Origin of the sequence: Rhizobium sp. BK289 (assembly GCF_014193575.1) — a bacterium.
GTDB classification, from domain to species: domain Bacteria; phylum Pseudomonadota; class Alphaproteobacteria; order Rhizobiales; family Rhizobiaceae; genus Rhizobium; species Rhizobium tropici_C.
Genome location: NZ_JACHZO010000016.1, coordinates 57,672 through 115,342, shown reverse-complemented (window position 1 = coordinate 115,342; position 57,671 = coordinate 57,672). Strand labels below are relative to the sequence as shown.

Sequence of the window (57,671 nt, the reverse complement as noted above, 5' to 3'; positions counted from 1 at the left end):
CGGTTTCCTTGTCCGGCGTTATGTTGGTCGCAAAGATCGCGCCGAGCGGCGTTCCCATTTCCAGGCCGCCGGCAAAGGGTGCGCTCTTCGGTGTGCTGTGACAGGCAACGCAGTCCCCCAGGCGCGCGACATACTCGCCATGTTGGAGCAGCTCCTGTGAAGGTGTCTGCACCGCGGCGACGCTATCGAAGGGAGATGCCGGCTTGCGGGTTACGAACCACGCGACGCCGCCGGCCACAAGCACGACAATCAAAAGAAGAACCAGAAGAAATCTCTTCAAGAATGTGCCCTCATGTCTTTGCTTCGGGATTTCGGACTCGGCTGTTTGAAGGAGCCAAGCACGCCGGCTCTCGGACCGGAGTGGGCCGAGAGCCGGAATTGTGCCTGGCGCAGCGTTTGCCGCGCCTCAGCTTTCAAAGGTGTAGTTGGAGAGAGGCATGCTGCGTATCCGCTTGCCCGTCAGCGTCGAAACCGCATTGGCGACCGCCGGCGGGATGGCTGGCAGCCCCGGCTCGCCGATGCCGCCCATCTCCGCCCCGCTTTCGACGATGCGGACGTGGACGCGGGCCATGCGGTCTGGCGGCAAGATCGGATAGAGGTCATAGTTGCGCGCCACCGGCTCGCCGTTCTTGTAGACGGCTTCCTCCATCAGCACCTGCGATATTCCGAGCGCGGTTGCCGAATTGACCTGTGCCTCGATGATCGCCGGATTGACGATGCTGCCGGGATCGATGGCTTCCCAGACGTCGTGCACAACCACCTGTCCGTTGCGGATGGAGACTTCGGCGATCGCCGCCGTATGACTGCCGAAGGGAGAGGCCATGGCGACGCCCCGCGCCCGCTTTGAACCATCGTCCGCGGTGAAGGGACCCCGCTTCCAGCCGCCGGAGAGATCGCCGACGGCTTTCAAGAGATTGCTCAGCCGCTCGTTCTTCTGCAGCAGTTTGAGGCGCATCTCGTAGGGATCCTGCCCGCCCTTGTCGGCCAGTTCGTCCAGGAATGTCTCATAGAAGAAGTCGTTCATGGAGTTGCCGACCGAGCGCCAGTAGGCAAGCATCGTCGGGTTTTTCACATAGATCTGAGCGATACGGTAGTTCGGGATGGCATAGGATTTTCCGGTCAGGCCCTCAAGAGCCGTTGGATCGAGCGAATCCTCCTTGTGGCCGAAAACGCCTTCCGTCGGCCCTTCGCAGGCGCTGATGGCCTCGAGCGCGACCGGCATGCCGCTGGCGTCGAGCGCTCCGCGGAAGCGCACGGCTGCCATCGGGCGCAGCGGATCGCGCAGAAACTCCTCCTCGCGGCTCCAGATGAGCTTGATCGGCCGCCCGACGTCCTTTGCAAGCTGGATGGCCTGCGGATAGGGATTGGCGGACGGATAGAGGAAATGTCGTCCGAAGAAGCCACCCAGGATGGGACTGTGTACCGTCACCTTTGATGATTCAAGCCCGGTCAGCTTGGCGATATCGGCCTGGAATTGTTCGGGCGCTTGATTTGGCATCCAGACTTCCAGGCTGCCATCCGGATTGAATCGCGCCAGTGTGGACGGCGGCTCCAGCTGCGCGTGATGAAGATACTGGCTCTTGTAAGTGGCCGAAACGACGGTCTTGGCGGCATCGAACGCTTTGGCGATGTCGCCGACATTCTCCGCCTCTTTGCCGTTGCCGGGCTCGTTGGCGAGCCTGTCGTTGAAGGCTGCGGTCGAGAAATCCGCCGGCATATAGCGGAAGGCGGGATTTGCATCCGGGCCGGGTTCACGCCAATCGACCTGAGCAGCCTCCGCTGCCCGCTTGGCATTCCACCAGCGTTCGGCAACGACGGCGACGGCACCGGGCAGGCTGTGGACGGAATGCACGCCCGGCATTGCCTTGAGCTGATCCTCATTACGGATCCTGCCGATGGTCAGGCCAAGGCGCGGGGCGTGCTGGACGGCGGCATGCAGCATGCCGTCGACTTTGCAGTCTATGGCGTAGACCGCCTTGCCGGTCGATTTGTCGTGCATGTCCAGCCGCTCGACCGGTTTGCCGATCCAGCGGAATTTGCTCGGGTCCCGAAGCGTTACGCTCTCGGGAGCGGGAACCGGCAGATCCAGCGCCTCGGCAGCGATGTCGCCATAGGCAAGGCTGCGTCCCGATGCGGCATGGATTACGCGGCCGGGCTCGGTGGTCAGCTCGGCAATCGGCGCATCCAGGCGCTTGGCGGCGGCTTGCAGGATCATGTTGCGCGCCAGTGCGCCGAGCCGGCGCATGGTCTCATAGCTGGTGCGCACCGACATGCTGCCGCCGGTAATGCGCATCTTGCCATGCACGACCAGATAGTCGCTGCCTGTCGGGGCATTTTCGACGACGAAGCTTTTCGGATCGGCGTCGAGCTCCTCGCCGACGATCTGAGCCATCGCCGTGAAGACGCCCTGGCCGCCTTCGACGAAGGGGCTCATGAAGCGGATGGCGTTGTCCGGACGGATTTCGAGGAATGCCGGAACGCGCGTGCCGGGCGGCATGGCGGTTGCGGTCTGCTGGGCGCGTGCGCGGCCGACCGGAACGCCGAAGCCGAGCACGAAGGCACCCGCTGCGGCCCCGGCGGAGGTCAGGAGAAAATGCCGGCGCGAGATATTGACCGGAGATCCGGTCGGGAATTCATCTTCCGGAACGAGATTGCGGCTGGTCTCGGTCATAGCGTTTCTCCTTCTTTCGAGGAGAGGTCTTTGACCGCCGCTTCAATCGCGTTGTAGGTTCCGCACCGACAGAGGTTGATCATCGCCGCGGCGATCTCGTCATCGGAGGGATTGGGTGTCTGTTTAAGAAGTGCCGTTGCCGCGACGACCTGCCCCGATTGACAGTAGCCGCATTGCGGAACCTGATGCTTGACCCAGGCAGCGACCACCCGCTTGCCGACGGGGTCCGTTTCGATCGCTTCGATCGTCGTGATCTGGCGACCGACAACGCTATCGAGCGGCGTCACGCATGAGCGCACTACCTCTCCATCGACAAGAACCGAACAGGCGCCGCATTGCGCCAGCCCGCAGCCGTATTTCGTGCCAGTCATGCCGAGCTCGTCGCGGATGATCCAAAGGAGCGGCGTGTCTCCGTCCGAGTTGACCTGATATGACTGGCTATTGATCTGAAGATTCATGAAGCGCCTCCTGAGGCTTTCGATCGTGAACCTTCCATGCCAGGCGCCGTGCGATGATCTGAATGCTCAACAAGCGGATGACGCGTGACTCAGGCTCACAACCCGGGACTATAACACTGAATTCATTTCCCCTAAAAGATTAGTAGGTGAATCGTGATAGCTATTAGAGGCTGGCTTCATAAATCAGCCGCTCGCTCCCGATTAACGGGAAGCGGTGTCCCAGCGGCCAACTCGCATCAGAGGCCTTGAAGGCGGCATCTCCTTGTTTTTAATGCATGATCGCGCAGCTGTGATCCTGTACGTCTTCCCCGCCCATGCCGGGCAGCGCCACGTCCGTCAACACGATAAAGCCGGGGCCATCGGCGAAATTGGCGCCGGTCACCACGAGATTGTGATCGCCCATTTCCTTTGCAGGGTGCTTCAATGTTTTGGCGAGAGCCAGGAACGGATTGAAATCGCCCAATGTCTCGCCCTTGACACGGATCGCCGCGAACTTATGGCCGGCAATCGCATCGGGAAGGGGCGCCCAGTCCGTTCCGATCTTGTCGGCGTCCGCCTTCAGGGCGGCCCGTGCATCGGCGCTCAAACAATCGATATGGATATGCAGCTGGTTCTGCGAGCGGGCCTGCAGCGCGTTGACAGCGAGGCTCATGCCATCGCGCGGGACGGGGCGCGGCAGGCGAGAATCGACATCGCCCTGTTCGGCCCAGGCATCGGCAAAGAAGTTAGGCGTCGCCGGATCGAGAAGATCGGCACTTTCGATTCCGGTGATCTTATCGGTCGGAATCAGGAGAAATTGCGCAACCCCCCGCAGATCCTTCAGCATTGCGTAATGCTCGGCCGTGTTCACCGAAAGGCAGGGCGCAGTCTGCACGACGCATTTGTCATGCACGATCTTCCACAGCACGTCGGAATCGGCAAAGGCCGGTGCGAAAAGGAAGGGAAGAAATGATGCGGCAAGAGCGGCAACGCGGCGAGAGAAAGTCATGGCGTGAAATTTCCCTGGTTCAAACAATTCGGCATTTTTCCAAATTTCGGACGGCTTAGCATAGGCCTATTAGGCCGATGTGACGGCTTGACGGCCGTTGCGCGTCAAATCAGGACCGCATCCCACTGCATATCTGTTCCGCTTCATCCTCACGTAAGGCCGCCCATTAATCCTCTATCCGTCTTCAGCCATCGGCGTCGACGGAGATAAAGGGGCGAAAGAATCCAGTCGGCTGCAGGATCGAACTGGCGATATTGGCGACGATCTGGCCCGGCGCTTCGCTTTTCGCCCTGGCCTCCTTCCAGGCCGGATCAGCCAGGAATTCCGCCCATTTCCGCTCGCGCTCCTCCAGCGATTGCCATTCGAGGAAATAGATGAGGTCGTTGCTGGAGGGCCCGACCATCGTCGTCCAGAAACCGAGGGGACGGATGCCGAGCCGGTCCCAGATCGCCAGCGTCGCCATTTCGAAACGCTCCTGGAGCGCTGGCAGCTTGCCGGGCAAGCAAGTATAGATGCGCATTTCATGGATCATAGAAAATCCTCGTTGAGTGAATTCGGAACAGGCCGGGGCCGTCCCTCAGGGGCCAATTTGAAATAGCTGAGCGATAACAGTAGGCTGTGATTCCTTTTAGTGGTGAATCGAAATGTGTTCCCATGATCTGGATTACTATTGCTCAATTTGAGCATAACAGAGATGCGCTTTATTTTTCAAGTGAGTTGATGGACCGGGAGGGGCGTTGATCGATCCCCTTATCCCACCGGCACCCAGTGGGGCAACCGAGGACAAACAGCAGAGGCTCTTTCGGCCCACCTCCCGCCTATCCTTCATCTCGATCGGTCCAAGTCGCCCGAATGTCGGGGCTTGACGAAAACAAACGAGGCGGTACTTTAAACGGAGGCGCCTCCGTTTATAGGTGGCGTTCCGCGTCTAATTCCGATGAGCCGGCTATTGTGAGGACATGCTGGCAATTCGCCTTCCTGAAAAATCATAGAGCAACCGGTAGACCAACGAACAAACTCTACTAGTTTTCGTAGGTCTCATTTTCGTGACGATGGCAGGAGCCTTATCATGACACGAACCATCCATATCGCACTCGACATCAATGGGCAGCGCCGCGAGCTTGACCTCGAACCGCGCGTCACCCTGCTCGATGCACTGCGTGAACACCTCTCGCTCACGGGCACCAAAAAGGGCTGCGATCAGGGCCAGTGCGGCGCCTGTACCTGCCATGTCGACGGCAAGCGCGTGCTCTCCTGTCTGACGCTGGCTGCGCAGGTGGAAGGCCGCGAGATTACGACCATCGAGGGGTTGGCCGGAGACGCGGGGGATCTGCATCCGGTGCAGGCTGCGTTCATCGAACACGACGCCTTCCAGTGCGGCTATTGCACGCCGGGCCAGATCATGTCGGCGGTTGCCTGCATTCGCGAGGGACATGCCGGTTCCGACGCCGAGATTCGCGAATATATGTCCGGCAATCTCTGTCGGTGCGGGGCCTATAACAACATCGTTGCGGCCGTGCGCCAGGCGGCGGAGGTGGCATGATGCGAAACTTTTCCTATCTGCGCGCCACATCTGCGGCCGAAGCCGGCCAGGCGGCGCAACAGGCCGGCGCGATGATCCTTGCCGGCGGCACGACGCTGCTCGATCTCGCCAAATGCGGGGTGAGCGAGCCTGACGCAGTCATCGACGTCACCCATATTTCCGGCATGAGCGGCATTGCGGTCGATGCGGCCGGTGCCAGGATTGGCGCGCTTGCCAGAATGAGCGAGGTCGCCGACCATGAGGCTATCCGCACAGCATTTCCGGCGGTCTCGGAATCGCTGGCATTGGCCGCGTCCGCCCAGCTCCGAAACATGGCAACGATCGGCGGCAATCTTCTGCAACGAACGCGCTGTCCCTACTTCCGCGATCCGGGCACCTTTTCCGCCTGCAACAAGCGCAAGCCCGGTTCCGGCTGCGCGGCGATCGGCGGTATCACGCGCAACCACGCCGTGCTCGGAACGAGCCAGGCATGCATCGCGTCCTATCCAGGCGATTTGGCGGTCGCTCTGGCCGCATTCGACGCCGTGGTGGAGACGGATAGCCGCAAGGTCACCGTCGACGATTTCTTCCTTCCGCCCGGCGATACGCCGGACAAGGAAACCGTCCTGAAGCGCGGCGAAATCATCACTACCGTCACTATTCCTGCCTCCGCCGCGGCCCGGAACTCCACCTACCTCAAGATCCGCGATCGGCAATCCTATGAATTTGCTGCTGCGAGTGCCGCAGTCGGTCTGGAGCTTGAATCCGACGGCAGGACGATCCGCGATATCCGCGTGGCAATTGGCGGCGTCGCCACCAAGCCCTGGCGGGCGCATGTCGTCGAGCAGGCGCTGATCGGTAAGGCTCTTGATGCTGAACTCGTGGAGAAGGCCAGCCGTCTCGCGATGGAGGGCGCCGTCGCGCATGGCGGCAACCGTTACAAGATCGAACTCGCGCCGCGCGTCATCGCCCGCGCCATTCTGAAGATGGGAGGTCTTGCATGACCATGATGGAACCCCGCAAACATGGCGATGCTTCCGATGGTACGGTCGGCGGTCGTCAGTCGCGCTTCGAAGGCAATATGAAGGTGACGGGAACGGCGACCTATGCGCTGGAATATCCTGTCGAGAACCTCGCTTACGCCGTCCTTGTCCAGAGCACGATCCCGGCCGGGCGTGTCGTCAAAGTCGACATGTCGGCCGCACTCGCAATGCCGGGCGTACTTCTGGTGCTGACGCCGGAGGACGACCTCGGCCTTAAGCTCGGCGCCGACTGGGGCGGCAACAAGCCCGTTGAAGGTCCCTATTATCCGCTGCCGCGCAAGGTGCAGTTCAACGGTCAGTCGATCGCCGCCGTGGTCGCTGAAAGCCGCGAGCAGGCAACGGAGGCGGCTGGGCTGATCCACATTACCTACGAAGAGAGCGAGCACGTCGCCGATCTCAACGATCCGAATGCCGGCGAAGGCAAGCTGATGGAGCCGCTCTCGGTTGCCTGGGGCGATGCCGAGGCAGCACTTGCCGCATCCCCCGTTAGGATCGAAGCGGAATATTCGACGCCGCGCGAATATCACGTCGCGATGGAGCCGCATGGTCTGACGGCGAAGTGGGATGGCGACCAACTGACGATCTGGGAGCCGAGCCAATGGTCGCATGGCATGGCGCGCATGTATTCCGAATGGTTCGACATGCCCTATGAGAATGTCCGCATTATCTCGCCTTTCATCGGCGGCGGCTTCGGATCGAAAGGGATGCCGCTTGCCTATGGCGCGGTTGCCGTCGCGGCGGCAAGAAAGCTAGGCCGGCCGGTGAAACTTGCGGTCACCCGCCCGCAGAATTTCACCAGCTATGGCGGGCGCGCCGCGACCAGGCAGAAAATCGCGCTCGGCGCGACGAAGGATGGCATCCTGCAGGCGATCGTCCATCGCGGTGCCAGCGAAACCTCGCTCGATGCCGACTGGCCGGAGCAGACGGGGGCGGCAACCTCGATCCTTTACAAGGTCGAGAATTTCTCCTCGCAGCATCGTGTCGTGCCGGTCAACAGCGTGACGCCCGGCGCCTTGCGCGGTCCGGGCAAGAACCCGAGCGCCTACGGCATCGAATGCGCGATCGAGGAACTGGCCTACAAGCTCGGCATGGATCCGCTCGAGCTCAGGCTGAAGAACTATGCCGATCACGATTACCAGTCCGGCAAACCATGGTCGACGCGCCGGCTGCGCGAAGCCTTGACCGAGGGTGCTGAAGCCTTCGGCTGGTCGAAGCGCAGCCACGCGCCGCGCTCGATGCGAGATGGCAAGACGCTGGTCGGCTGGGGCATTGGCTGCGGCACCTTCCCCGTCATCCGGGCACCGAGCGAGGCAATGATCCGTATTCTCGCGAACGGCCGGGTCGAGGTCGTCAGTGGCGCCATCGACATGGGGCAGGGCACCTATACGATCCTTGCCCAGAGTGCCGCTGAGGTCTTCGGCATTCCTGTGGATCAGGTCGAGGTCTATCTCGGCGACTCACGGCTACCGGGTTCGGCGATCGCCGGCGGCTCGATGCTGGCCGGATCGATCATGGGAGCCGTCCATAAGGCTGCGGTCGCGGCGCGCGACGAGCTCATCGGCCTTGCACTCAGCGATGCCAACTCGCCCTTCCGCGATACGGGCGCGAATACGCTGAATTTCGCCGAAGGGCGCATCGTGGCACCGCGCGGCGAGACGCCATCGCTGACGCTTGCCGAACTGATGTCCGCACTGAAACGTGAGGAGATCGAAGTCCGGCGCAATACCCTGCCTGACGGTACAAACGCACAGGAGCAGCTTCAGGCCTGGACCACCATGGCTAGAGTTCAAGGGCCGACCATGGGCGACTATTCGATGCATAGCTGGTGCGCCCATTTTGCCGAAGTTCGGGTCGACGAGGATTTCGGCACGGTGCGCGTCTCCCGCATGGTCTCCGCCTTCGACTGCGGCCGGCTCTATAATCCGCGGCTGGTCGAAAGCCAGTGGCGCGGCGGCATCATCATGGGCATCGGCCAGGCACTTCTCGAAGAAGGGCTTATCGATCAGCGCAACGGGCGCACCATCAACAACAATGTCGGCGATTACCTCGTGCCGACGAATTCCGACATCCCGGATATCCAGGTGATCTCCGTCGGCGTGCCGGATTTCAACGCCTCGGCGCTTGGCGGCAAGGGCGTCGGCGAGGTGGGCATCGTCGGTGTGGCGCCGGCGATTGCCAATGCCGTGTTCCATGCCACCGGCAAGCGCGTTCGCGACCTGCCGATCACATTGGAAAAGCTGCTCTAAGGGCAGAAGGTTCGAGCCGCATTGCGCAAAGCGTGCGGCTCGAATTTTTCGAGGTTGAGCCAGTTCCGATTTGAGCGAACGAGCGGCCGCAGATTTTCCTGCAATCTTACCAGGACGTGGGAACGACTCTGGCGCATTCTCGATGCGCTCAGTCAGCACCCTGGAAAAAACTTCTCCTCTCTCGTCGATAAAAAATATGGATTGGCTTCTCATCGATAGCCTCTCTGCCATTCTGTGCCCCGAGCGAGGGTGACCACAGCAAGGCCAGAGCCGAAGCTGTGTTGTCCGCGTCGCTACCTCGCATAATTTGATCGACAGGAAGACAATTCATGACCTACCGCCCCGATCCGGAACGCTATGACTCGGCCCATTTCCGCCGCGTCGGTCGAAGCGGCCTCAAATTGCCCGCCATCTCTTTCGGCCTCTGGCACAATTTCGGCGATACGACGCCTCTCGATACGCAAAGGTCGATCCTGTTCAAGGCGTTCGATCTCGGCATCACGCACTTCGATCTCGCTAACAATTACGGCCCGCCTGCGGGAAGCGCAGAGATCAATTTCGGTCATATCCTGAGACAGGATCTGGCCGCTTATCGCGACGAGCTGATCATCTCCTCCAAGGCAGGCTGGGACATGTGGCCGGGTCCCTATGGCCGTGGCGGCGGATCGAAGCAGGCGCTGCTTGCCAGCCTTGACCAGAGCCTGACCCGGCTTGGCGTCGACTATGTCGATATCTTTTATTCCCATCGCTTCGATGCGGAGACGCCGCTGGAAGAAACGGCCGACGCACTTGCCCAGGCGGTCCGGCAGGGCAAGGCGCTTTATGTCGGCGTATCGTCTTATTCCGGCAACAAGACGCGCGAAATCGCAGCACTCCTGAAGGAACGTCAGGTGCCGCTCCTGATCAATCAGCCGGCCTATAATCTCTTCAATCGCTGGGTCGAGAAGGATTTGCTTGCCGCCTCGGACGAAGTCGGAGCCGGTATCATCGCCTTCACGCCGCTCGCTCAGGGCCTGCTCACCAACAAGTATCTCAACGGCGTTCCGGAGGATGCCCGCGTCAATCGGCCGGGTGGGGACTTCCTGCGCCCTGAGCATTTGAAAGAGGAGAATATCGATCGCGCCCGGGCGCTCAACGAGATCGCCAAGCGTCGCGGCCAGTCGCTGGCCCAGCTTGCCATCGCTTGGGTTCTCAGGGATCCACGGGTGACGTCGGCCCTGATTGGTGCAAGCTCGGCACGTCAGGTCGAGGAAAACGTGGCCGCCCTGAACGATCTCACATTCAGCCCGGAGGAGCTCGCCGAGATCGATCGTTATGCCGTCGAAGGCGGTATCAATCTTTGGGAAAAGCCCTCGCACGACGAGGCCGTCTGATACGACGGCAGCATCTGCCCGAGATGTCGGGCAGATTGCCTTGCGATGAATAGCAGGCTGAGGGCAGGCTGTTCCTCAGCCGCCATATTCGATGATCTCAAGTCCGGCATTGTAATCCGTCGCATAGATCAGGCCATTGGCGTCAACGAAGACGTCGGCGGACTGGATGACCTTCGGCCGGCCGGGACGGCGGTCGGTCATGACAGTCGGCCCCGCCGGCACGAGAGCGCCGGTTTCGACAGGATGATAGGGGTCGGAAATGTCGAAGGCGCGAATGCCGGCATTCTGCCAAGTCGCAAAGATCAGGGTTTCGGAGACGAACGAGCCGGGCCGGTTTTCATGCAGATTGTGCGGTCCGAAATGACCGCCCTTCTTCGCGTAATCTATTTCGGCCGGGATCGGGAAGGTCGAGACGCTGATCGGATTTTCGGGCACGCGGATGTCGAAGACCCAGGTATGCTTGCGGCCGTCTTCCTCCTTGTCCAGCACGGCTTCATCCGCAACGACAAGAAGATCGCGGCCGGGAAGCGGCAGCGGCGAATGCGTGCCGCCGCCATAGGGCGGGCACCAGTTATGGTGCTTGATGAGCCGGGGGGCGGAATGATCCTTGACGTCGAGAAGCGTCAATCCGCCGTCGCGCCAGCAGGCATAGGCGGTGTCGCCATGGACAAGTGCATGGTGCAGGGCATAACGCTTACCTTCGCCCCAATCCGGCGTTTCTCCCGCCGCCTTGTTCATGCCGGGAAGCCACCACCGGCCGACAAGTTCGGGCCTGGTTGGATCGGCCATGTCGATAGTGACGAAGATATAGTCGGTAAAGCCGTCGAGCAGCGCCGAGGCACAGGCATAGCGGCCGCCGACATACCACAGCCTATGAAAGCCGACGCCTTCGACATCCAACTGGCCGATCTTGCGCGGACGGTTGGGAATGGAGATATCGAACACGCTCATGCCCGCGGTCCAGGCGCGCTCACGTTTTCTGGAGGCGACTGTCTCGCCGACGGATTGCGTGTAATAGGCCTTCTCGTCCGTGAAGGTTTCCACGTCGGCAAAGAGGTCGAGCGCGTTGATGACCAGCAGCAGGTCGTCATGCGTCTGCAGATGGATGTTCCAGGTATTTGCCGGCGCCGGCACGTAATTGACCGTCTGCGGGTTCTTCGGGTCGCGCACGTCGACGATCGAGAGGCCCTGCGACCAGGGATGGGCGACATAGGCGTAGCCTCGATGAACCATCAGCTGCAAGCCATCGCCGCGGCCGCCGATATCGCTATGGCCGATCAGTTTCATGTTGCGGGCAAAGTCGGGTTCAGGCAGATCGGTCGATGCCATGGGACGTCTCACGCTCAGGGGAATGAAAAGGGCCGCCCGTAGGGGCGGCGCCTGTGAAAGCAATTGATAAGGCTCAGTTCTTAGCCGCCGGAATCCAGCTGGCTGTTGCGGCATCGCTCTTCAGGAAGGCCGGGAATTTCTGCTGCAGTTCTTCGATCGTGCCGATCTTGTTGTTGATGAGATCGTCACGCGTGATGAGCGTCGGCTGCAGAAGAACGGAGCGGCCCGGGGACTGGCCGGCAATGGCAAGCGAAACGGCGCGAACGGAAACTTCGCCGACGACGGCAGCGTTCGTGGCAGCGGTAGCGACCCAGGCGCTGTCCGGCTCGACCATCAGCTGGATATCGGCAGTCGAGGTGTCGACACCATAGATCTTCACCTGGCCGGAAAGGCCGAGCTCGTCGATGGCGAGCTTCACGCCCTTGGCAAACTCATCCCACGGCGTAAAGATCACCGAAATATCCGGATTGGCGCGCAGGACGGCCTTGGTCTGGTCGGCCACGGAAGCAGGCACGGTGTCATTGACCACGCCCCAGACGGCCTTTTCCTTCAGATTGTGCTTGACAATGAAATCCTTCCACCCCGCATAGCGGCGGTCGAGCGGCGCAAAACCGGCAACGTAGACGGCACCGCCGGTGAACCCGTCACCCTTATCCTTCACGGCCTGGTCAAGCACGAGCTTGGCCATATCCCTGTCGCTCTGTTCGATCTGCGGAATTTGCGGATCGTCGAGGTTGACGTCATAGGCGACGACCTTGATGCCTTTGTCGAGCGCCTTCTGCGCGACATCCTTCAGGACTTCGGGGCGGCCATTGTTGATGATGATGCCGTCGACACCGAGATTGATCGCCTGCTCGACGAGATTGCGCTGCGTGTCGTTGTCATTGCGGGCCTGGGAGACGGTGAGGTTGACGCCAAGCGCATCCGCCTGCCGCTTGACACCGGCCTCGAAGGCCTGCAGCCAGTCGCCGCTGCCCAGGAAGCTGACGACAGCAATATTGACGGTCCTCTTGTCGAAGGGAGCGGGCGCGCCGCTGAGGCCTGCCGCCGATGCCGAGGTCATGAAAAGCGAGCCGGCGACAATGGCCGAAGCGATGGCTTTGAATAATTTGATCATTGAAAATCCATTGAGTGTCGAGTTGGGACGGATGCCGGGATCACGCCTTGCTGCGGCTGATCCCATAGGTAAGTGCAAGCGCACCGACGAGAACGGCGCCCTTGATGAAGTCCTGCGTGTAATAGGGCGCATTCAGCATCGTCAGCCCGTTCAGAAGCACGCCGACGAAGACGGCGCCGATCGTCGTGCCGAGAACGTTGGGGCGGCGCAGTCCCAGCACGGCAAAGCCAATGAGCGAGGCTGCCACGGAATCCATCAGCAGCGAGGCGCCGGAGGAGACGTCGCCACGTCCGACACGGGCAGCGACGATGATGCCGCCAAGCGAGGCGAGAGTGCCCGAAAGCACGTAGGCAAAGGTCTTCAGGCGGGCGATATTGGCGCCGGCGAGCCTGGTCGCGGCTTCATTGCCGCCGGTCGCATAGAGAAGGCGGCCAAGGCGTGTGCGCTCCGTGAGGACGTAGAGCACGAAGGCGACGATCAGCATGAGGATGACGGGGAAGGGAATGGTGCCGAACAGGCTCGACCGTCCGATCGTCAGGAAGGCAGGGTCAACCTTGCCGGTTGCCGTCGTTCCATCGGGAAGAATGAGGCCGACGGAGATAGAGCGCCCGGCGGTTGGGATCAGCTGCAGCCCGGTCAAAAGAAACATGGTCGCGAGCGTGGCGAGCAGATCCGGTACCTTCAGGCGAACGATCAGCAAGGCATTGACGAGCCCGACGATCGCGCCGAAAGCGAGCACCAGCGGCACCGTCTCGTAGGCGTTGAGATTGAGCACGATCATGGCATAGCTCGCCGCCATGACACTCGAGGCGGCGACCGCACCGACGGAAAGATCGAAGCCGCCGATGGCAAGCGTCACCGTAACGCCCGCGCCGATGATGGCGACCACCGAAACCGCCTGCAGGATGCTCATCAGATTGTTGATATTGATGAAGGCCGGCTGGGCGAGGCTGAAGATGATGACGAGGGCAAGGAGGAGGAAAAATACAGCCCCCCGCCGTACGAATTCACGTGGCGATATCGCGCCGTCTACTGCCTTTCCCTCGGGGATCTGGATGGTTCCTTCACTCATCAGGCATATTCCTCGTTCTGCCGATCGCCGTCACTTGCGTGAGCGACCTCTTTCAGTGTGTGATGCTCCATCAGCACCACCCGGTCGGCGACTTCGAGCGCCTCTTCCGGATCGGATGTGGCAATCAGGGTGGCGCGATCGCTATGGGCGCGGATGGCGGCGATAATGTCCTGGCGGGCACCGACATCGACACCCTGGAAGGGTTCGTCGAGCAGCAGCAGGCGGCTCGGCTCCGCCTCCCAGCGCGCGAGCACGACCTTTTGCTGATTGCCGCCGGAAAGCGACCAGACGGATGCGTCGGGACCAGACGCCTTGATGCCGAGGCGCCGAATGGCCTTTTCGCCCTCACGAGTCTCTCGCCCCGAAAACAGGAAACCCGATGGATACCATTGCTTCAGGTGCGGCAGGCTGATCGTGGAGGCGATGCTTTCGCCCGGCCAGTCCAGCGGCATCAGCGAGGAGCGATGCCGATCGGCGGCAGCCATGACGACGCCGCGCGCGATCGCCTCTGCGGGCGAGGCGGGCTCAAAGGGGGCGCCATCGAGCAGCGCGTTGCCGGCAGCGAAGCGTTCGAGGCCGAAAAGGGCCGAGAGAAGCCGGCTTTTGCCGGCGCCGAGAACGCCGGTAATCGCTACGACTTCGCCGGCATGAAGCTTGAGATCGATCGGCGGGCTGCCGGCAAGCAGCCGCACGCCCTGAAGCTCCAGCACGGTTTGGTCGAACCGTTCGCGGCGATGCGGACGAGCGGCCGTCATCGATCGTCCGATCATGGTTTCGATGGCAGCGTTAAAATCGATGGGGCGTGTAAAGTCACCGACATTGCGGCCGCCGCGCAGGACGACTACGCGGTCGGCCAGCGCATCGAGATCGGCGGTTCGATGCGAGATATAGAGAATGCCGAGGCCGCGCGCTTTCAGTTGGCGAACGATATCGTAAAGGCGCCCTGTCTCGCGTGCGGAAAGGCTTGCCGTCGGCTCGTCCAGGATCAGAAGCTGCGCCTTGTTCGAGAGGGCTCGCGCAATGGCAACCATCTGCCGGTCCGCCGTACCGAGGTCGCCGAAATCCCGATCGAGCGGCAGGTCGAAACCGGCTTCCGAAAGGATGGTCGCCGCCTTTCGCCGCACCGTACGCTTCGACAGGAAGAAGGGCTGTCGTCCATCGACGAATTGATTGAGCAGAAGGGCATCTGCCATCGAAAGGCCCGCCACGCCGACGACGTCAGTGGATTGGTGCACGGTGACGATGCCTTGGGCTACGGCCCCGGCTGGACTGTCGGCGTGATAATCATTGCCGTTCCACAAGATCCTGCCTGAATCGGCGCGGTGAATGCCCGACAGGATTTTCACCAAAGTCGATTTCCCAGCGCCGTTGGCTCCCATCAGCGCGACGACTTCGCCGCTGTCGATGGTGAGCGACGCGCCCGCCAGGGCCTGCGTCGAGCCGAAGGCAAGCGAGAGATTTTGAATATCCAGCAAGGTCATGCGTGCAGGCTCGATGATTGTCTGCGACAGCAGTAAGCGACTGCCGCCCAATCACAAGGATCGGCCTTGCTTTGTTGATTTATTCTATAGAATAAATTTTCATTTGGTTTTGCTTAGGTTTACTGGTGATCTCCGTGGGTTGGGAATGAGATCAATCAAACAATATGCCGCTCTGCAGCGCGTGAGTTTAATTTGTCCGAAATGCCAAGGGAGCTGAAAAACCCTTCCTTTAGTCTACTAATTTTATAGACAATATAAAAGCTCGGATATCGCGAATTTCCGTAGTCGTGACGGCATTGGTTTCGCCATTCGGATATATGCGCCAGGAGTTTTTATGGACACAGTTCTTTACCTTGCATCCCTTGCGGCCCGACCGAGCTTCGCTGCAAGCCGACGCATTTGGCCGATCCTGCAACATGTCCTGGCAGGCCTCATGGTGCTCTTTTCCCTCTTGCTATTGCTGCACGCTTTTTGCGGTGCCTGAACGCGCGTCGATCAAGGCCTCCCAAGGCAAGCGAAGAAAAGCCCGGCCCGCAACAGCGCAGGCCGGGCTTTCCAGCGTTACTTGATGGCGTTGAGATCGATACCCTTGGTTTCGCGAACGAAGATAAGGCCGATGACGAGCGTCATCGCAGCGATCGCGATCGGGTACCACAGGCCGTAATAGATGTCGCCCGTTGCGGCACTCATGGCGAAGACCGTTGCCGGCAGCAGGCCGCCGAACCAGCCATTGCCGATATGATAGGGCAGCGACATGCCGGTATAGCGGATGCGGGTCGGGAACATCTCCACCAGGATCGCGGCAATCGGGCCGTAGACCATCGTCACATAAATGACGAGGATCGTCAGGATCAGGATGGTCAAAGGCCAATTGATGGCCGAGGGATCGGCAACCATCTTGAAGGCGCCGCCGTTGGCGATGGTGTAGACCGGCATCTCTGTCGCGCCGCCAGCTTGATCCGCCGTCAGCAGTTTCGCTTTGATGAGATCGGCAACCGGGGTCACCGTCTTATCGCCCGCTCGCACGGTTGCGGCGTTCAGCCCGAGTTCCGGGTTGGCGGCGATGAAGGCATCGAGCTTGGCGTCGGGAACCTTGGCGGCGTCGCGCGCCAGCGGGAAGCCGGCCTTCTGCAAGGCAAGGTTCATGTCATGCGTGAATGCCGCGCTCTTCGCTGCTGCTCCGGCACCTGCCGCCGTTGCGTCATAGGAGGTTATGGTCGCGTCGCCGACCTTGATCGTCGCCGGCTGACCGGCTGGACCTTCGACAATCGTATAGGGCACGGAAGATTTCGCCAGGAAGGACGTGGCGATATCGCACGAATTGTTGAACTTGGCGGTTCCTACGGGATTGAACTGGAATGTGCAATCCCCGGGAGCTGCCGTCACCGTGGCGTGGACCGTCTGTTCCGCTTGGGCGAGGGCGGGGTTTGCGGCGTTGGTCAGCGCCTTGAACAGCGGGAAATAGGTGAGGATCGCCAGCGCAAGGCCCGCCATGATGATCGGCTTGCGGCCGATCTTGTCGGACAGCCAGCCGAAGAACACGAAGAAGCCGCTCCCGATCAGAAGCGCGATCGCGATCATGATGTTGACCGATTGGCCGTCGACCTTCAGCACGTTCTGCAGAAAGAACAGCGAGTAGAACTGGCCGGCATACCAGACGACCGCCTGGCCGGCAGTGAGGCCGAGCAGGGCGATGAGGGCGATTTTTGCGTTCTTCCATTGGCCGAAGGCTTCGGAAAGCGGCGCTTTGGAGCCCTTGCCCTCTTCCTTCATCTTCTTGAAGGCCGGCGATTCGCTGAGCGAGAGCCGAATCCAGACGGAGATGGCGAGCAGCAGGCAGGAGAGAAGGAAGGGAATGCGCCAGCCCCAGGCCGCGAAAGCCTCCTTGCCGAGGGCATTCTGGACAATCAGGATGACGATCAGCGACAGGAACAGACCGAGCGTTGCCGTCGTCTGGATCCACGACGTGTAGTAGCCGCGCCTGTTGTCGGGCGCATGCTCGGCGACATAGGTGGCGGCACCACCATACTCGCCGCCAAGCGCCAGGCCCTGCAGCAGGCGCAGGATGATCAGGATGACGGGAGCGGCGATGCCCCAGCTTGCCGAGCCGGGCAGAACGCCGACCAGGAAGGTCGAGAAACCCATGATCAGGATGGTGACGAGGAAGGTATATTTGCGTCCCACGAGGTCGCCGATGCGTCCAAAGACCAGGGCGCCGAATGGCCGGACGAGAAAGCCCGCGGCGAAAGCCAGCAAAGCGAAGATATTGCGGGTCGCCTCCGGATAATCGCTGAAGAAGGTTGCGCCGATGAAAGCGGCCAGCGACCCATAGAGATAGAAGTCGTACCATTCGAACACTGTGCCGAGCGAAGAGGCGAAGATGACCTTCTTCTCTTCCCTGGTCATGCCTCGACCGTTCGTCTCGGCCACGGACGTGGATGCCATGAATCAATCCTCCCAATTGCACCAGGGACATGGTCAAAAGACCCGTGTCATGTCCCCCATAATGACATTACGCAGGACTTTCCTGCCGATGGGCGCGGAAAGTCGCGCCAGTGGGTGCTCTCCCGATTTCCTCCCCCGGGAGATCACGCACCTGATGCATTTGCGAGTGTTGGCTAAAAATTGAAAATTGCAATGCCTGCAACCGCTGTCGCTATGGAAAACTGTGCGTAAAGCATCAAGAAATACGAATATATCGCTACGGGGCGCTAATACGGCGTACTCGCGGCACGGGGCCGGCGCCAGGAAGACTGGCATCAGCCGTATCTGAAATGTGCCGCGTGCCGGAGGTCACAGGTCCGCGTCTGCGCCGCTCTGGGCCTGTCTCACGCCGGCTGCAGCCGCAGGCGCCGGATCGGCGGAAAGGCAAGGGCGATACCGGCGGCCCCCAGACCGACCATGGACGAACCGATGAACAGCCACGAATAATTGGCGAAGCTGTCGAATATCCAGCCGCCGATCAGCGGCCCGGCCGCCATGCCGATGCTCGAAAGCATCGATGCCGCGCCGAAGACGGTGCCGATGACACGCGGCCCGAAATATTCGCGGGCAAGCACCGCATAAAGCGGCATGACGCCGCCATAGGCGCTGCCGAAAACGATCGCCAGTGCATAGAATTCGCCGAGTTCGCTGACCAGCAGATAGGTGGCAAGTGCTGCCGCCTGTACCAGCAGACCGGCGATCAGCACCGGTTTGACGCCGAGCCTGTCGGCAAGCGTACCATAGAGCAGGCGGCCGCCGAGCCCGGCAAGTCCCTCGACGCTGTAGATGCTGACGGCAGCCATAGGGCCTACGCCGCAGATCGTGGCGTAGCTGACCATATGGAAGATCGGTCCGGAATGGGCCGCGCAGCAGGCAAAGAAGGTGGCGCCAAGGACGATGAATTGCGGCGAGCGGAAGATCTGGCCGAGCGGCACGCTCTTCTCCTCCGCCTGCCCACCCCAGCCGGAGGTCTCCGCCAGAACGGACGCGCGCCGCACCAGCAGGGCAGCCGGGATCAGAAGCACCCACGCCATGAGACCGATGACAAGCATAGCGAAGCGCCAGTCATAGGCGGAAATAAGGTAACGGGCGAAAGGCGATACCGTCATCGGCGCGACGCCCATGCCGGCCGACACCAGCGACACCGCCAGGCCTCTTCCCTTGTCGAACCATGCGGTTGTCGCCGCGATCATGGGCGCGAAAAAGGCGCTGGCGGCGAGGCCGACGAGAATGCCGTAAGTCAGCTGGAATTGCAGGAGCGAGCCGGCGCGGCTCGCCAGGACCAGTGCAAGCCCGAGCAGCAGCGCACCGATCGTCACCACGATGCGGATGCCGAAGCGGTCACTTGCCGCACCCCAGGCGAAGGCGCCCAAGCCCATGGTCAGGAAATTCAACGTCATGGCGGCGGCGATGCCGGCATGCGACCAGCCCGTGTCGGCGGCAATCGGCACCTGAAAGATCGCTAAGGAAAACATCGCGCCGAGCGCAACACAGGTCATCAGCGCACCGGCACCGACGATTACCCAACGATAGGACGAATTCATTTCGCAGCTCCTTCCAGCCCGGTTCGGCGCGAGAGATCGGATAATATCCTTTCTCACCATGTCTGGAATAAAGACGATTGCGTCGGGACGATTTCGACATTGCCGCCGGAAAAATTTTCATCGGCTGCGCGGGCGATACGTTTGAAAGTCTGGCGGCCAGATCGCCCACAGGGCGCGTGTGCCCCGGCGTGAGGAATCCTCGGTAGCTTTAAGCGGTAGGGTGATACCTCTCCTTGAGGGGAGAGGTCGCCGCGTAGCGGCGGGTGGGGGTGACAATTGCTTGGCTGCAAAGGTTGCGGCGATCACCCCACCCCGGAGCTATGCTCCGACCTCCCCCACAAGGGCAGGGTGAAAATCAGTGTACCGGAGCAACCAGCGAGAAGAACGCGCCTTGCGGGTCGGTGGCCTGGACGATCCAGCCCCATGTCGAAATCGGACCTAGGTTCCCCACCGAACATCTCGCAGACGCGATGGCCCTGTCAGACATCGGTGTCGTTCCGCAGTCATGAGGACGCCGATCTGTCGGCATCGCGTTGCAACCGCTGTCGGCACGTCGGCACCCGGAATTTAATCTTGAGCTCATATACGGCTGCTAAAACAGCCGCCTCGATGCTGGAAGACCCTGCTTCGCAGCCGAAGGCGAGCTCAAGCAGCTACAAATGATTTACAGCCTCAAAGCAATACCGAACCAGATCTTTACGTCATGGAGCGGCATATTCAATGGCTCATATCGTCATCATTAATCCGCGTTTCGAAACCTCCTATTGGGGTATGGAACACGCGCTTCCGCTGTTCGATGTGAAGGCCAACCTGCCCGTTGCCTGTCTGCCGCTGCTTGCGGCGCTAACGCCCGCGGAACATACCGTTATACTCTTGGACGAGAATATCGAACCGATCGACTACGACCTTTGCGAGAAAGCCGACATCGTTGCGCTGACGGGCATGATCGTCCAGCGCTTCCGGATGACGGAAATCCTGATCGAGCTCAAACGACGCAATTGCTTCACCGTCGTCGGCGGACCTTGGGTTACGGTCAAGGAAGACTATTTCGGCGATCTCGTCGATGTCTCCTTCATCGGCGAAGCGGAGGAAACCTGGCCGAAATTCCTGCGCGAATGGCGGCAGGACAACCATGCGCGGCGCTACGAACAGTCCGACAGAACGGATATGAGCAAGGTGCCGGTGCCGCGCTTCGACCTCCTGAAGATGCATGAATATGCCGTCGGCAGCATCCAGTTCTCGCGCGGCTGTCCCTTCACCTGCGATTTCTGCGATATCATCGTGGTCTTCGGCCGCAAGCCGCGCATCAAGACCAGCGCCCAGGTCATCGCCGAGATGGAGGCTCTGCTGGCCGCTGGAATGGATACGGCCTTCATCGTCGACGACAATCTGATCGGTAACAAGAAGGCGATCAAGGAGGTTTTGCGCGATGTCGTCGCCTGGCAGGAAAGACGTCATTATCCGATGACGTTCCTCACCGAAGCGTCGATCGATCTGGCTGACGATGCGGAGCTGATGCAGCTGATGGTCGATGCCAATATCCGCGTCGTCTTCATCGGCATCGAAACACCGAACGAGGAGGCGTTGCGGGAAACAAAGAAGCTGCAGAACCTGCGCAAGGGCGGCACCATGCTGGAAAAGATCCACGCGATCCAGCAGACCGGCATGGAAGTGTGGTGCGGCATGATCCTCGGCTTCGACAGCGACGATGCGACTATTTTCGATGCGCAGCGCGTCTTCATCAAGGATGCGCGCATCGTCAACGCCATGATCGGCATGCTGGCGGCGATTCCGAAGACGCCGCTCTACACGCGTCTTGCCAAGGAGGGGAGGCTCGATCACGATGATCCGCCCGCCTTCGGCACCAACGTCATTCCGCTCAATCTTTCGCGTGAAACGCTGCGGGATGGATATCTTTCCGTCCTTAGCGATCTGCATCAACCGACGGCTTACTTCGACCGGCTGGATGCGCTTTACATCGATGCTCATATCGAACCGGAAAGCACCCGCTTACGGCACCTTCGTCGCCATCCTTTGCGGCTGCTGGTTCTCAACGCAACATGGGCGATGGAGGCGGCTGGAATTTTCGTTCGCCTGATGCGTGGTGTGAAGGAAGCGGATCTGCGCGCCGTCTATCGCCGGCGGCTTCTCAATCTGCTGCGGCATCGCCGCTCTCCGATCATCCTGCAAATCTACGCGATCAAGTGTGCCATGCACTACCATGCCCATATCATGGTCCAGCAGATGCGCACCGGCGGTGGCATCGTCAACTCATTCTAGCGACGCTTCGGCGAAGAGCTTCATTGCAACGAAGCCTGTTTTGTTGTTGCGCCGGCGCAACACCAGGCGTGAGATTCCTGCAATTCGAAATTGTGGGGTTGCCGTTTTTCCGATCTCGCGTATTATATACCCATCCGCAAATCAAACAGAGGAGGCGTGACATGCATCATACACGAATGTTTACATACGTCTCCGGCGGAATGCTCGTTGCTGGCTTGGTATGCACCATGCCAACCACACGACGAGCTTTTATTTAAAGCCAATAAAGGCTTTATCTACCGCCGTTTAGGCACTTTTCCCATAACTGCATCGTGACCTGCCCAGGGAATGAATCCGCGCATGTTTTGCGCGCTTGCTCCTGAAGCCGGTCAAGCTTCAAGAGGACCTGGCTGCGTAATTGCGCCAGGAAGGACGATGACGCATTCACAATTTTTAGTTGCTGACAGTTTGACGGCGACGATCGACGAACTATGCCAGAAATTCGGTGTCTGGAGGACCGCAAGGGCTCTGCTGCTTGTCGTCTGGAGGCAGCGGCAAACGCGCATGCAGGTGTCCGAACTATCGAATCATCAGCTTCGTGACATTGGTCTGCCGGAGCGGGAGGACACTCCGAGCCAGTTCAATTCCCTGGCGCTACACCTGCGCCGCTTCGGTTAGGCCGAAAAGGATGGGCATGAGCGCTTCATCCCATTCCGCCGATCGATTCCGGCCCGGAAATAGCCTTGACCGACAACGTCCAGGGTATGAAACGCATGATCGGCGGCGCAGACCCGAATGGTTCTGTACGCCGCCGGTTACCATAAAAATGGCTTCACCGCCATCAGCGGGGGATGGCAATCGATGGTCTCCCCTGCTGTGGCGCGAACGATGACCGTTGACATATCGCTCTGTTCGATCGTGGACGGAGTGCAGGTCATCGCGCAGGAAGCAGCGACATTCGCCGCTTTGGCAGCCATCATCCTGGTCTATCTTCTGCTCGTTGCTTTATTCCGTCTTCGCCGGCCAAGCCGCACGCGGTTTAGCCAATTGCCATGCCTTCGGGTTACACGGTCAGGACCGCATAGATGACGCCGCCGTTTTCACCGCGCGTGACCGAAACATCCGTGACCGGGTGCTTGACCTTGTCGATGATCGACTGCACATCCTCATTCGTTCGCCAGATCAACGGCCAATTCATGAAGGTTTCCATGTAGCCTTCGACGCCGATATCCTTTGCGAAATTCGCGAGAAGGAACTTGCCACCTGGCTTCAGCATCTGCAGGCAGCGCTCCGTCAGCCGAACGGCGACGCTTTCGGCAAGATAATCGTAAAGACCGGCTGCATAGATGAAATCGAACGTGCCAAGCTTCTGCGCGCGCCCGAGAATGGTGCGGACAGAGCCGTTGATCGCTTCGATGCAGCTGCCATGGAAGGCCGAACTCACGGTACCGACGCTGACGGGATCCTGATCGAGCGCGATCCAGCGCTTGAGCCTGCCGCTTTGCAGAGCCTGGGAGCGCTCCGCTTCACGAAGGTGGCCAGCCGCAATCGCCAGGATTTCGGCCTTGTCGTTCTTTTCGGCCACCGCATCGACATGCGCCGCCAGAAGATCACGCCTCTCCCGCACGGCAACGGCGGACGCGGCTTGCCGGGTAAAATCGTAAACTTCGGCGCCCAGCGCCGAGGCTTCCTTCACCTGTTCGGCGACGGCCGGATGTTCATAAATGAAGTCCAGCAGATAGGCATCGCCGCTATAGCCGCGCGGCTTTTCGAAGGACCATCGGGTCAGAGGGTCCTGAAGCAGGAAGGACGAAACTGGATGCGTCTGCGCAGTGGCGGTGAGATGCGTCCAGGTCCGGGGCGTCACCTTGTTCTTCAACGCCTGCAGGCGCTCCGTCAGGGCTTTCATGATGCCCTGAACCGGTGCACTGGCTTCAAATGCCTGCTGTGCCAAAGAGAGAATAAGGGCAAGTTCGGCCTCGCCCTCTTTAATTTGCTCGGTTGTAAGACTGTTACTCGATGATCTCGTATGTTTCGAGATGGATTGCGCGGTAACGAGGCTATAGCCATCAAGAGCAGTTTGAAATTGTTTCAATTTTAAACGAGTCCGTGAACACTCCGCAAACCATATCTCAGATAAAAAATGAGCGCTATGGTTTTGTTAATGTCACTGCGGCAACGCTGTCGTTATCAAACGGATCAAATTAGCCGCCTTGGTCAAGCGAGTGATTGGTTCAGTCGAGCGACGCAAAGGTAAAGCGGTGGACATGAAGTCTCGGCTAACTCGGGTGATGATGAGTATGCGTCGATTGTCGGGAGGAAGCGGTCTTGGCTGGAAAGAGGCTCGCTTGATGAGCAATCCTGCCGAGCTTCGTGCGCTCTACAAGGACTATGGCAACGAGGCGCGTCGTACCCTGGCACGCAGCGGCCTTTGGCTTGCGGTGCCGGTCTATATTCTTTTCCTGATCACCGACCTGATATTCACTCCCGATGTCTCCCATGTGACGATTCCGGCGCGTTTTTTCATCGGCGGCGTCTCGCTCCTTGTTCTGGAGATCCAGTTTGCGCGCCAGCGTCGCGCCGGAGAGCTTGAGACGACATGCGCGAGCGCCGTGGTCTTCGGGTATGTCGTGTGGCTCGTGCCGACGCTGCAGACTGCCAATGCCGAGGCTTTTTCCTATTACGCCGCCTTCGGCGCCATTTTCATGATGGGCGTCAATCTGTTCTTCAGCCTCGAATTTGCTCTCGCTCTTGCGTCATCGGGGATGATCTTCGCCATCTTTCTGCTATCGCTTGCCGAGTTCCATTACAGCCCGGCCTATTGCCTGGCCTTTACGACCTTTTATCTCTGTTGTTTCGTGTTCACCGCCTATGTGAACTGGAAATTGAACAAGGAGCGTTTCAACGTCTTTCTCAATGCCAGGGAAGCCGAACTGCAGCAGCGCCAGGCGGCGGAACGCGGCGAGGCGCTTCTGCGCCTGTCCATTACCGACTCCCTTACCGGAATGGAAAACCGCCGGGCGGCCGATATAAGGCTCAAGCAGTTCTGGGAGCGTTGGCGTGAGGATGGCGTGGCATTTGCGGTCCTGCTGGTCGACGTCGATTTCTTCAAAAAATACAATGACTATTATGGGCACCAGGAAGGCGACCATTGCCTCATCACGGTCGCCAATGCCTTGTCGGATATCGTGGCGCCTCTGGGTGCGACCGTCGGACGATACGGCGGCGAAGAGTTCATCGTCATCCTCGATCTTGAGCGCGGATCGGACGCACTGGCGTTGGCGGAAGCCATTTGCCAGGGGATCGAGGCGCTGGATATCGTTCATGCCCAGCGGCTCGACGGCTTCCAGCACGTCACCGTCAGCGTTGGGGCGACCGTCACGAGGGATGCAGCCGGCACCAAGCTGGAAAATGTCATCAATGAAGCCGACCGCGCCCTTTATTCCGCAAAGGCGAGCGGCCGCAACTGCGCCAGAATATTCGATCCGAACGAGCTTCCGGGTGGTGACGCCAGCGAGAACATCGCGGCGATACTGAAGATCGCCATCCAGCAGAACCTTGTCTCTCTGGTCTATCAGCCGATCCAATATCTCGAGACGGGGGAAATCGGCGCCTATGAGGCCCTGATGCGCCTGCAATTGCTCGATGGCTCGAGCTCTTCCCCCGCGATCTTCATTCCGATAGCGGAGCGAACGGGGGCCATCATCGAATTGGGCTACTGGGCGATCAGGAGGGCATGCTGCGAGCTGCTATCCCGCGACGTCGTCGAAACGGTCAGCGTCAACGTCTCCCCGATCCAATTGCGTGCGCCGGGCTTTGCGGCACAGGTGGCCGCCATCCTGGCCGAAACCGGCGTTTCCGGGCACAGGCTTGCGTTCGAGATCACCGAGGGCGTCGATATGGAAATACGCCCCGACGTGCTCGACAGCGTCCAGGACCTCAAGAGGCTCGGTATCAAATTCTGGCTGGACGATTTCGGCACGGGTTTTGCCGGTCTATCTTGGCTTCGCCTGATGGAATTCGAAACCGTGAAGATCGACAAATCGTTTCTTCACGACGCGACAAACAGCGACGGCGCCAAGATCCTTCTCGAAGATATCATCGGCCTGGTGCGCAATCGCGGGCATCGCATTCTTGTCGAAGGGGTCGAGAACGAAGAGCAGCTCGATCTCGTCAAATCCTTTGGCATCGATGCCGTTCAAGGGTACCATATCGGCAGGCCCGCACCGCCGCTCAAGCATCCGATCGTGGTCCGCCGTGCGGGACACCGACGCTGGCAGGCATCGGCCTGAGCGCCGGTGCTGGTCCTCAGCGTCACCGCAAAGGCAGCAGCGTCATGAGCGTCAACCTTTCCGAGATCTACCGAAATTATATCGCCTGTTTGAACCGGCAAGACTGGCCAAACCTTGGCAGGTTTGTCGATGAGGATGTTCACTACAACGGCGCCTATGTCGGATTATCCGGCTATCGCAACATGCTCGCGGGCGATTTCCTGGCAATCCCCGACCTCCGTTTCGACATTAGCCTGTTGATTTGCCAGCCGCCGCATGTCGCCAGCCGCCTGCAGTTCGATTGTACGCCAAAGGGGATGCTGTTCGGCATGCCGGTGAACGGCAGGAGGGTCCAATTTTCGGAGAACGTCTTCTACGAGTTTCGGGACGCTCGGATCCGCAGCGTCTGGTCGATCATCGACAAGGCTGCCATTGCGGCTCAGCTATAGATCTTGACGATCAGGTTCGGAAACGGCCGCCGATGGCAGAGCTACTTATGATCAAGGCGCAACGCTATGAAACCGGCGATGAAGGCGGCCAGGCCACTGACGGCAATAGGACCTAAATAGCTGCCGGTGTGATCGAAAATGACACCCGTGGCCGTTGGGCCAATCAAGGCCGCGATACCCACTGCCGTATAGAGATATCCGAGGACAGCGCCGATATGGCGCGTCCCAAACAGATCGGCGGCCACAGCCGGATAAAGCCCGACGCAGCCGCCATAGCTCATGCCGAAAGTCAACGCGAACAATGCCAGCTGGATCATGCCAGTTGCCGATGCCCACAGGGCGAACGAGGCTGCGACCGCGAATGTCAGCGATGCCAAGAGCCGGCGGCGGCCGAGGCGATCGCCGAGACCGGCCAGAAAAAAGCGCCCGATGACGTTACCCACGCCGATGAGGCTTACAAGAACCGTCCCATCTTGAAGCGAGAGGCCCATATCCAGGGTGGCTGCCACGATATGCACATAGGGAATGAAGGTGCAGAAGGACGACAGGATGAGCATGATATAGAAAAGGCGAAATCTGCTGTCGCGCCAGATGGCGAGAGCATTTGCATGGCTGTTCGCCTGAGGCGAGGTCGGATTGGTATTATCGCGCCTTTTGCGCATGACAATTGCAGCCGGCACGCCAAAACCCGCAAGCATGAATGCGAGGGCGACAAAGCATCCACGCCAACCGATGGACGGAAGTGCCTGGCCGACTGCGAAAGGCAGAACGAGGGTGCCGATGCCAATGCCCGCTGTCGCAATGCCCGAGGCCTGACTTCGTTTGCGGATGAACCAGGACTGCACAACCCCAAGGGCTGGAACGTAAGACAGGCCGATCCCAAACCCGATGCCAAAGCCATACCAGATATAAAGCGATAGGAGAGAGCCGGCACGAGTGGCGCCTATATAGCCAAGGATCATAGCGGCTAACCCCAGAAGAACCAGGCTGCGCGGCGACCATCTATCGGCAAGCGGTCCGGCAATCGCCCCCAGGGAGTAGAAAAGGAAAGCGGAAATGGAGAAGACGAAAGCGATCTCGCCGCGAGAGGCACTAAATTCTGCGGCAAGCCCAGGGAAGGTGGCGGAAAAGGAATAGGCGGCTCCGAACGTCACGGCTGTCAGAGCATGGGTGGCGGCAACGACTTTCCACCCCTCCCGCATATCGGCTTCTTCATGGTTATGCGAAAGGGTCAGTTCGGACATCATCGAGCTCTGAAAAAGTCGCGCTGCCGGCCACTATGGCCTACGGCGTAGCGGCCGAACAATGAATAGTGCTGATGCCCTTTATTGATTCCCTTGATCTATCCCGGTTTCGAGGCCCGGCATCGCGAGACCGGGCTATTCGCGAACTATCTGCGAAGAAGCCAGGTCGGTTTCGATGAAAATGCATGATCTGTCGGCGGTCTGCAGGAGAGTGTCCGCGACGCCACCATAGGAAAGGCTGCCGCTTGCCCGCTTGCTCACGCCGAGCACGATCAGATTATATTTTCCGCTGCGGGCATGGCGCAGGATCGAAAGCTCAGGCGAAGGTCCCTGCTGAACCACTTTTTCGATTTTGACGCCGTAGTAGTCGGCAATCGCGCCGACCGTCTTCATAACCTCCCAATTATCGCTGCCGCGGTCGCTGATGCGCGGAATGGCTCTTGCCTGCCGTGGTTCGACGATCAGCAGCACGGCGCAATGAGCGTTTGCCGCCTTGGCAACGGCAAGTCCGAATTCCGCCGCCCTGACGGAGCGCTCCGTACCGCTGACGGGGAGCAGGATTCGCAGATCTTGGGGGCGCTCCGGTAACGCCCCGCGCGCAGTGACGATGGCGGAGGTTCCCTTGAAGGCCGAGGTCATGACCTGCAGGGTCTCACTGAAGCGGCCGTCCTCTCCCATCGAAGGCTCGATGCCGGTGAAGAGAAGGTCGTGGCCGCTGTCCGAGATGTCGCCGAGCATGGTTTCGAGCTCACCATCCTTTTCCCGAGCCGTGACGTGGATATCGCTTTCGGCGCCTATGTCCTTGTCAGGTGGCGCCGACGACAACAGATCGGTTGCGCATTGGCGCAGATCCTCGGCAATGGCTCGGGCTTGCGAGGGTGGTTCCGCGGCAGTTGCCATTTCCGGCTCCCTTTCGGCCTCCTTCGGTTCGCGCACGTCGAGAACGGTGACCGGCATCTTGCGCGTCACTGCGAAGAAGGCGGCAATCCAGATTGCAAGGCGGCTGCTTTGCGAGCCGTCGACGGTCAGCAGGATGCGTTCGAAATTCGCCAGGAAGCTTTCGCTTTCGAATTGCTCGCGCTCGAGCCGATCGCGCTCTTCGTCGCGCAGCGGCAGGCGTGCCAACGCCCAGCGCAGCGTCGGCGGCATCGCCATCGTCGTGATGACGGCCATGGCGACGATGACGGAAAAGAGCTTCTCGTCCAGAACGCCGACGGACAGGCCTATGGTCGCGACGATCACTTCCGTCGATCCCCTCGCATTCATGCCGCAGCCGAGAGCGAGGGCCTCCGATCCCGAATAGCCGCTGATCTTGGCGGCGGCAAAAGCCCCGCCGAACTTGCCGAGGCTGGCAATGACGACGACGGCCGCCGTCAGCAACAATATGGAGGGATCGGCGAGCATGGTGAGATCGGTCTGCAGGCCGGTCAGACCGAAGAAGACGGGCATGAACAGCGCCGTCGTCAGCGCACGAAGCTGCACGTCGATCTGACGGGTGAGGATCGGCGATTCACCGACGAGGATGCCCGCGACGAAGGCGCCGAGCACGGTATGGACGCCGATAAGATTGGTGATGATCGCCATCGTGCCCATGATCGCGACGATGGCGCTGAGCACCGGCAGGTCGCTGCGAAAATTGTCGTTGGTCCAGCGAATGATTTCGAAGACGATCCGCCTGCCAATGGTAAAGCTGACGGCCATGAAGGCCAGCGTGCCGATCGCGCTGGTTGCCAGAGTCGAAAGGTCGACCGTGCCCTTTTCGGCGAGGCCGAAGGTGATGGCGATGATCACCCAGCCGATCGTATCGTCGATAATGGCGGAGGCGACGATCAGCTGGCCGATGTTCCGGCGCATGAAATCCATCTCACGCACCACGGAAGCGACGATCTTCACCGAAGAGATGGAAAGCGCAGTACCGAGAAAGAGAGATGTGACGAGCCGCTTGCCGGGATCGGGAAGCAAGGCGTCTGGGATGAGCTCTCCCAGGACGAAACCTGCGGCAAAGGGAATAGCGATGCCGGTGAGCGAGACGCCCGCAGCAGATCTGCGCAGGCGCGTTGCCAGGCCGAGATCGGTTTCCATGCCAGCCAGCAGCAGAAGGAAGAGGATACCGAGCTGACCGATTGCATCGGTCATATTTTTCTGGCCTGGATCCGAGGGAAAGATGCTGGCCTGCACATGCGGAAGCACCAGGCCGAAAAGGGAGGGGCCGAGAATGATGCCGGCGATGATCTGGCCCATGATCGACGGCTGGCCGATGCGCACCATCCATTCGCCAAGCAACCTGCCCGATACGACAAGCAGGACGATCTGCGCCAGAAACAGCCCTTCGGAGGCATGGCTGGCCTTTTGCCCATCAGCCGCGAAGGCGATTTGCGCGATCGACAGCGATAGGATGAGGGCGATGGGAAGGGTAAGTGCGCTTGAAGGAAATACTTTCGAGGTTCTCTGGCGTGACGGCATGGATCGATCCCACTGAGCAGCAGGAAAACGCGCCAGAGCCTTTGCCGTTCCAGATGGCATCGGCAATTGCCGTCTTGATTTGTCCGGCATCGGGACGGCAAGCCGGTCCGCCGCCCTTGGAGCGGCGGACCAAAACTGATTGGAAAGTCAGACGCGTTCCAGCGCGATGGCAATGCCCTGCCCGACGCCGATGCACATGGTCGAGAGCGAATAGCGGCCGCCGGTTTCCTTCAGTTCCAGAGCTGCGGTGCCGGTGATGCGGGCGCCGGACATGCCAAGCGGATGGCCAAGCGCGATGGCGCCGCCGTTGCGGTTGACGCGCGCGTCGTCATCGGCGATGCCGAGTTCGCGCAGCACGGCAAGCCCCTGCGAAGCGAAGGCTTCGTTCAATTCGATGACGTCGAATTGTTCCTGGCGCATGCCGAGGCGCGTCATGAGCTTGCGTGAGGCGGGAACCGGGCCGATCCCCATGATGCGCGGGGGAACACCGGCGGCCGCGCCGCCGAGGATGCGGGCAATCGGCGTCAGGCCGTATTTCCTGGCAGCTGCCTCTGAAGCAATGATCAGCGCGGCAGCGCCATCATTGACGCCGGAAGCATTGCCGGCCGTCACCGTGCCGCCTTCCTTCTTGAAGGGTGTGCCAAGCTTGGCGAGTGCTTCCATCGTGGTGGCGCGCGGATGCTCGTCCTTGCCGACGACGACCTGATCGCCCTTGCGCTGCGGGATCGTCACCGAGGTGATCTCCCTGGCAAGCCGGCCGTTCTCCTGCGCTGCCGCAGCCTTTGCCTGCGAGCGAACGGCAAAGGCGTCCTGGTCTTCGCGGCTGACCCTATAGTCTTCGGCGACATTCTCGCCGGTTTCCGGCATGGAATCCACGCCATACTGCTTCTTCATGACAGGGTTGATGAAGCGCCAGCCGATGGTGGTGTCGTAGATCTCGGCATTGCGCGAAAAGGCGCTTTCGGCCTTGGGAATGACGAAGGGGGCGCGCGACATGCTTTCGACGCCGCCGGCGATCATGATGTCAGCCTCGCCGGCGCGGATGGCGCGGGCGGCAGTAATAACGGCATCCATGCCTGAACCGCAAAGGCGGTTGATCGTCGTGCCCGACACCGAAATTGGCAGGCCGGCCAGCAGGCCTGCCATGCGCGCGACGTTGCGATTGTCCTCGCCCGCCTGATTGGCGCAGCCATAGATCACATCGTCGACGGCTTCCCAGTCGACCAAGCCATTGCGCTCGATCAGCGCCTTCAGCGGCACGGCGCCGAGATCGTCGGCGCGGACGGAAGAAAGCGATCCGCCGAAGCGGCCGATCGGGGTGCGGATAAAGTCACAAATGAAGGCTTCGGTCATGGTCTTCTCCCTGCGGCGGCGCGCAAAAACGGGCAGCGGATTTGCGACAACGGCATACGAAATATTATAAGCTTAAAGCATTGCGCGCAAATCTGAAAGATAGCAACGCGCTTTAGAGCTTCGGCACGATGAGGTCGGCGACGGGGCGATCGGTATGAAGCGGCGCGCCGGTCATCGCCTGCAGTTCATCCATCGTCATTGCGGCGAGTTTTTCGCGCACGACGAAACCTTCCTTGGCAATGTCGATGACCGCATGGCTCGTATAGATGCGGGTGATGCAGCCGACGCCCGTCAGCGGGAACGTGCAGGCCTCCACCAGTTTCGGCTTGCCGTCCTTCGTCACATGTTCGGTGATGACGAAGACCTGCTTGGCGCCATGAACCAGATCCATGGCGCCGCCGACGGCAGGCACGCCTTTTGAGCCGACGCGCCAATTGGCGAGATCGCCGTTCTGCGCCACTTGATAGGCGCCAAGGATCGCGACATCCAGATGGCCGCCGCGCACCATGGCGAAGCTATCGGCGTGGTGGAAGAAGGAGGCACCCGGCTTCAGCGTGACTGCCTTCTTGCCGGCGTTGATCAGGTCCCAATCTTCCTCGCCTTCCGCCGGCGGCTCGCCGAAATTCAGTATGCCGTTTTCGGTGTGGAAGATCGCCTGACGGCCCGGAGGCTGGTAGCGGGCGACCATTTCCGGAAAGCCGATGCCGAGGTTCACATAGGCGCCGTCTTCGATATCCTGAGCCGCGCGCCAGGCGATCTGCGCGTTGGAGAGCTTGATGTCTTCGCGTGTGTCGATGGTCATACGTAAGCCACTCCGGCTCGAATGAGATTTTCTTCCTGCTGCGGATCGGCGACTTCAACGACGCCGTTGACGAAAATGCCGGGGGTAACGATGTGCTCGGGATCGAGCTCGCCGGCGGCAACGATTTTCGAGACCTGTGCGATCGTCTTGGCCGCGGCCATGCACATCAGCGGATTAAAATTGCGGCCGGCCTTGTTGTAGATGAGATTGCCCTGCACATCGCCGACATGGGCTTTGACAATGGCGAAATCGGCCTTGAGCCAGCGCTCCTGAACATAATGGCGGCCATCGAATTCGGCGATGACCTTGCCGTTGGCGAGTTCGGTGCCATAGGCGGTTGGGGTATAAAAGGCTGGAATGCCGGCGCCGCCGGCGCGGATGCGTTCGGCAAGCGTCCCCTGAGGCACTAGCTCCAGCTCGATTTCGCCCGCCAGATAGCGGTCCGTGAAGGCGCGCGGATCGGATGAACGCGGGAAGGAGCAGATCATCTTCCTGACCATGCCGGCATCGATCATTGCAGCGATGCCGATACGCCCGTTGCCGGCATTGTTGTTGATGACGGTCAGGTTCTTCGGGCCCTTGTCGATCAGCGCATGAATGAGTTCGATCGGCGCGCCGGAGCCGCCAAATCCGCCGATCATGACGGTCGCACCATCACCGATCTCGGAGACGGCAGCCGCCGTGCTCGCAATTGTCTTATCCATGCGCAAACTCCCACTTGCCAATGCGGGCGGACCAAGGCGCCCGTCCTCTTCCTTTCGAATAGATCAGCACGGGCTGGACGGCAATCATTTTGTGCGTTATTTGATATTTGTTCATATAACGCACAAAATGATGCCAAAATCGAGGATCTAAGATGCGCGAAACGGATTTCGTCAGTGGCTTTGCCAAGGGATTGAAAGTCATCGAAGCCTTCGGCGAGACGCGGCAGCGCCTGACGATCGCCGAAGCATCGAAGCTGACCAGCCTCAATCGCGCCACCGTGCGCCGTTCGCTGCTGACGCTCTCCGAACTTGGCTATGCTACTTATGACGGCAAATTCTTCACGCTGACGCCGAAGATCCTGAGGCTCGGCCACGCCTATCTGGCCGCAACGCCGCTGCCGACCATTATCCAGCCGCATCTCGATCAGCTTGCCGAGCGTGCCGGGCAGAATGCGTCAGCCTCGGTGCTCGACGGCACGGAGGTCGTCTATATCGCCCGCGCCTCGCAGCGCCGGGTGATGTCGATCAACCTGACGCCGGGCAGCCGGCTTCCGGCCTTCTGCGCCTCGATGGGCCGTGTGCTGCTTGCGGCCCTGCCGGAAAGCGAGGCGCGCTCCGTGCTTGGGCGAACTGATCTCAAGGCGAACACGCCGAATACCAAGACCGATCCGGAGGAGCTGATGGCGGAGTTTCGTCGCGTGAAGGCGCAGGGCTATGCCGTCATCGACCAGGAGCTGGAAATCGGCCTCTGCTCGATTGCCATGCCGGTCGAAAACGATCGCGGCCAGACCGTGGCGGCAATCAATATCGGCGCACCGGCTGCCTATGTCGCGGCTTCCGACATGGCGGAGCGCTTTCTGCCACTGCTGAAGGAAACGCAGAAGGCGCTGCGGCTGGTGCTGCCGTAACCATCACATTCCCAACCTCTCCCGCTCCTCGATGCGCCAGGCACGCGGCGTCTGGCCAGTCTGCTTCATGAAGAAGCGGGAGAAATAGGCGGGGTCGGCAAAGCCGAGGCGATAGCTGATTTCCTGCACCGTCGCGAAGGTGAAGACCAGTTCGCGCTTCGCTTCGTCCAGCAGCTTGCGCGTGATTAACTCGTGCGCACCATGCCCCGTCCGGCTGCGCACGATACGACTGAGATGGGCCGGTGAGATGCCGAGGCTCTCGGCATAGAAGGCGGCCGGCTTGCGCGAGCGGAAGTGGCGCTGGATCAGGCCCTGCAGCATCTCCATGCGGCGCTCGCTTTCGTCGCCCGGATTGGATTCATCATCGGCTTTCTGAGCGATGCGCGCCGTCAGCAGCAAGGCCGAGGTCAGATAGGCATCGAGCAGATCGTTGCGGCCGTTGCGGTGGCTCGCAAATTCTTCCCCCAACCGTCTCAGCGTCCTGGCGACGTGGGCTGCGTCTTCATCGCGGGTGTCAAGCAAGGTCAGATGCGGATCGGCAAGCCATGTGCCCAGCCGGCTGCGATCGCCCGGCGAAGCTTTGAGGTGCGAGATCAGCACCGTGATGACGAAGCCGTCTATATCTCGCGAAAAGCGGAAGCCGTGATTGAGGCGAGGCGGCACCGTGATGACGGCGGGCGGCGTTATGGCATGGGGAATTCCGTCAAAGATGGCATCACCGGATCCGGCATCTATGTACAAGATCTGGAAAAAGTTCTCATGCCGGTGCAGGCGGATTTCCCAGTGATGCAGGCTGCTGCGGGAGGGAATTGTCTCGCAATGCAGCCAGAAATCCGGCTTTCGGCCGGTATTTTCGCCATAGAGTTCATAGGTCGGCACGTTCTTCGTCATGGCATTCCTCCCTCGCCATGTTCGATTTGTGCAATTTCATGACCGAAATGTCCATTGCGGACTTGCCTCGCGCCGAAGAGACTTGAGGCAAGAAATACGCATGGGAGGAGACGATGCGCACTCAAGTCGCCATTATCGGTTCGGGGCCGTCCGGGCTGCTGCTCGGCCAGTTGCTGACGGAGGCCGGCATCGACAATGTCATTCTCGACCGGGTCGGCAAGGATTATATTCTCGGCCGAGTCCGCGCCGGCGTTCTTGAGGAAGGCACCGTCCGGTTGCTGGACGAGGCGAAGGCGAGCGCACGCCTGCATGCCGAGGGCTTGCCGCATGATGGCTTCTCGCTTGCCTTCGACGGTCGCGATCATCGTATCGACCTTCATGGTCTCACCGGCGGCAAACGGGTTGTCATCTACGGACAGACCGAGATGACCCGCGATCTGATGGCCCGCCGCGAGGAAAGCGGTGCTCCAATCATCTACAGCGCTGCCAATGTCCAGCCACACGACTTCGATGGCGATACGCCCTATCTGACTTTCGAAAAGGATGGCATTTCGCACCGTATCGATTGCGATTTCATTGCCGGCTGCGACGGCTTCCATGGTGTCAGCCGCAAATCGGTTCCGGAAAAGGCGATCCGCAGTTTCGAGAAAGTCTATCCCTTCGGCTGGCTCGGTGTGCTGGCGGAAGTGGCCCCCGTCAATCACGAGCTGATCTATGCCAATCATCCGCGCGGATTCGCACTATGCTCGATGCGGTCGATGACGCGCAGCCGCTATTACATTCAGTGTCCGCTCGACGAGAAGGTCGAGGACTGGAGCGACAATCGCTTCTGGGAGGAGCTGCGCCGTCGGCTGCCGGCCCACCATGCCGAGGCTCTGGTGACGGCGCCGTCCTTCGAGAAATCGATTGCGCCGCTGCGCTCCTTCGTGGCTGAACCGATGCGTTTCGGTCGCCTCTTCCTTGTCGGCGATGCCGCCCATATCGTGCCGCCGACCGGCGCCAAGGGGCTCAATCTGGCGGCGAGCGACGTGCATTACCTGTTTTCGGGTCTCTCCGAGCATTATCAGGACCGCTCGAATGCCGGACTGGAGGCCTATTCCGCCCGCGCGCTTGCACGGGTCTGGAAGGCGGTGCGCTTTTCCTGGTGGATGACGACGATGATGCATCGCTTTCCCGATACAAACGATTTCGACCAGAAGATCCAGGAAGCCGAGCTCGACTATCTCACCCATTCCCGTGCCGCTTCGACCGCGCTCGCCGAGAATTATGTCGGCCTGCCGTTTTAGGCGAGCATCAGAGCTTCTTGGCGACCTCGCTTGCTGCTTCCCGGATCGTCTGCATCAGGATCGACAAGGGAAGGGTGGGGATGGCGTCGGTGCGCATGGTCAAGCCCACCGGTCCCTTCGTCTCGGTGGTATCGATCGGCAGAAGTGCCAATAATCCGTCCTCGACATCGCCGGCAACGACGCCGGCTGAGATGATCCAGATAGCGTCGTTCGAGCGCACGAAAGCGCGGCCGAAGGAGTCGGACACGGTCTCGATCTGGTTGGGCAATCCGCCGGCGCCGTTGGCGATCAGGAAGCTCTCGACGAAGGGTCGGATGATCGAGCCGCGCGTCGGCAGCAGGACCGTATAGCGATTGAGATCCGAAAACAGCGACTGCCTGCCCGATAGGAGCGGATGGCCGGCCCTGACGGCGAAGACGACCTGTTCGGAGTAGAGGTGCTCGAAGGAAAAGCCGGTCATTTTGTCGGGGCTTGCCAATCGGCCGACGACGAGATCGAGATCGCCGACTCGCAACTGCTCAAGAAGGACCGCGTTTTCGCCTGTCACGATCTTGATGCGGCTCCAGGTCTCCTCCTTGAGGAACAGGTCCATTGCCCGCGGCATGATCCGCGTGGAAACTGTCGGCAGCGCGCCGACCCGGATCGGCGGCGCTTCGCCGGAGCGCTCCTGCGAGACGGAATCCAGCCCTTGTCGGAGTGCTGTCAACGCGGCACCGGCATGGCGGAGAAAGACTTCGCCATAGCGGGTGATGCGGATGCCGCGCCCGTCGCGCTCGAAGACGGCGACACCAAGCGCTTCTTCCAGCTCGCGGATGGTCTTCGTCACCGCCGGCTGGCTGATATTCAGCAGGCCAGCCGCCTTGATCACGCTTTTCTGGCGCGCAACCTCGACAAAGGTCTGCAGATGGCGGAATTTGATGCGTGCGTCGAGCATGCTCACTCATAACCCCGGAGTTATTGTAGAGCAAAGAAATATCATTTTACCTAACCAGATTATACATCCAATCTCGCGGTCGAGGAGATTTCCAGTGCAGTTTGCCCGCATCAACGACGTCACGATCCATTATCAGATCATTGGCGGCCCCGCCGACAAGCCGGTTCTTGTCTTTGCCAATTCGCTCGGCACCGATTTCCGGATCTGGCGGGATGTGATCGTGCGTCTGGCCGGCGATTTCGCCATCGTGCTTTACGACAAGCGCGGCCATGGTCTCTCGGATCTCGGTCAGATGCCCTATTCCATCGAGGATCACGCCACCGACCTTGCCGGCCTGCTCGATTTCCTCTCGGTCAAGAATGCCATTATCTGCGGCCTGTCGGTCGGCGGGCTGATCGCGCAGTCGCTCTATCAGCGGCGGCCGGATCTGGTGCGGGCGTTGATCCTCTGCGACACCGCGCACAAGATCGGCACGGCCGAGAGCTGGAATGCCCGCATCGCCAAGGTCGAGGCTGATGGTATCGAATCCATCGTCGATTCCATCATGGAGCGCTGGTTCACGCCCGCCTTCCGCCGGCCGGAAAACCTCGCCTATGCCGGCTATTGCAACATGCTGATCCGCCAGCCGGTTGCGGGCTACGCGGCTACCTGCGAGGCGCTTCGCGATGCCGATCTGACCGAGGCGGCCGCCAAGATCTCCGTGCCCACCATCTGCATCGTCGGTGATCAGGACGGTTCGACGCCGCCCGAGCTGGTGCTGTCGACGGCAAAGCTCATTCCGAATGCACGCTATGAAGTGATCAAGGACGCCGGCCACATCCCCTGCGTCGAACAACCCGAGGCGTTGACCGAAGTCATCCGTGCCTTCATCGACGTCGTCCTGCGTGGAGAACAAGCCTGATGAATGATCCCACCGCGCCGTCCGAGCGCTATCTGCAGGGCATGGCGACACGCCGCGCTGTGCTCGGCGATGGCCATGTCGATCGCGCCCAACAGGCTGTGACCGATTTCGACCAGCCTTTCCAGGAACTGATCACCGAGGCAGCCTGGGGGCATGTCTGGTCGCGCCCGACGCTCAGCCGGCGCGAGCGCTCCATCGTGACGATCGCGCTGCTGGCAGCCCTTGGTCAGGATGACGAGGTGGCCATGCATGTGCGCGCCACGCGCAACACCGGCGCGACGCGCGACGATATCTGCGAGGCTCTTCTGCATGTGGCGATCTATGCCGGTGTGCCGGCCGCAAACCACGCGATCAAGATCGCCAAGCAGGTTTTCGAACAGATGGACGCCGAACAGGCGGCATGAAGCGAGGCAGACATGTCCGATAGAAGCAACAGCAAGCCCGAAACGGGCGCCTTTTTCGCGAGAGACCGCGCCTGGCATCCGCCAGCCTTTGCGCCGGGATATAAGACGTCCGTGCTGCGCTCGCCGCAGCGCGCGCTGCTGTCGCTCGACGGCACCATCTCCGAAATTACCGGACCGGTCTTCGGCCATTCCATATTGAATGAGCTCGATAACGACCTGATCCATAATTTTGCCAAGCCGGGCGAGAGCGCTATCGGTGAGCGGATCATTGTTCATGGTCGCGTGCTCGATGAGCGCGGCCGGCCGGTGCCGGGCGTCCTGCTCGAATTCTGGCAGGCCAATGCCGGCGGCCGTTACCGCCACAAGAAGGAAACCTATCTCGCGGCCATCGATCCGAATTTCGGTGGCTGCGGCCGCGCCATCACCGATGATGAAGGACGCTATGCCTTCCGCACCATCCGCCCCGGCGCCTATCCCTGGCCGAACGGCGTCAATGACTGGCGTCCGGCCCATATCCACTTCTCCGTCTTCGGCCATGGCTTTGCGCAGCGGCTGATCACGCAGATGTATTTCGAGGGCGATCCGATGATCTGGAAATGTCCGATCGTCGGCACGATCCCCGACAAACAGGCGATCGAGCAGCTGATTGCGCCGCTCGACTGGGGCAACACGATCCCGATGGATGCCCGCGCCTATAAATTCGATATCGTGCTGCGCGGTCGCCGTTCGACCCTGTTCGAAAACCGGCTGGAGGGCAATTGATGATACAGGATCTCGGCTACCTCAAGGAAACGCCGTCGCAGACGGCAGGGCCTTACGTCCATATCGGCCTGACGCCGAATTACAGCGAGATTAGCGGCGTCTACGAAACCGATCTCGGCTCCGTCATGGTCAACGACAAGACGCTCGGCGAGCGTATCACCGTGACGGGCAGGGTTCTCGACGGCGCGGGAGCGCCGGTCAAGGATGCCGTCCTCGAGATCTGGCAGGCCGACAGCGCCGGGCTTTATAACAGCCCCTCGGAGTTGCGTGGCACGGCCGATCCGAACTTTACCGGCTGGGGGCGTTGTCCGACCAGCTCGACCGACGGCGTTTTCCGTTTCGAGACCATCAAGCCCGGCCGCGTTCCCTTCAAGGACGGCCGCAAGATGGCGCCGCACATCACCGTCTGGATCGTCGCCCGCGGCATCAACATCGGCCTGCACACGCGCATGTATTTTCCGGAGGAAGCTGCCGCCAACGCGGAAGATCCATTGCTTGCCCGCATCGAACACAAGGAGCGCTTGGCAACGCTGATCGCTCACAAGGAAGGTTCCGTCTACACCTTTGATGTCCATTTGCAGGGCGACAAGGAAACGGTTTTCCTCGATATATAGACCATGAGCGTTTCTCCCTTCGACCATCCATTCCTGTCTGGCCTTCTCGGGGACGAGGAGATTGCGGCCTATTTCTCGGCCAAATCAGATATTCGCGCCATGCTCTCTTTCGAAGCGGCGCTTGCCGAGGTCGAGGCGCGGCATGGGTTGATCCCGCAGGAGATGGCTGCGCATGTCGCTAAGGTCTGCGCGGATTTCGAACCCGATCTACAAAGGCTGAAGACGGCAACGGCATCGGATGGCGTCGTCGTGCCGGATCTTGTTCGGCAGCTGCGCAAGGCGGTCGGAGAGGATGCCGGCAAACATGTCCATTTCGGTGCCACCAGCCAGGATGTCATCGACACCAGCCTGATGCTGCGGCTGAAGGCGGCGGTTTTCATCCTAAGCAACCGTCTCTTTGCCGTATCCTCCGCGCTCGCCAAACTGGATGAGCGCTTTGGATCGAACAGGCTCATGGGGCACACCCGGATGCAGGCTGCGATCGCGATCACCGTGTCCGATCGGCTGCGGGCATGGCGCCATCCGCTCGATCAGTATCGCGACCGGCTGACGCAGGAGACTTTTCCGCTGCAATTCGGCGGGGCCGCCGGTACGTTGGAAAAATTCGGGCCGAATGCGGCGGAAGTCAGGAGTTCGCTGGCACAAGCGCTCGGCCTCACGGACGAGCCGCAATGGCAGAGCCAGAGGGGGCGCATTGCCGAACTGGCGGGGCTATTCTCCATGATATCAGGCAGCCTCGGCAAGATCGGCCAGGACGTAGCACTTCTGGCACAGGCGGGCGACGAGATCGAGCTTGCCGGCGGCGGCGGTTCCTCGGCCATGCCGCACAAGCAAAACCCGGTCGCTGCCGAAACGCTGGTCACGCTTGCCCGTTTCAATTCCGTCCAGCTTTCGGGCATTCATCAATCACTCGTGCACGAGCAGGAGCGCTCTGGCGCCGCCTGGACATTGGAATGGCTGCTATTGCCGCCTATGGTGGTGGCAACGGCAGCTTCGTTGCGCCACGCGTTGCAACTGGTCGGTTCGATCAAGCGCTTGGGAACGACAGCCGAGTAGGATATTCGTCGCCATTCATAACTGAATTGGTATGGAAGCAAGGTTTTATTTCATTTTACATCACCATTTCCCATGAGAAATTGGTGATGATCAGAATTTGAATGATCAAGGGCAGCTCAAAAAGACGGCTGCCGGGAGGAGAGAAAATGAAACGGTTTGTCTTGGCCGCCATTGCGGCCGTTGCTCTTGGCGGTGCTGCCTATGCCGATACCATCAAGGTTGGTGTCATCGGTCCGTTTTCCGGCCCGTTCGCGCTGCAGGGCAAGAATTTCAAGGCCGGCATCGACGCCTATATGGCCGTCAACGGCAAGAAGGTCGGCAATGATGAGGTGGAGGTGATCTACCGCGATTTGCCCGCGGCCGATCCCGCCCAATCGAAGTCGCTCGCCCAGGAGCTCGTCGTCAAGGAGAAGGTCCAGTATCTCGCCGGCTTCTACTTTACCCCGGATGCGATGGCCGTGACGCCGATCCTCAAGCAGGCCAATGTGCCGATGGTGATCTTCAATGCGGCGACCTCGGCCATCGTCACCAAGAGCCCGCTCGTCGTGCGCACATCCTTCACCACCTGGCAGACCTCGACGCCGATCGCCAAGGTTGCCTATGATGCCGGCGTGAAGAAGGTCATCTCCGTCGTCAGCGATTATGGTCCGGGCGTCGATGCCGAAAACGCCTTCAAGGCTGGCTTCAAAAAGCAGGGCGGCGAAGTGGTGCAGGCGATCCGCATGCCGCTTTCGACCAACGACTTCAGCCCGATCATGCAGCGCATCAAGGATTCCGGCGCGCAAGGGGTTTTCGCGTTCCTGCCCTCCGGTCCTACGACGCTCGGTTTCGTCAAGGCCTATAACGAGAATGGCCTGAAGTCTGCCGGCATCAAGCTCTTTGCGCCGGGCGACCTGACGCAGGAATCCGATTTGCCGGCGCTTGGCGATGCCGCGCTCGGCATGCAGACGACCTTCCACTATGCGATTTCGCATGACTCGCCCGAAAACAAAGCCTTCGTCGCCGCTGCCGACAAGGCGATCGGCAATCCGGCCGAGCTGACCTTCCCCGCCGTGGGCGCCTTCGATGGCATGCATGTCATCTACAAGATGATCGAGGCGACCGGCGGCAAGCAGGATGCGCAGAAGGCCGTCGATGCCGTGAAAGGCCTGTCCTGGGTCAGCCCGCGCGGCCCCGTCACCATCGATCCGGAAAGCCGGCATATCACGCAGAACATCTATCTGCGAGAAGTCGCCAAGGGCGATGACGGCAAATACTACAACAAGGAAATCCAGACCTTCGAGAAGCAGGGCGATCCCGGCCTTGCCGCCGCGAAGTAAGCGCTCCAGTACCTGATCCCCTGATCGGAAGATTCTGTTCAGGGGATGACGGCGGTCGCGCAACAACAAACCGGACCAGCGATATCAATGCAAACCGTGCTCAGCATAGCAGTCGATGCCCTCGCTTACGGCATGGTGCTGTTCGTCATCTCCATCGGCCTTTCCGTCACCATGGGGCTGATGCGCGTCGTCAATCTTGCCCACGGCGCCTTTGCCATGATCGGCGGCTACATCGCTTCCTACGCGGCGCGCGATCTGGGGCTTGGCTACGGTGCGGCCGTATTGCTGGCTGTGGTGGGCACGGTCATCATCTCCATCCCGATCGAACGGCTGCTTTATCGGCGCATTTATGGTGCGCCTGAGTTGACGCAAGTTCTGATGACGATCGGCATCACCTTCTGCATCATCGGCATTGCCAATTACGTCTTCGGCCCCACTCTAAAGACCATCCCCTTGCCGGGCAGCCTGCAGGGCTCCGTCGATCTCGGCTTCCGCACCATCGGCACCCATCGTATCTTCGCGATCGTCTGCGGCCTCATCGTCGCCCTGGCCTTGTGGTATACGATCGAGAAAACCTCCTTCGGCGTGAAGCTGCGCGCTTCCGTCGATAATGCCGCGATGGCGGCCGCTCTCGGCGTCAGGACGGAAATCGTCTATGCAGTCAGCTTCGCGATTGCCGTCGGGCTTGCCGCTTTCGGCGGCGTGGTCGGTGCCGAACTCCTGCCGGTCGAGCCCTATTATGCTCTGCGCTACATGGTGACCTTCTTGGTTGTCGTCTCCGTCGGCGGAGCCGGCTCGATTTCCGGCGCGCTGCTTGCATGCCTCATCCTTGGCTGCATCGATACAACAGGCCGTTACCTCATGCCGGAATATGGGGAATTCTTCTTCTATCTGGCCGTCATTGCCATCGTCTGCGTCTTCCCGCGCGGCTTTGCCGGGAGAATGAAGTAACATGGCTTTGACCCTTGAAAGAGAGGCGGCGCCGACCGTGACCAGACATCGCACATTTGGGCAGGATTTGATCGCGATTGCGGTCATCGTCGTCACAGCCGCTGCCGGCTACCTGCTGTTTCCGGATAATCTCGCCCTCCTGACGCGGCTGATCGCGATCGCGCTTCTCGTCCTCTCGCTCGATCTCGTCACCGGCTATTGCGGCGTGGCGACGCTCGGCCACGCAGCACTGTTCGGTGCGGGAGCTTATGCAGCGGGCATTGCATCGGCCCATTACGGCATCAACGATCCCTTGCTGATGACGCTTGCCGGAATCGCCGGCGGCGCGGTTGCCGGGTTGATCTGCTCCATCGTCATTTTGAGAGCTAATGGCCTGCCGCAACTCGTACTGTCGATCGCGCTGGTCTATCTCTTCCACGAATTCGCCAACAAGGCATCGGGCTGGACGGGCGGCAGCGACGGATTGTCGGGCATTTCAGCAGATCCGCTGTTCGGTGTTTTCGAATTCGATCTTTACGGGCATACGGCCTACTTCTATGGCGTTGCGCTGCTGCTGATCGTGCTCGTGCTTTTGCGCTTTCTCGTGCGTTCGCCCTTCGGCATGCTCTGCCGCGGTATCCGCCAGGATCCTTTACGCATCCGCGCCATGGGGGCATCGCCAAAAGTGGCGCTGATCAAGATGTATATGATTTCCGGTGCCGTTGCCGGCATTGGCGGCGCACTGAATGCGATCTCGACGCAGGTCGTCGGCCTTGACAGTCTGTCTTTCACGCAATCGGCCGAGGCGCTGGTCATGCTCGTGCTCGGCGGTACCGGTTCGCTGTTCGGTGCGCTCGTCGGCACGCTGATCTTCATGCTGTTCGAGGATTACGTCTCCGCCGCCAATCCATTCCACTGGCTGACGATCGTCGGCGCACTGCTGATCCTCGTCGTTCTTTTCGCGCCGAAGGGCATCTATGGCACCGCCGCTGCTTATGTGGCTCGCCGCAGGGAGGCGCAGGCATGAGCGCTATTTTCGAAGTCAGCAATCTCAAGAAGGCGTTCGGCGGGCTGACGGTGACCAACAATGTCAGCCTATCCATGGCGCCGGGAGATCGCGTCGCCTTGATCGGGCCGAATGGCGCCGGCAAGACCAGCTTCGTCAATCTCGTCACGGGTAATCTGCAGGCGGATTCCGGTGAGGTGCGCATCGCCGGCCAGAACGTCAATAAGATCGAGGCCATCGGCCGGGTGAGGCGCGGGCTGGTGCGTTCGTTCCAGGTGACCAGGCTGTTTCAGGATATGACGCCGGCCGAGCATGTCGGCATGGCGGTGCTGCAGCGGACAGGGCGCTCCGGTCGCATGTTCGGTAATTTCCTTTCCATGCGCGATGTCATGGCCGAGACGGAGGAGTTACTCGGCACGCTCGGGCTTGTGGCACTCGCGCATCGCAAGGTCAGCGAGATTGCCTACGGCCAGCAGCGGCTTCTGGAAATTGCCGTCGCCATGGCCCTGAAGCCGAAGGTGCTGCTGCTGGATGAGCCTGCCGCCGGCGTGCCGCAGAGCGATACCGGCCGCATCGAGCAGGCGCTGGCCGATCTGCCCGCCGATCTCGCCGTGCTGATGATCGAGCATGACATGGACCTCGTCTTCCGCTTCGCCAAGCGCGTCGTGGTGCTCGCGGCCGGCACGATCATATTTGACGGATCGCCGAAAGACGTGACGCAGGATGCGCGGGTGCGCGAAGCCTATCTTGGGAGCTATGCCAATGCCGGCCACGCCGCTTGAAGTCGAAAACCTGTCGGCCGGCTATGGTCCGACACGGGTGCTGGAAGGTGTTTCCTTTTCCGTGCCGGCCGGCGGCCGGCTTGCCGTGCTCGGCCGCAACGGCATGGGCAAGAGCACGCTGCTGGCGACCCTTGCCGGCCAGACCCGGCGTTATGACGGCCGCATCCGGCTGGGCTCGGCCGATATTGCCGGGCTGCCAAGTGCCAGACGCGCCCATCAGGGCCTCGGCTATGTGCCGCAGACGCGTGACGTCTTTCCGACGCTGACGGTGGAGGAAAATCTCTCCGTTGGGCTGAAGGGACGGCCGAAGAGCGCCTTGCAGGAAGCCTATGACATGTTTCCGCGCCTGCAGGAGCGTCGCAGGAATTTAGGCGGCCAGCTTTCGGGCGGTGAGCAGCAGATGCTGTCGACGGCCCGCAGCATCCTCGGCCGCCCCTCCGTCCTGCTTCTCGATGAGCCGCTGGAGGGGCTGGCGCCCGTCATCTGCGAGGAGTTGATGGCGGCCTTCGCCAAGCTCGCCAAGTCGGGCGACATGACGATCCTGCTGGTGGAGCAGCGCATCCAGAGCGCACTGGATTTTGCCAGCGATGTTATCATTCTGGAGCGTGGCCGACTTGCCTGGAAGGGGACGCCCGAGGGGCTGGCTGCGGATCATGGCGCAGTCGAGCGTCTGCTCGGCGTCGGTGGATTGCATTAGCGCATCCACTTCCGACTGTGCTCCAATGGAGCGCGGCCTTATAATGAAACGCCATGCTCCCACCAGCCGCCTGCCGTTGCGGCGGCTGTTCCGTTTGTCGTAGACAGTCCGCCTGCTTTTTTTCAGGAGGTGCAAGATGGACCGATTTACCGGTGGCTGCCTGTGTGGCAAGGTACGGATCGTTGCGTCGGGGCGACCCTATCGGGTCGGCATTTGTCATTGTCTCGACTGCCGCAAGCATCACGGCGCGCTTTTCCATGCCTCCGCGATTTTTCCCGAGGATGCGGTCAAGATCGAAGGCGAAACACGCGACTACGCCGGCCGCTTTTTCTGCCCTCACTGCGGCTCGTCTGTTTTCTCGCGAAGCGCGGACGAAATCGAAGTGAACCTCGGGTCTCTCGATGCTTCCGATCAGTTGAAGCCGACCTACGAACTCTGGACCGTTCGCCGCGAATCCTGGCTGCCGCCGTTTCCGCTCGCGAGGCGATATGATCACGATCGCGAGGCAACGAGCCGCTTCGAGGATTAGGTCGGGCTCGCCGCAAGCGTTATGATGACAAAAATTGTCAGGGCGATGACTATCGATTCGTGTTGACGACAAAACGTTGACGATTTATCGATATATTATCATCGTTATTGGCATCGTTCTGCTGGAGGCGGGTTTGTCGGAGAATATTTCGGGTCGTTGGGATTTCTGGATCGATCGCGGCGGTACCTTTACCGACGTGGTCGGGCGCGATCCGTCCGGTGCTCTCCACGCCCGCAAGATCCTCTCGGAAAATCCCGAGGCTTATCGTGATGCCGCCGTTCATGGCATTCGTCTCCATCTCGGTCTTGGCAAGGGCGAGCCGGTTCCCGAAGGTGCGATCGGTGAGGTCCGCATGGGCACGACGGTCGCCACCAATGCGCTGCTGGAGCGCAAGGGCGAACGCCTTGCGTTGGTGACGACGAAGGGATTTCGCGACGCGCTGCGCATCGGCTATCAGGAGCGCAAGAAGATCTTCGCGACCGAGATCGTCAAGCCGGAAGCGCTTTACGAAGATGTCGTCGAGATCGAGGAGCGGGTGCTTGCCGATGGCACTGTCGAACTGGCCCTGGACGAAAAGGCGACTGAGGCGGCGCTGCGCGACCTTCTTGCCAAGGGTTATCGCTCCGTCGCCATCGTCTTCATGCATGCCTATAAATTCCCGGCGCATGAGGCTGCGGTCGCGAGGATCGCAAGGTCGATCGGCTTCGAGCAGGTCTCCGTCAGCCACGAAGTCTCGCCGCTGGTCAAGCTCGTTGGCCGCGGCGATACGGCTGTTATCGACGCCTATCTCTCGCCGGTGCTCGGCCGCTATATCCGCCAGGTCTGCGATGAGCTCGATGTCGAGCGCACCGGCGCACGCGTCATGTTCATGATGTCGTCGGGCGGATTGACGGCCGCCGATATGTTCCAGGGCAAGGACGCGATCCTCTCGGGTCCGGCTGGCGGTGTGGTCGGCCTTGCGAAGACAGGTGAGCAGGCGGGTTTTGCCAATGTCATCGGCTTCGACATGGGCGGCACCTCGACGGATGTTGCGCATTTCGATGGCGAATATGAGCGTGCCTTTGAAACGGAAGTGGCCGGTGTCCGCGTCCGCGCGCCGATGATGCTGATCCACACCGTCGCTGCCGGCGGTGGCTCGATCCTGCATTTCGATGGTGATCGCTTCCGTGTCGGCCCGGATTCGGCCGGTGCCTTTCCAGGTCCGGCCTGCTATCGCAATGGCGGCCCGCTGGCCGTCACCGACGCCAACGTCATGGCCGGCAAGCTGCTGCCGGAATTCTTCCCGTCCATCTTCGGACCCAGCCAGGATCAGCCGCTCGATGTCGAGACGGTGCGGACCAAGTTCGCATCTCTTGCAGCCGAAATCGGCGATGGGCGAAGCCCGGAAGACGTTGCCGACGGCTTTATCCGCATCGCGGTTGCCAATATGGTCGAGGCGATCAAGAAAATCTCGGTGCAGCGCGGCTATGACGTCACGCGCTATGCGCTCAACTGCTTCGGCGGTGCCGGTGGCCAGCATGCCTGTCTGGTGGCCGATGCGCTGGGGATGAAGAGCATCCTTCTGCATCCGATGTCCGGCCTTCTCTCCGCCTATGGCATGGGCCTTGCCGATATCCGCGCAACGCGCCAGAAGGCACTCGGCGTTTCCCTCGATGATGCCGCACCTGCCGCCATCGCAGCGCTTGGCAGCGAACTGCGCGGCGAATGCGTGCCCGAATTGGAAGCCCAAGGTGTCGCAACGGCCGAGATCAAGACGATCCGGCGCGCCCATATCCGCTATGCCGGCACCGATACCCTGCTGGCGGTCGAGACGACCTTTCCGGAAATCGACACTTCCGCGCGGCTGCGCAGCCAATTCGAGGCGCTGCACAAGCGCCGCTTCGGCTTCGTTGCCGAAGACAAGCCTCTGGTCGTGGAGGCCGTCGAGATCGAAACGATCGGCGGCGCTGCTGCCGATATCACAGTCGAGCTGGAGACGAGAGCCGAAGGTGAAGCCGAGGCTGTGAGGCGCACCTCCTTCTACTCCAACGGAGCAAGTCACGATGCGGCCGTCGTCCTGCGTCAGGCGATCAAGCCCGGCCAGACCGTGACCGGTCCGGCCATCATCATCGAGCCGAACCAGACGATCGTCATCGAGGACGGCTGGCAGGCGCAGCTGACCACGAGGGATCATATCGTCCTCACGCGCATCAAGGCGCTGCCCGAGCGCAATGCCATCGGCACCAAGGCCGATCCCGTCATGCTGGAGATATTCAACAATCTCTTCATGTCGATCGCCGAGCAGATGGGCATGACGCTGCAGAACACGGCCTATTCGGTCAACATCAAGGAACGGTTGGATTTCTCCTGCGCCGTCTTCGATGCGGAAGGCAATCTGGTCGCCAATGCGCCGCATATGCCGGTTCATCTGGGCTCGATGGATGCGTCGGTCGCAACCGCGATCCGCGAAAACGCCGTCATCCATCCGGGCGACGTCTTCCTCATCAATGCGCCCTATAATGGCGGCACGCATCTGCCTGACCTCACGGTCTGTACGCCGGTCTTTGATGATGCCGGTCAGAAGATCCGCTTCTGGGTCGCCAGCCGCGGCCATCATGCCGATATCGGCGGCATTTCGCCGGGATCGATGTCGCCACTTGCCACCCATATCGAGGAAGAGGGCGTCTATATCGACAATTTCAAGCTGCTCGATCGCGGCCGCTTCTGTGAAGCGGAGCTTACCAAGCTTTTGACGGGCGCCCGCTATCCCGTGCGCACGCTGGCGCAGAACATCAACGATCTCAAGGCCCAGGTCGCCGCCAATGAAAAGGGCGTCGCCGAGCTGAAGAAGATGATCGCGCTCTTCGGTGAAGACGTAGTGGATGCCTATATGGGCCACGTTCAGGACAATGCGGCGGAAAGCGTGCGCCGTGTTCTCGATCGTCTGTCGGATGGCGAATTCACTTACGAGATGGATCAGGGCTGCAAGATCGTCGTCAAGATCTCGATCGACAAGGACAAGCGCGAGGCGACGGTCGATTTCACCGGCACGTCGGCGCAGCGCCCGGACAATTTCAACGCGCCGCAGCCGGTCACCCGTGCCGCCGTGCTCTATGTCTTCCGTGTCCTCGTCGAAGCCGATATTCCGATGAATGCCGGCTGCCTCCGGCCGATCCGCATCATCATTCCCGAAGGCACGATGCTGACGCCGAAATATCCAGCTGCCGTTGTTGCCGGCAATGTCGAGGTCAGCCAGGCCGTGACCAACTGCCTGTTCGGCGCGGTCGAGGCGCTTGCCGCAGCCCAAGGCACGATGAACAATCTGACCTTCGGCAACGACGCCTATCAATATTATGAGACGATCTGCTCCGGAGCGCCGGCAGGACCTGGCTTCAATGGCGCCGATGCGGTGCACACGCATATGACCAACTCGCGCCTGACGGATCCCGAAATCCTCGAGACGCGGTTCCCGGTCGTGCTGGAGAATTTCCACATTCGTCCGAATTCGGGCGGGCGCGGCAAGTGGAACTCCGGCAACGGCACGCAGCGCACCATCCGCACGCGTGAAAAGCTGGAATTCGCCATCCTGTCGGGCCACAGGCGCGTGGCACCCTTTGGCATCAAGGGCGGCGAAGCCGGACAGACTGGCCGCAATTATGTCCGTCGCAACGACGGCAAGATCGAGGAACTGATCGGCTCGGCCCATACCGTCCTCGAAGCTGGCGAAGCCTTTACGGTCGTCACTCCCACCGGCGGCGGTTACGGAAAGCGGGATGAATAGCAATATGATGCCGTGTCGAGCGGCAACCGACCGCTCGGCTCGTCGAATCTGCGGGGCCTTGATCCGGTTCGAAGGAGTTTTCAGGTGACGTCCGAGGAAAAGAGTAAGCGACGCGAATTGATAGTCTCGTCGGCCCATCTGGCCGGCGGCAGCTCGCCGGCCTTATCGGAGCTGGAATACGGGTCGATCCTCTTTTCCCATGCCTTCAATCGATGGCTGGTGCGCTGCATGGCGGCGGCCGGCGTGCCCGGCCTTTCGCCGGTCGAGATCCTGATCATTCATTCCGTGCGGCATCGCGACCGGCCGAAAACGCTCGCCGATCTCTGTCTCGTCCTCGATATCGAGGACACGCATGTCGCCAATTACGCCATCAAGAAACTGGAGGCGGCAGGCCTCGTCAAAAGCGGCAAGGCCGGCAAGGAAAAGACGATCCGCGTCACCGACAAGGGCCTGGACGCATTGCAGCGCTATACGGAAATTCGCGAGCGCCTGCTGGTGGAGGCGACCAAGGTCTCCGGCCTGTCGCAGGATGGCCTGTCCGACATTGCTTCGCATCTCAGGGCATTGTCCGGCTATTACGAACAGGCCGCACGGTCGGCAGCGACCCTGTAAGCAGCGAGGAAAGCAGGCGACCGCCGCAATTCTTGGTCGCTTTAAGGCCTCTTTCCGTCAAGATCACGATCTCGTGCCGACCCCGAACCGGAGCGTCAACCCCGGCCCCTTATCTATTCTGTTGCGCCATACCTATATTAGGTCTGTGCGATCCGTTGGCGGATGTTCGTCCAACGATCGGTATCGATCGAACGATATGAGATCCAGTTTTTACCACCGCACGACTTTTGGAAATTGCTGGCTTCGCACGATAGCAAAAGTGTGCTTTTTTTGACCGAAAGGGGAATGGTGTAAAAACTTCCATGAACAACGATAGTTTTGAGCTGAAATTTTGGGGCGTGCGGGGAAGCATCCCTGTATCGGGACCGGAATTTGAGCGGTACGGCGGCAATACGTCGTGCATTGAGTTACGGCATGACGGCAGGCATATCTTATTCGACGCCGGGACGGGGTTGCGCGAAGCGGCGGCGTATCTGGCCAAGGAAGGGGTTCGCGACATCGATCTCTTCTTCACCCATTCTCACTATGACCACATTATCGGCCTGCCCTTCTTCAATGCCATCTATGATCCGAGGGTCAGCGTCGATCTCTGGTCCGGCCATCTTGCCGGCAAGACGACGACCCGGCAGCTGATCGGCCAGTTCATGCGGCCGCCATGGTTCCCCGTCGAACCCGATATCTGTCGCGCCGAGATGAGTTTTCGTGATTTCGCCGCTGGTGATACGCTGAAGCCGCATCCCGGCATCGTGATGCACACCGCCAGGCTGAACCATCCGGGCGGCTGCATCGGCTATCGCATCGAATGGTCGGGCCGGGTCATCGCCTTGGTCTACGATACCGAGCATACAGCCGGCAAGCTCGATGAAGCCGCGCTGGCCCTGATGGCCGATGCCGATATCGTGATATATGACGCGACCTATCTCGAAGCCGAGATGCCCAAATATCTGGGCTTCGGCCATTCCACCTGGCAAGAGGGCATCAAGCTCGCCAAGAAGGCCGGCGCCAAGCGGCTGGCCCTGTTTCACCATGCTCCCGGCCGCACCGACCGCGAGCTGGACGACATGCAACGCGATGCGCAGCAGAGCTTCCCCGGCGCATTCGTCGCCTTTGACGGGCAGTCGCTGCAGCTCTGAAGCCTGCCGCGGCAGCGGAGCATGCTGGAATTGCGCTAAAGCGTGTCGCGATCTTTCAGATTCGCTTCTCGCGCTTTAGGTGTTTGGTTTTGCGCATGTCATCGTCGCAAAACCGCTGCACACTTTCGCGCGGGCATGCTTTAGTTGATGAAATTGCCGACCGGCCGCCATTCGATGGCGGCATGGCCGGCCGTTTCCGCAAACAACGCCTCAACGAAATCCCAGGCAAGATCGTCGTGGACGAGATGGTGGGTCATCACGCCGATCGGTTCGTCATTGCCGTCGAAGCGGTTCTGAAGCTCCTCCACCAGGCGTCCGATCATGTCAGCATGCGGCAGTCCTCCGCGCACGCCGTGCCATCGCATGATGTCGATATGCGTGTTGACCAGGCCGATGGGTGCCTGCTTGGCCAGCCCGAAAACCGAGACGGCACGGTAGCCGAACGGTTCGAGATGCGGGAGCAGTCCATCGTCGATCCGGTTCCATGGCGGCACCAGCAAAGGGCAAAACTGCGTGGGATAAAGGGCTTGCAGCTTGTCGAAGCCGCGATGAAGCTCATCGAGCACGATAGCCTTAGGCCGGTGCAGGCCGAGCTCCTGCTTCTTGGTGTCATCAGGAGCATAGTTCCGATGTGTCCAGCCATGCACCGTCGCCGTGATGCGGCTTTCGGCCGCCAGCCGTTCGGCCAGAGCTTCGCCTGTCGGCGCCGGAATGATCGCGAGTGCCATCGGCACGTCGAACCGATTGGAAAGCGATAGAAGCCGGTCGAGGGCAGGGGTCGGCTCGATGGCGTCGTCGTCGCGGAACCATAGCTTCGCCTTTCGCCCGGCCGCGCCCCAGCGCCGCAACTCCTCGCGCAAGGGCTGCCACTCGGCTCTATCGTTCATAATGGCTATCTCCCAGATAGTTTCGAAGGATGGTTTCGAGCCGTTTCGATGCGGCGCTCAAGGAACGCTCCTGATGGACGAAGCCGTAGGCGGCGTCCGCCATGGCCCGTCGCTGCTGCTGATCGCCGAGGAGCTGCGAAATTGCATCGGCATAGGCCTTCAGATCGCCCTCCGGCGTCAGCAATCCGGTTTTTCCCGCCATCACCACCTCCGGCACGCCAGCCGTCGCCTGCGCGATCACCGGAAGGCCGGCCGCCTGTGCCTCAAGATAGGCAAGGCCATAAGCCTCATTGCAACCAGGCCAGACATAAAGACCGGAGCTCGCAAGCTCCTCTGCGATCTCCGTCGTGGAGCGTTCTCCGCGCCACTCTATCCGTCTCTCGTCGAAAGTCGAAAACAGTGATCTCACCTCGGTCCGCATCGGCCCATCGCCGATGACCGTCAGGATCCAGTCCTGATCGCGGATGAGATCGAGCGCTTTGGCCAGTATGGTGTAGCTGTCGAACTTGTCGCCCTTGCGCAGCATCGCCACGGTGATCAGCCGTCGCGGATCGGAGGACGAGCCCGCGAAGGGGGCGGCATCGATGAAGGGCAGGAAACGCTCGTAGCGGCCCTCCGGAATCGCATCCTCAAGGCCGAGCCGGTCCCTTTCGGTAAAGCACAGATTGACGGCGGCAAGCCTTACTGCATCGGCAATGAGGCGCTGGTTTTCAACCCAGCCGTTTTCGTCATGGCGGCGGGAATAGGATGCCTCCGCCGTGACATAGGGAATGCCGAGCCCTCTCGCGATCGGTGGGCCGATAAGATCGGGGGTCTTGTAATAGGGATGGTAAGTGAACCACAGGTCGGGCGGCGTCTCATCCTGCCAGCGCTCGAGCAGGCGATCCACTTCGCCTTCCGCCTGCCGTGCGATTTCCACGCGTGGACCGGCCTCCGGCGTCGGCGTGAAGCTTCGCAATTCGGAAGCGACGTCGACCCGATGCCCTGCCATTTCCAGCGCCGCGATGATCTGGCGAGCCATCAGCCGATCGCCGGAAGGGACCGGGTGGCCGGGAGATTTCAAGGGGGCGTAAAAGGCGATCTTCATGCTGCCGGCACGTGGTTGACGATTAAGTGATGGTATGAGCCTGAATCGTGAGAAAGTTGCCCGAATTCCGACCGGTTGCGTGACAATAAGATCCCTGCTTCAAAAAGCCGCATCCTCGACAGTATGCGGGGTTGCGGCTACTGCATAATTCCTTAAATCGGAATCGATTTGAGGATAAAATTATGCAGCAGATTAAAAGTGCTACGGCGATCTTTGCGCGTCATATATGACGCGCGGTACCGTAGATGAATAGGCGATAGCCGTTTTCCCACCTGTTGTGAACGGGCAATATACATTGGGTTTGATGACCATCGAGGCAAGAAAGCCAATCATGTCCGACCGCCTCGTGCGAAAGCTGCGCCTTGGCTCCGGTTTGATCGTATTCGCCTTCGTGATCATGCATCTGGCCAATCATGCCCTCGGGCTGATTTCGCTCGGCGTGGCCGAACATGCGCAACATTGGTTCATGTTGGTTTGGCGCAATCCGGTTGGAACCGTGCTTCTTTATGGCGCCCTGATCGTCCACATTCTGCTCGTGCTTAAGATGCTTTACAGGCGCCGCACGCTTGTCATGCCTGCCGGCGAGGCCTTCCAGATCGTTACGGGCCTGCTGGTGCCGGTGCTTCTGATCGATCACATCGTCGGCACTCGCATCGTGCATGAGGTTTATGGCTATCACGACACCTACAGCGCGATCGTGCGCACCCTCTGGATAACATCGCCGGTCAACGGCGTGCGTCAGTCGCTCGTGCTTCTGATCGTCTGGCTTCATGGCTGCATCGGCGTTCATTTCTGGCTGCGCTATCGTGCCTGGTACATGGCAATCGCGCCCGTCATGCTGTCGCTTGCCATCGTTCTGCCGATTCTCGCCTTGCTTGGCTTTGCCGCAATGGGCAAGACGGTGGCACATGAGGTCGCTCAGGAGGACGAGCGCGGCTATCCCGGCGGCTACTATAGCGACATGCGAAGCTATGGCGAGACGGGGTCGGTGCCGGGCAGTCAGATGGTCGAAACTCTATGGCCCTACCGCGCCGGGTTCTATGGGGCATTCAGCCTGTCGATCGTCGCTCTCTTCGGTTTCCGCGCGCATCGCAGACTGCGTGAGCGGCAATATCAGATCGCCATCCGCTATGCGGGCGGGGAGGTCGTGCATGCGCCACGCGGCTTCAGCGTACTCGAGGCAAGCCGCCTTGGCGGCATACCGCATTATTCGGTTTGCGGCGGCAAGGGCCAGTGCTCCACGTGCCGTGTCCAGATCATTGAGGGGCAGGAAAACCTGCCGCCGCCGGAGCCGCTGGAGCAGAAGACGTTGAACCGGATCGGCGCTACGCCGGATGTCAGGCTTGCCTGCCAGCTGCGCCCGACCGGCAATGTCAGCGTCCTCCCGCTCCTGACGCCGATGGCCGAGGCGACGATCCCGGTTTATAGCCAGACCGCCAGCCCAGGCCGCGAGCGCGAGATCGTCGTCTTCTTCTGCGATCTGCGCCATTTCACCGCGCTGACGGAATCGCGGCTTCCCTTCGACATCGTCTTCCTGCTCAACCGCTATTTCGCCATCGTCGGCCGCATCATCGAGGAGAATGGCGGCCGTATGGACAAGTTCATCGGCGATGGCGCGATGGCGCTCTTCGGCCTGCGTACCACGCCGAAGGAGGCAAACCGGCAGGCCTTGAAGGCCGCGGCCGCGATCATACGGGAGATCGACAAGCTCAGCGCGGAACTGGCCGACGAACTGGCCGCTCCGCTTGAAATCGCCATCGGCCTTCACAGCGGCTCGGCCGTGGTCGGCTCGATGGGATATGGCAGCGTCAAGAACGTGACGGCGATCGGCGACACGGTCAATGTCGCCAGCCGCCTGGAAAGCGCCGCCAAGGAATTCAACAGCGCGCTCGTCTTTTCCGAGCCGGTGGCCCGGCTCTCGGAGGTCGATATGGAGGGCATCGAAAGCCGCGAGATTGCCGTGCGCGGTCGCGGCGAGCCTTTGCGGGTCTATATCGTTTCGAAGGAAACGAGCGGCCGCTTTGCCTGATGTGCCGACAGGGCACCGGCGGCGTATCAGCCGATCTTCTCCGTTTGCAACGCAACGGCCCTGGTGTAGGGATGCTCGCCATGTTCGACCGCAAGCTGCTTACAAGAAAATACTGGCGCCGCGCCCTTCGCAGGAAGCGGGATGCGATCGCCACTCGCCTGTTCGACACGCGCCTGGGTCGGGACATTCTCGTCAGCGCGCTCGGTCCGCGCGTCAAGACGATGACGGTGGACTGCGGCGACCATGTCCTGAGCTTCTCACCGGCCGATTACATCGGCCGTAAGGTGTTTCGCAAAGGGCATTTCGAGCGCGATCATGTCGCCCGGCTGCTGAGCGTGCTGCGCGAGCGCGGTCTGCTACGCAAAGGCTCTGTTCTTCTGGAGCTCGGCGGCAATATCGGTACGCAAACCTGCTATTTTGCCCTCAGTGGCGCCTATGACCGCATTGTCAGCGTCGAGCCGGATCCGCGCAATTTCCGGCTGCTGGCGATCAACGTCGCCGATAACGGCCTGCAGGAGATGGTAACGGCGGTCAATTGCGCCGCCGGCGATCGCGGGGGGCAGCTCGATTTCTATCTCAATCACAAGAATCACGGCAAAAGCAGCGCGTTGCGCCAAAGCGCAACCGACGAGAAAATCTCGGTTCCCGTCCTGCCCGTTGGCGATATTCTGCAGCAGGCCGGCATCGATCCCGCCGATATCGGCCTGATCTGGATGGATATCGAAGGCTATGAGCCCGTTGCTTGCCGGTCGATGCAGGCACTGATGGCACGCAAGGTGCCGCTCTACATGGAATTTACCCCCGCCTTCTACGGCAAGGATCAGGCCAAGGCTTTCATTGCCGATCTCGCCAGGCACTACGGCGAATGCCTTGCATTTTTCGAAGACGGCGAGCAGACGATGAAAGTCGTCGAACTGCCCAGCGAAGGCGAGCAGTTCGATGTGCTGTTTCTACGCTGAAATTAGCGACGCCGATAGATGAAATAGCGCCCTTGCTTGACGGCAGCGGGCAGGGGAAGCGCCTGAAGATCCGGATGATCGAGGGGAAGGCCGCTGACGGCAATCCCGCCTGAAACGAGCACGCCGGCCATGATCCCGGGCAACCAGGTCAGCGTCACCGCATCCTTGTCCTCGTAGCCGGTGCCGATATCGGCATGGGCAAGCGAGGCCTTCGCGCCGACGAAGCCCCTGGCCGTGTCCTTGATTTCACCGAGGATGAGATTGTCGGCCGACGGCATGGACGGGCCGTAGGCATTGGCCGCCCGATCGAATGCGATGATGCGGCGATCGGGGAAAAGTTCGCGCAGATGGTCGAAGGTGCGGCCATTGCCGAGCCCCAGTTCCAGCACGGGTCCGTCAAGCGTTCTGACCTCCTCGGCAACGGCGTTGAGGATGTCGCGCTGCGCACTCAGGCGGCGAATGAAACTATCCAGGCGGCTCATCGTATTTCAAATATCCTTGGCGTCTTGTGCCTCTCTCCCGACCGGAGTAGCACGGCCCGCATCGCGGCGTCGACCGCCCGCTGGTTTTTCGGCGCTTTTGCTGTAGGGATAGATCGTCGCGGTGCTCACTGAAGGGGGAAATATCATGGTCGAACCACCGAAAGATGATTTCTTCCATAAACTCACGGGCTTCACCCGTTTCGAGGGCGTGACCGACAGCGCCAATTATCAGCCGCTGCCGGACGACTGGTTGATTGCGATCGCCGATATCGTCAGCTCGACGAAGGCAATCGCCGCCGGCCACTACAAATCAGTCAACATGGCGGGCGCCAGCGTGATTTCCGCCGTGCTCAACGCGTTGGAGAGAGGTGATTATCCCTTTGCCTTCGGCGGGGACGGCGCTTTGGTGGCGATCCCTCCGTCGGGAGAGGAGCGGGTACGCCGTGCGCTGGCGGCCGTCCGGGCCTGGGTGATGGAGGAATTGCAGCTCGACCTGCGCACGGCCCTGGTGCCGATGACGGTGATCCGCGGCGAGGGCCTGGACGTGCGGGTCGCCCGCTTCAGCCCGAGCAACCACGTTTCCTATGCCATGTTTTCCGGCGGCGGGACGAGCTGGGCGGAACGGCAGATGAAGGCAGGACGATTCATCGTCGAGGCGCCGCCGACAAAGGTAGAGCCGGATCTGACCGGCCTTTCCTGTCGTTGGAACCCGATCAAGGCACATAACGGCGAGATTGTCTCCATCATCGCCATTCCGGGCGATGCCGGCAACGACGCTAGGTTTCAACGGCTGGTCGCCGATATCATTGCCATCTCCGCCGAGCAGAACC

Annotated in this window: 49 protein-coding genes (2 of these 49 cut by a window edge); 27 read left to right on the top strand and 22 right to left on the bottom strand. The window is 60.6% G+C overall.

Going from position 1 to position 57,671, the window contains the following annotated elements:
* The 5 genes from FHT84_RS25720 to FHT84_RS25700 all read right to left on the bottom strand — a co-directional run.
* On the bottom strand, window positions 1–280 hold the start of the coding sequence (locus FHT84_RS25720) for a cytochrome c (protein WP_112342473.1). Its footprint begins 1,070 nt before the window's first position; the window shows 280 of its 1,350 coding nt (coding positions 1–280); the start codon lies at window positions 278–280; its stop codon lies off the left edge, out of view.
* Window positions 281–406: 126 nt separating this feature from the next.
* Window positions 407–2,671 (bottom strand): xanthine dehydrogenase family protein molybdopterin-binding subunit, encoded by a 2,265-nt coding sequence (locus tag FHT84_RS25715; protein WP_112342472.1) that lies wholly within the window; start codon window positions 2,669–2,671, stop codon window positions 407–409.
* The gene (locus FHT84_RS25710; protein WP_112342471.1) at window positions 2,668–3,129 is read right to left on the bottom strand and encodes a (2Fe-2S)-binding protein; all 462 of its coding nucleotides are present in this window, start codon (window positions 3,127–3,129) and stop codon (window positions 2,668–2,670) included. The genes FHT84_RS25715 and FHT84_RS25710 overlap by 4 nt, the downstream gene beginning before the upstream one ends.
* A 268-nt stretch (window positions 3,130–3,397) precedes the next feature.
* Window positions 3,398–4,117: a CDP-diacylglycerol diphosphatase gene (locus FHT84_RS25705; protein WP_112342470.1), complete on the bottom strand. Its 720-nt coding sequence runs from the start codon at window positions 4,115–4,117 to the stop codon at window positions 3,398–3,400.
* Window positions 4,118–4,301: 184 nt separating this feature from the next.
* A complete protein-coding gene (locus FHT84_RS25700) occupies window positions 4,302–4,649 on the bottom strand; it encodes an NIPSNAP family protein (protein ID WP_112342469.1) in 348 nt (115 codons plus the stop codon).
* Between the two features lie 537 nt (window positions 4,650–5,186).
* Here FHT84_RS25700 and FHT84_RS25695 point away from each other — a divergent pair.
* From FHT84_RS25695 to mgrA, 4 genes are all read left to right on the top strand, one after another.
* Window positions 5,187–5,660: a (2Fe-2S)-binding protein gene (locus tag FHT84_RS25695; RefSeq protein ID WP_112342468.1), complete on the top strand. Its 474-nt coding sequence runs from the start codon at window positions 5,187–5,189 to the stop codon at window positions 5,658–5,660.
* On the top strand, window positions 5,660–6,643 hold the full coding sequence (locus FHT84_RS25690) for a xanthine dehydrogenase family protein subunit M (protein WP_112342512.1): 984 nt from the start codon (window positions 5,660–5,662) through the stop codon (window positions 6,641–6,643). Before FHT84_RS25695 ends, FHT84_RS25690 begins: the two co-directional genes overlap by 1 nt.
* Window positions 6,640–8,928, top strand: coding sequence for a xanthine dehydrogenase family protein molybdopterin-binding subunit (locus tag FHT84_RS25685; RefSeq protein ID WP_112342467.1), 2,289 nt, complete (start codon window positions 6,640–6,642; stop codon window positions 8,926–8,928). The genes FHT84_RS25690 and FHT84_RS25685 overlap by 4 nt, the downstream gene beginning before the upstream one ends.
* Window positions 8,929–9,257: 329 nt before the next feature.
* A complete protein-coding gene (gene mgrA / locus FHT84_RS25680) occupies window positions 9,258–10,301 on the top strand; it encodes an L-glyceraldehyde 3-phosphate reductase (RefSeq protein WP_112342466.1) in 1,044 nt (347 codons plus the stop codon).
* A 75-nt stretch (window positions 10,302–10,376) separates the two neighbouring features.
* On the opposite strand, the gene FHT84_RS25675 is transcribed toward mgrA, so the two are convergent.
* The 6 genes from FHT84_RS25675 to FHT84_RS25650 form a co-directional block, all read right to left on the bottom strand.
* Complete coding sequence (locus tag FHT84_RS25675; protein WP_183764918.1) at window positions 10,377–11,630, bottom strand: hypothetical protein; 1,254 nt, start codon at window positions 11,628–11,630, stop codon at window positions 10,377–10,379.
* A gap of 73 nt (window positions 11,631–11,703) precedes the next feature.
* The gene (locus tag FHT84_RS25670; RefSeq protein ID WP_113249750.1) at window positions 11,704–12,747 is read right to left on the bottom strand and encodes a substrate-binding domain-containing protein; all 1,044 of its coding nucleotides are present in this window, start codon (window positions 12,745–12,747) and stop codon (window positions 11,704–11,706) included.
* A gap of 40 nt (window positions 12,748–12,787) precedes the next feature.
* Window positions 12,788–13,819, bottom strand: a complete 1,032-nt coding sequence (locus tag FHT84_RS25665) for an ABC transporter permease (RefSeq protein WP_112342463.1) — start codon at window positions 13,817–13,819, stop codon at window positions 12,788–12,790.
* On the bottom strand, window positions 13,819–15,300 hold the full coding sequence (locus FHT84_RS25660; RefSeq protein WP_183764915.1) for a sugar ABC transporter ATP-binding protein: 1,482 nt from the start codon (window positions 15,298–15,300) through the stop codon (window positions 13,819–13,821). Before FHT84_RS25660 ends, FHT84_RS25665 begins: the two co-directional genes overlap by 1 nt.
* A 561-nt stretch (window positions 15,301–15,861) precedes the next feature.
* Entirely contained in the window at window positions 15,862–17,745 is a 1,884-nt protein-coding gene (locus FHT84_RS25655) for an MFS transporter (RefSeq protein WP_112342462.1), read from the bottom strand.
* A gap of 383 nt (window positions 17,746–18,128) precedes the next feature.
* Complete coding sequence (locus tag FHT84_RS25650) at window positions 18,129–19,328, bottom strand: MFS transporter (protein WP_112342461.1); 1,200 nt, start codon at window positions 19,326–19,328, stop codon at window positions 18,129–18,131.
* 720 nt (window positions 19,329–20,048) lie between these two features.
* On the opposite strand from FHT84_RS25650, the gene FHT84_RS25645 reads away from it, so the two are divergent.
* Together FHT84_RS25645 and FHT84_RS25640 are read left to right on the top strand one after the other, a co-directional pair.
* Window positions 20,049–21,608, top strand: a complete 1,560-nt coding sequence (locus FHT84_RS25645) for a radical SAM protein (RefSeq protein WP_112342460.1) — start codon at window positions 20,049–20,051, stop codon at window positions 21,606–21,608.
* 414 nt (window positions 21,609–22,022) lie between these two features.
* The gene (locus FHT84_RS25640; RefSeq protein WP_112342459.1) at window positions 22,023–22,265 is read left to right on the top strand and encodes a DUF1127 domain-containing protein; all 243 of its coding nucleotides are present in this window, start codon (window positions 22,023–22,025) and stop codon (window positions 22,263–22,265) included.
* Between the two features lie 385 nt (window positions 22,266–22,650).
* Here the strand turns inward: FHT84_RS25640 and FHT84_RS25630 are convergent, their stop codons facing one another.
* Window positions 22,651–23,496, bottom strand: coding sequence for a class I SAM-dependent methyltransferase (locus tag FHT84_RS25630; protein WP_245430359.1), 846 nt, complete (start codon window positions 23,494–23,496; stop codon window positions 22,651–22,653).
* Window positions 23,497–23,938: 442 nt separating this feature from the next.
* Between FHT84_RS25630 and FHT84_RS25625 the strand changes: the two genes are divergently transcribed.
* Both FHT84_RS25625 and FHT84_RS25620 read left to right on the top strand, forming a co-directional pair.
* On the top strand, window positions 23,939–25,879 hold the full coding sequence (locus FHT84_RS25625; protein ID WP_245430358.1) for a bifunctional diguanylate cyclase/phosphodiesterase: 1,941 nt from the start codon (window positions 23,939–23,941) through the stop codon (window positions 25,877–25,879).
* 44 nt (window positions 25,880–25,923) lie between these two features.
* Entirely contained in the window at window positions 25,924–26,307 is a 384-nt protein-coding gene (locus FHT84_RS25620) for an ester cyclase (protein ID WP_112342456.1), read from the top strand.
* Between the two features lie 41 nt (window positions 26,308–26,348).
* Here the strand turns inward: FHT84_RS25620 and FHT84_RS25615 are convergent, their stop codons facing one another.
* The 5 genes from FHT84_RS25615 to FHT84_RS25595 form a co-directional block, all read right to left on the bottom strand.
* Window positions 26,349–27,551, bottom strand: coding sequence for an MFS transporter (locus tag FHT84_RS25615; RefSeq protein WP_112342510.1), 1,203 nt, complete (start codon window positions 27,549–27,551; stop codon window positions 26,349–26,351).
* 135 nt (window positions 27,552–27,686) lie between these two features.
* Window positions 27,687–30,014, bottom strand: a complete 2,328-nt coding sequence (locus FHT84_RS25610; RefSeq protein WP_112342455.1) for a cation:proton antiporter — start codon at window positions 30,012–30,014, stop codon at window positions 27,687–27,689.
* Between the two features lie 147 nt (window positions 30,015–30,161).
* Window positions 30,162–31,367, bottom strand: coding sequence for a 3-oxoadipyl-CoA thiolase (gene pcaF, locus FHT84_RS25605; RefSeq protein WP_112342454.1), 1,206 nt, complete (start codon window positions 31,365–31,367; stop codon window positions 30,162–30,164).
* Window positions 31,368–31,479: 112 nt separating this feature from the next.
* Entirely contained in the window at window positions 31,480–32,169 is a 690-nt protein-coding gene (locus tag FHT84_RS25600; protein ID WP_112342453.1) for a CoA transferase subunit B, read from the bottom strand.
* On the bottom strand, window positions 32,166–32,873 hold the full coding sequence (locus FHT84_RS25595; protein ID WP_112342452.1) for a 3-oxoacid CoA-transferase subunit A: 708 nt from the start codon (window positions 32,871–32,873) through the stop codon (window positions 32,166–32,168). Before FHT84_RS25595 ends, FHT84_RS25600 begins: the two co-directional genes overlap by 4 nt.
* Before the next feature lie 152 nt (window positions 32,874–33,025).
* Between FHT84_RS25595 and FHT84_RS25590 the strand changes: the two genes are divergently transcribed.
* The gene (locus FHT84_RS25590) at window positions 33,026–33,781 is read left to right on the top strand and encodes an IclR family transcriptional regulator (RefSeq protein WP_112342451.1); all 756 of its coding nucleotides are present in this window, start codon (window positions 33,026–33,028) and stop codon (window positions 33,779–33,781) included.
* Between the two features lie 3 nt (window positions 33,782–33,784).
* Here FHT84_RS25590 and FHT84_RS25585 read toward each other — a convergent pair whose 3' ends face one another.
* The gene (locus FHT84_RS25585) at window positions 33,785–34,672 is read right to left on the bottom strand and encodes a helix-turn-helix domain-containing protein (protein WP_113249748.1); all 888 of its coding nucleotides are present in this window, start codon (window positions 34,670–34,672) and stop codon (window positions 33,785–33,787) included.
* 113 nt (window positions 34,673–34,785) lie between these two features.
* Between FHT84_RS25585 and pobA the strand changes: the two genes are divergently transcribed.
* Window positions 34,786–35,958: a 4-hydroxybenzoate 3-monooxygenase gene (gene pobA / locus FHT84_RS25580; protein WP_112342449.1), complete on the top strand. Its 1,173-nt coding sequence runs from the start codon at window positions 34,786–34,788 to the stop codon at window positions 35,956–35,958.
* A gap of 7 nt (window positions 35,959–35,965) precedes the next feature.
* Here pobA and pcaQ read toward each other — a convergent pair whose 3' ends face one another.
* Window positions 35,966–36,892, bottom strand: a complete 927-nt coding sequence (gene pcaQ, locus FHT84_RS25575; protein WP_112342448.1) for a pca operon transcription factor PcaQ — start codon at window positions 36,890–36,892, stop codon at window positions 35,966–35,968.
* 94 nt (window positions 36,893–36,986) lie between these two features.
* Between pcaQ and pcaD the strand changes: the two genes are divergently transcribed.
* The 14 genes from pcaD (at window position 36,987) to FHT84_RS25505 (ending at window position 51,397) form a co-directional block, all read left to right on the top strand.
* Window positions 36,987–37,793, top strand: coding sequence for a 3-oxoadipate enol-lactonase (gene pcaD, locus FHT84_RS25570; protein WP_112342447.1), 807 nt, complete (start codon window positions 36,987–36,989; stop codon window positions 37,791–37,793).
* Window positions 37,793–38,197: a 4-carboxymuconolactone decarboxylase gene (pcaC, locus tag FHT84_RS25565; RefSeq protein WP_095437121.1), complete on the top strand. Its 405-nt coding sequence runs from the start codon at window positions 37,793–37,795 to the stop codon at window positions 38,195–38,197. Before pcaD ends, pcaC begins: the two co-directional genes overlap by 1 nt.
* Before the next feature lie 12 nt (window positions 38,198–38,209).
* Window positions 38,210–38,959, top strand: a complete 750-nt coding sequence (pcaH, locus tag FHT84_RS25560) for a protocatechuate 3,4-dioxygenase subunit beta (RefSeq protein WP_112342446.1) — start codon at window positions 38,210–38,212, stop codon at window positions 38,957–38,959.
* A 2-nt stretch (window positions 38,960–38,961) separates the two neighbouring features.
* Window positions 38,962–39,573, top strand: coding sequence for a protocatechuate 3,4-dioxygenase subunit alpha (gene pcaG, locus FHT84_RS25555; protein WP_181592353.1), 612 nt, complete (start codon window positions 38,962–38,964; stop codon window positions 39,571–39,573).
* Between the two features lie 3 nt (window positions 39,574–39,576).
* Window positions 39,577–40,629, top strand: coding sequence for a 3-carboxy-cis,cis-muconate cycloisomerase (locus tag FHT84_RS25550; protein WP_112342444.1), 1,053 nt, complete (start codon window positions 39,577–39,579; stop codon window positions 40,627–40,629).
* Between the two features lie 146 nt (window positions 40,630–40,775).
* Window positions 40,776–41,948, top strand: a complete 1,173-nt coding sequence (locus FHT84_RS25545) for an ABC transporter substrate-binding protein (RefSeq protein ID WP_112342443.1) — start codon at window positions 40,776–40,778, stop codon at window positions 41,946–41,948.
* A gap of 87 nt (window positions 41,949–42,035) precedes the next feature.
* On the top strand, window positions 42,036–42,899 hold the full coding sequence (locus FHT84_RS25540; RefSeq protein ID WP_112342442.1) for a branched-chain amino acid ABC transporter permease: 864 nt from the start codon (window positions 42,036–42,038) through the stop codon (window positions 42,897–42,899).
* 1 nt (window position 42,900) lies between these two features.
* Window positions 42,901–43,905: a branched-chain amino acid ABC transporter permease gene (locus FHT84_RS25535; RefSeq protein WP_112342441.1), complete on the top strand. Its 1,005-nt coding sequence runs from the start codon at window positions 42,901–42,903 to the stop codon at window positions 43,903–43,905.
* Window positions 43,902–44,666, top strand: coding sequence for an ABC transporter ATP-binding protein (locus tag FHT84_RS25530; protein WP_112342440.1), 765 nt, complete (start codon window positions 43,902–43,904; stop codon window positions 44,664–44,666). Before FHT84_RS25535 ends, FHT84_RS25530 begins: the two co-directional genes overlap by 4 nt.
* Window positions 44,647–45,363, top strand: coding sequence for an ABC transporter ATP-binding protein (locus FHT84_RS25525; RefSeq protein WP_112342439.1), 717 nt, complete (start codon window positions 44,647–44,649; stop codon window positions 45,361–45,363). Before FHT84_RS25530 ends, FHT84_RS25525 begins: the two co-directional genes overlap by 20 nt.
* A 136-nt stretch (window positions 45,364–45,499) precedes the next feature.
* Window positions 45,500–45,892: a GFA family protein gene (locus FHT84_RS25520; RefSeq protein ID WP_112342438.1), complete on the top strand. Its 393-nt coding sequence runs from the start codon at window positions 45,500–45,502 to the stop codon at window positions 45,890–45,892.
* Between the two features lie 133 nt (window positions 45,893–46,025).
* Window positions 46,026–49,652, top strand: a complete 3,627-nt coding sequence (locus FHT84_RS25515; RefSeq protein ID WP_112342509.1) for a hydantoinase B/oxoprolinase family protein — start codon at window positions 46,026–46,028, stop codon at window positions 49,650–49,652.
* An 84-nt stretch (window positions 49,653–49,736) separates the two neighbouring features.
* Window positions 49,737–50,264 carry a winged helix DNA-binding protein gene (locus tag FHT84_RS25510; protein WP_112342508.1) on the top strand — a complete coding sequence of 176 codons (528 nt, stop codon included), beginning with the start codon at window positions 49,737–49,739 and terminating at the stop codon, window positions 50,262–50,264.
* A gap of 302 nt (window positions 50,265–50,566) precedes the next feature.
* Window positions 50,567–51,397: an MBL fold metallo-hydrolase gene (locus tag FHT84_RS25505; RefSeq protein ID WP_112342437.1), complete on the top strand. Its 831-nt coding sequence runs from the start codon at window positions 50,567–50,569 to the stop codon at window positions 51,395–51,397.
* A 140-nt stretch (window positions 51,398–51,537) separates the two neighbouring features.
* On the opposite strand, the gene FHT84_RS25500 is transcribed toward FHT84_RS25505, so the two are convergent.
* Entirely contained in the window at window positions 51,538–52,284 is a 747-nt protein-coding gene (locus tag FHT84_RS25500) for a polysaccharide deacetylase family protein (RefSeq protein WP_113249745.1), read from the bottom strand.
* The gene (locus tag FHT84_RS25495; protein WP_112342435.1) at window positions 52,274–53,371 is read right to left on the bottom strand and encodes a glycosyltransferase family 4 protein; all 1,098 of its coding nucleotides are present in this window, start codon (window positions 53,369–53,371) and stop codon (window positions 52,274–52,276) included. The genes FHT84_RS25500 and FHT84_RS25495 overlap by 11 nt, the downstream gene beginning before the upstream one ends.
* 304 nt (window positions 53,372–53,675) lie before the next feature.
* On the opposite strand from FHT84_RS25495, the gene FHT84_RS25490 reads away from it, so the two are divergent.
* Both FHT84_RS25490 and FHT84_RS25485 read left to right on the top strand, forming a co-directional pair.
* Window positions 53,676–55,400: an adenylate/guanylate cyclase domain-containing protein gene (locus FHT84_RS25490; RefSeq protein ID WP_113249766.1), complete on the top strand. Its 1,725-nt coding sequence runs from the start codon at window positions 53,676–53,678 to the stop codon at window positions 55,398–55,400.
* An 80-nt stretch (window positions 55,401–55,480) separates the two neighbouring features.
* Window positions 55,481–56,359 carry an FkbM family methyltransferase gene (locus FHT84_RS25485; protein ID WP_113249765.1) on the top strand — a complete coding sequence of 293 codons (879 nt, stop codon included), beginning with the start codon at window positions 55,481–55,483 and terminating at the stop codon, window positions 56,357–56,359.
* 2 nt (window positions 56,360–56,361) lie between these two features.
* Here the strand turns inward: FHT84_RS25485 and FHT84_RS25480 are convergent, their stop codons facing one another.
* Window positions 56,362–56,841, bottom strand: coding sequence for a class I SAM-dependent methyltransferase (locus FHT84_RS25480; protein WP_112342433.1), 480 nt, complete (start codon window positions 56,839–56,841; stop codon window positions 56,362–56,364).
* Window positions 56,842–56,986: 145 nt separating this feature from the next.
* On the opposite strand from FHT84_RS25480, the gene FHT84_RS25475 reads away from it, so the two are divergent.
* Window positions 56,987–57,671, top strand: the 5' portion of a protein-coding gene (locus FHT84_RS25475; RefSeq protein WP_112342432.1) for a DUF3095 domain-containing protein. It continues 491 nt past the right edge of the window; only the first 685 of its 1,176 coding nucleotides appear in the window; its start codon is at window positions 56,987–56,989; its stop codon lies beyond the right edge, outside the window.

Excerpts from the sequence above, each read along its gene's own strand:
- FHT84_RS25690 (WP_112342512.1), top strand. The coding sequence starts at position 5,660 with ATGCGAAACTTTTCCTATCTGCGCGCCACATCTGCGGCCGAAGCCGGC.
- pcaC (WP_095437121.1), top strand. The coding sequence starts at position 37,793 with ATGAATGATCCCACCGCGCCGTCCGAGCGCTATCTGCAGGGCATGGCG.
- FHT84_RS25700 (WP_112342469.1), bottom strand. The coding sequence starts at position 4,649 with ATGATCCATGAAATGCGCATCTATACTTGCTTGCCCGGCAAGCTGCCA.
- FHT84_RS25600 (WP_112342453.1), bottom strand. The coding sequence starts at position 32,169 with ATGACCATCGACACACGCGAAGACATCAAGCTCTCCAACGCGCAGATC.
- FHT84_RS25630 (WP_245430359.1), bottom strand. The coding sequence starts at position 23,496 with ATGAAAGCCCTGACGGAGCGCCTGCAGGCGTTGAAGAACAAGGTGACG.
- FHT84_RS25655 (WP_112342462.1), bottom strand. The coding sequence starts at position 17,745 with ATGGCATCCACGTCCGTGGCCGAGACGAACGGTCGAGGCATGACCAGG.
- FHT84_RS25525 (WP_112342439.1), top strand. The coding sequence starts at position 44,647 with ATGCCGGCCACGCCGCTTGAAGTCGAAAACCTGTCGGCCGGCTATGGT.
- FHT84_RS25480 (WP_112342433.1), bottom strand. The coding sequence starts at position 56,841 with ATGAGCCGCCTGGATAGTTTCATTCGCCGCCTGAGTGCGCAGCGCGAC.
- pcaQ (WP_112342448.1), bottom strand. The coding sequence starts at position 36,892 with ATGCTCGACGCACGCATCAAATTCCGCCATCTGCAGACCTTTGTCGAG.
- FHT84_RS25705 (WP_112342470.1), bottom strand. The coding sequence starts at position 4,117 with ATGACTTTCTCTCGCCGCGTTGCCGCTCTTGCCGCATCATTTCTTCCC.
- FHT84_RS25520 (WP_112342438.1), top strand. The coding sequence starts at position 45,500 with ATGGACCGATTTACCGGTGGCTGCCTGTGTGGCAAGGTACGGATCGTT.
- FHT84_RS25485 (WP_113249765.1), top strand. The coding sequence starts at position 55,481 with ATGTTCGACCGCAAGCTGCTTACAAGAAAATACTGGCGCCGCGCCCTT.
- pcaH (WP_112342446.1), top strand. The coding sequence starts at position 38,210 with ATGTCCGATAGAAGCAACAGCAAGCCCGAAACGGGCGCCTTTTTCGCG.
- FHT84_RS25550 (WP_112342444.1), top strand. The coding sequence starts at position 39,577 with ATGAGCGTTTCTCCCTTCGACCATCCATTCCTGTCTGGCCTTCTCGGG.
- FHT84_RS25660 (WP_183764915.1), bottom strand. The coding sequence starts at position 15,300 with ATGACCTTGCTGGATATTCAAAATCTCTCGCTTGCCTTCGGCTCGACG.
- FHT84_RS25500 (WP_113249745.1), bottom strand. The coding sequence starts at position 52,284 with ATGAACGATAGAGCCGAGTGGCAGCCCTTGCGCGAGGAGTTGCGGCGC.
- FHT84_RS25650 (WP_112342461.1), bottom strand. The coding sequence starts at position 19,328 with ATGAATTCGTCCTATCGTTGGGTAATCGTCGGTGCCGGTGCGCTGATG.
- FHT84_RS25540 (WP_112342442.1), top strand. The coding sequence starts at position 42,036 with ATGCAAACCGTGCTCAGCATAGCAGTCGATGCCCTCGCTTACGGCATG.
- pcaF (WP_112342454.1), bottom strand. The coding sequence starts at position 31,367 with ATGACCGAAGCCTTCATTTGTGACTTTATCCGCACCCCGATCGGCCGC.
- FHT84_RS25695 (WP_112342468.1), top strand. The coding sequence starts at position 5,187 with ATGACACGAACCATCCATATCGCACTCGACATCAATGGGCAGCGCCGC.
- FHT84_RS25625 (WP_245430358.1), top strand. The coding sequence starts at position 23,939 with ATGAGCAATCCTGCCGAGCTTCGTGCGCTCTACAAGGACTATGGCAAC.
- FHT84_RS25505 (WP_112342437.1), top strand. The coding sequence starts at position 50,567 with ATGAACAACGATAGTTTTGAGCTGAAATTTTGGGGCGTGCGGGGAAGC.
- FHT84_RS25615 (WP_112342510.1), bottom strand. The coding sequence starts at position 27,551 with ATGTCCGAACTGACCCTTTCGCATAACCATGAAGAAGCCGATATGCGG.
- FHT84_RS25685 (WP_112342467.1), top strand. The coding sequence starts at position 6,640 with ATGACCATGATGGAACCCCGCAAACATGGCGATGCTTCCGATGGTACG.
- FHT84_RS25715 (WP_112342472.1), bottom strand. The coding sequence starts at position 2,671 with ATGACCGAGACCAGCCGCAATCTCGTTCCGGAAGATGAATTCCCGACC.
- FHT84_RS25670 (WP_113249750.1), bottom strand. The coding sequence starts at position 12,747 with ATGATCAAATTATTCAAAGCCATCGCTTCGGCCATTGTCGCCGGCTCG.
- FHT84_RS25710 (WP_112342471.1), bottom strand. The coding sequence starts at position 3,129 with ATGAATCTTCAGATCAATAGCCAGTCATATCAGGTCAACTCGGACGGA.
- FHT84_RS25640 (WP_112342459.1), top strand. The coding sequence starts at position 22,023 with ATGACGCATTCACAATTTTTAGTTGCTGACAGTTTGACGGCGACGATC.
- FHT84_RS25585 (WP_113249748.1), bottom strand. The coding sequence starts at position 34,672 with ATGACGAAGAACGTGCCGACCTATGAACTCTATGGCGAAAATACCGGC.
- FHT84_RS25495 (WP_112342435.1), bottom strand. The coding sequence starts at position 53,371 with ATGAAGATCGCCTTTTACGCCCCCTTGAAATCTCCCGGCCACCCGGTC.
- FHT84_RS25610 (WP_112342455.1), bottom strand. The coding sequence starts at position 30,014 with ATGCCGTCACGCCAGAGAACCTCGAAAGTATTTCCTTCAAGCGCACTT.
- FHT84_RS25530 (WP_112342440.1), top strand. The coding sequence starts at position 43,902 with ATGAGCGCTATTTTCGAAGTCAGCAATCTCAAGAAGGCGTTCGGCGGG.
- FHT84_RS25545 (WP_112342443.1), top strand. The coding sequence starts at position 40,776 with ATGAAACGGTTTGTCTTGGCCGCCATTGCGGCCGTTGCTCTTGGCGGT.
- FHT84_RS25620 (WP_112342456.1), top strand. The coding sequence starts at position 25,924 with ATGAGCGTCAACCTTTCCGAGATCTACCGAAATTATATCGCCTGTTTG.
- FHT84_RS25675 (WP_183764918.1), bottom strand. The coding sequence starts at position 11,630 with ATGGCATCGACCGATCTGCCTGAACCCGACTTTGCCCGCAACATGAAA.
- FHT84_RS25490 (WP_113249766.1), top strand. The coding sequence starts at position 53,676 with ATGACCATCGAGGCAAGAAAGCCAATCATGTCCGACCGCCTCGTGCGA.
- FHT84_RS25665 (WP_112342463.1), bottom strand. The coding sequence starts at position 13,819 with ATGAGTGAAGGAACCATCCAGATCCCCGAGGGAAAGGCAGTAGACGGC.
- mgrA (WP_112342466.1), top strand. The coding sequence starts at position 9,258 with ATGACCTACCGCCCCGATCCGGAACGCTATGACTCGGCCCATTTCCGC.
- FHT84_RS25645 (WP_112342460.1), top strand. The coding sequence starts at position 20,049 with ATGGCTCATATCGTCATCATTAATCCGCGTTTCGAAACCTCCTATTGG.
- FHT84_RS25595 (WP_112342452.1), bottom strand. The coding sequence starts at position 32,873 with ATGGATAAGACAATTGCGAGCACGGCGGCTGCCGTCTCCGAGATCGGT.
- FHT84_RS25590 (WP_112342451.1), top strand. The coding sequence starts at position 33,026 with ATGCGCGAAACGGATTTCGTCAGTGGCTTTGCCAAGGGATTGAAAGTC.
- pobA (WP_112342449.1), top strand. The coding sequence starts at position 34,786 with ATGCGCACTCAAGTCGCCATTATCGGTTCGGGGCCGTCCGGGCTGCTG.
- FHT84_RS25535 (WP_112342441.1), top strand. The coding sequence starts at position 42,901 with ATGGCTTTGACCCTTGAAAGAGAGGCGGCGCCGACCGTGACCAGACAT.